Annotated in this window: 50 protein-coding genes (2 of these 50 only partly in view); 19 read left to right on the top strand and 31 right to left on the bottom strand. The window is 66.3% G+C overall.

Going from position 1 to position 57,671, the window contains the following annotated elements; all coding sequences use genetic code 11:
• The 8 genes from DFR67_RS10855 to DFR67_RS10820 form a co-directional block, all read right to left on the bottom strand.
• Window positions 1-137 carry the 5' portion of a phosphopantetheine-binding protein gene (locus DFR67_RS10855; RefSeq protein ID WP_110469512.1) on the bottom strand. 142 nt of this gene lie to the left of the window's left edge, so only the first 137 of its 279 coding nucleotides appear in the window; the start codon lies at window positions 135-137; its stop codon lies off the left edge, out of view.
• 152 nt (window positions 138-289) lie between these two features.
• Entirely contained in the window at window positions 290-601 is a 312-nt protein-coding gene (locus DFR67_RS10850) for a substrate-binding domain-containing protein (RefSeq protein ID WP_110469511.1), read from the bottom strand.
• 118 nt (window positions 602-719) lie between these two features.
• Entirely contained in the window at window positions 720-1,343 is a 624-nt protein-coding gene (locus tag DFR67_RS10845; protein WP_110469510.1) for an ABC transporter substrate-binding protein, read from the bottom strand.
• A 94-nt stretch (window positions 1,344-1,437) separates the two neighbouring features.
• Window positions 1,438-3,240: an ABC transporter ATP-binding protein gene (locus DFR67_RS10840; protein ID WP_110469509.1), complete on the bottom strand. Its 1,803-nt coding sequence runs from the start codon at window positions 3,238-3,240 to the stop codon at window positions 1,438-1,440.
• Window positions 3,237-5,042 carry an ABC transporter ATP-binding protein gene (locus DFR67_RS10835; RefSeq protein WP_245937872.1) on the bottom strand — a complete coding sequence of 602 codons (1,806 nt, stop codon included), beginning with the start codon at window positions 5,040-5,042 and terminating at the stop codon, window positions 3,237-3,239. Before DFR67_RS10835 ends, DFR67_RS10840 begins: the two co-directional genes overlap by 4 nt.
• 108 nt (window positions 5,043-5,150) lie before the next feature.
• On the bottom strand, window positions 5,151-5,618 hold the full coding sequence (locus tag DFR67_RS10830; RefSeq protein WP_110469508.1) for a MerR family transcriptional regulator: 468 nt from the start codon (window positions 5,616-5,618) through the stop codon (window positions 5,151-5,153).
• 44 nt (window positions 5,619-5,662) lie between these two features.
• Window positions 5,663-6,508, bottom strand: coding sequence for an SDR family NAD(P)-dependent oxidoreductase (locus tag DFR67_RS10825; RefSeq protein ID WP_110469507.1), 846 nt, complete (start codon window positions 6,506-6,508; stop codon window positions 5,663-5,665).
• Between the two features lie 53 nt (window positions 6,509-6,561).
• Window positions 6,562-7,440, bottom strand: a complete 879-nt coding sequence (locus DFR67_RS10820) for a siderophore-interacting protein (RefSeq protein WP_110469506.1) — start codon at window positions 7,438-7,440, stop codon at window positions 6,562-6,564.
• Window positions 7,441-7,569: 129 nt separating this feature from the next.
• Here DFR67_RS10820 and DFR67_RS10815 point away from each other — a divergent pair, with 129 nt between their 5' ends.
• Window positions 7,570-8,997: a sugar porter family MFS transporter gene (locus DFR67_RS10815; RefSeq protein ID WP_110469505.1), complete on the top strand. Its 1,428-nt coding sequence runs from the start codon at window positions 7,570-7,572 to the stop codon at window positions 8,995-8,997.
• Between the two features lie 202 nt (window positions 8,998-9,199).
• On the opposite strand, the gene DFR67_RS10810 is transcribed toward DFR67_RS10815, so the two are convergent.
• Complete coding sequence (locus DFR67_RS10810; RefSeq protein WP_110469504.1) at window positions 9,200-10,549, bottom strand: acetyl-CoA C-acetyltransferase; 1,350 nt, start codon at window positions 10,547-10,549, stop codon at window positions 9,200-9,202.
• A gap of 140 nt (window positions 10,550-10,689) precedes the next feature.
• On the opposite strand from DFR67_RS10810, the gene DFR67_RS10805 reads away from it, so the two are divergent.
• Together DFR67_RS10805 and DFR67_RS10800 are read left to right on the top strand one after the other, a co-directional pair.
• The gene (locus tag DFR67_RS10805) at window positions 10,690-12,060 is read left to right on the top strand and encodes a 3-oxoacyl-ACP reductase (protein WP_110469503.1); all 1,371 of its coding nucleotides are present in this window, start codon (window positions 10,690-10,692) and stop codon (window positions 12,058-12,060) included.
• Window position 12,061: 1 nt separating this feature from the next.
• Window positions 12,062-12,943: a MaoC/PaaZ C-terminal domain-containing protein gene (locus DFR67_RS10800; RefSeq protein ID WP_110469502.1), complete on the top strand. Its 882-nt coding sequence runs from the start codon at window positions 12,062-12,064 to the stop codon at window positions 12,941-12,943.
• A 69-nt stretch (window positions 12,944-13,012) separates the two neighbouring features.
• Here DFR67_RS10800 and DFR67_RS10795 read toward each other — a convergent pair whose 3' ends face one another.
• Window positions 13,013-13,609 (bottom strand): TetR/AcrR family transcriptional regulator, encoded by a 597-nt coding sequence (locus tag DFR67_RS10795; RefSeq protein WP_084839608.1) that lies wholly within the window; start codon window positions 13,607-13,609, stop codon window positions 13,013-13,015.
• A gap of 112 nt (window positions 13,610-13,721) precedes the next feature.
• Window positions 13,722-14,921 carry a glycoside hydrolase family 3 N-terminal domain-containing protein gene (locus DFR67_RS10790; protein ID WP_110469501.1) on the bottom strand — a complete coding sequence of 400 codons (1,200 nt, stop codon included), beginning with the start codon at window positions 14,919-14,921 and terminating at the stop codon, window positions 13,722-13,724.
• A gap of 89 nt (window positions 14,922-15,010) precedes the next feature.
• Here DFR67_RS10790 and DFR67_RS10785 point away from each other — a divergent pair, with 89 nt between their 5' ends.
• The 3 genes from DFR67_RS10785 to DFR67_RS10775 are packed head-to-tail and all read left to right on the top strand — an operon-like array spanning window position 15,011 to window position 19,994.
• Window positions 15,011-15,586 (top strand): universal stress protein, encoded by a 576-nt coding sequence (locus DFR67_RS10785; RefSeq protein WP_110469500.1) that lies wholly within the window; start codon window positions 15,011-15,013, stop codon window positions 15,584-15,586.
• The gene (locus DFR67_RS10780; RefSeq protein WP_084839348.1) at window positions 15,583-15,783 is read left to right on the top strand and encodes a DUF2613 domain-containing protein; all 201 of its coding nucleotides are present in this window, start codon (window positions 15,583-15,585) and stop codon (window positions 15,781-15,783) included. Before DFR67_RS10785 ends, DFR67_RS10780 begins: the two co-directional genes overlap by 4 nt.
• Complete coding sequence (locus tag DFR67_RS10775; protein ID WP_342766724.1) at window positions 15,726-19,994, top strand: alpha-(1->3)-arabinofuranosyltransferase domain-containing protein; 4,269 nt, start codon at window positions 15,726-15,728, stop codon at window positions 19,992-19,994. The genes DFR67_RS10780 and DFR67_RS10775 overlap by 58 nt, the downstream gene beginning before the upstream one ends.
• On the opposite strand, the gene DFR67_RS10770 is transcribed toward DFR67_RS10775, so the two are convergent.
• Window positions 19,899-21,200: an acyltransferase family protein gene (locus DFR67_RS10770; RefSeq protein WP_110469498.1), complete on the bottom strand. Its 1,302-nt coding sequence runs from the start codon at window positions 21,198-21,200 to the stop codon at window positions 19,899-19,901. The two genes, DFR67_RS10775 and DFR67_RS10770, sit on opposite strands and share 96 nt — an antisense overlap.
• A 130-nt stretch (window positions 21,201-21,330) precedes the next feature.
• Here DFR67_RS10770 and pgfA point away from each other — a divergent pair, with 130 nt between their 5' ends.
• Complete coding sequence (pgfA, locus tag DFR67_RS10765) at window positions 21,331-22,839, top strand: cell envelope lipid trafficking protein PgfA (protein ID WP_110469497.1); 1,509 nt, start codon at window positions 21,331-21,333, stop codon at window positions 22,837-22,839.
• Window positions 22,840-22,920: 81 nt separating this feature from the next.
• Here pgfA and DFR67_RS10760 read toward each other — a convergent pair whose 3' ends face one another.
• Genes DFR67_RS10760 through DFR67_RS10750 form a run of 3 tightly spaced genes read right to left on the bottom strand, consistent with a single transcriptional unit; the run spans window position 22,921 to window position 26,140 of the window.
• On the bottom strand, window positions 22,921-23,904 hold the full coding sequence (locus DFR67_RS10760) for an LLM class F420-dependent oxidoreductase (RefSeq protein WP_110469496.1): 984 nt from the start codon (window positions 23,902-23,904) through the stop codon (window positions 22,921-22,923).
• Window positions 23,901-25,115: a polysaccharide biosynthesis protein gene (locus DFR67_RS10755; RefSeq protein WP_245937871.1), complete on the bottom strand. Its 1,215-nt coding sequence runs from the start codon at window positions 25,113-25,115 to the stop codon at window positions 23,901-23,903. The genes DFR67_RS10760 and DFR67_RS10755 overlap by 4 nt, the downstream gene beginning before the upstream one ends.
• A 5-nt stretch (window positions 25,116-25,120) precedes the next feature.
• On the bottom strand, window positions 25,121-26,140 hold the full coding sequence (locus DFR67_RS10750) for a DMT family transporter (RefSeq protein ID WP_110469494.1): 1,020 nt from the start codon (window positions 26,138-26,140) through the stop codon (window positions 25,121-25,123).
• On the opposite strand from DFR67_RS10750, the gene DFR67_RS10745 reads away from it, so the two are divergent.
• From DFR67_RS10745 to DFR67_RS10735, 3 genes are read left to right on the top strand one after another with little or no spacing between them, the layout of a single operon-like run.
• On the top strand, window positions 26,139-27,527 hold the full coding sequence (locus tag DFR67_RS10745; RefSeq protein ID WP_110469493.1) for an aminotransferase-like domain-containing protein: 1,389 nt from the start codon (window positions 26,139-26,141) through the stop codon (window positions 27,525-27,527). The two genes, DFR67_RS10750 and DFR67_RS10745, sit on opposite strands and share 2 nt — an antisense overlap.
• Window positions 27,528-27,550: 23 nt before the next feature.
• Window positions 27,551-29,284 (top strand): MmpA family trehalose lipid delivery protein, encoded by a 1,734-nt coding sequence (locus DFR67_RS10740; protein WP_110469492.1) that lies wholly within the window; start codon window positions 27,551-27,553, stop codon window positions 29,282-29,284.
• A complete protein-coding gene (locus DFR67_RS10735) occupies window positions 29,284-29,733 on the top strand; it encodes a nuclear transport factor 2 family protein (protein ID WP_245937870.1) in 450 nt (149 codons plus the stop codon). The genes DFR67_RS10740 and DFR67_RS10735 overlap by 1 nt, the downstream gene beginning before the upstream one ends.
• A gap of 13 nt (window positions 29,734-29,746) precedes the next feature.
• Here DFR67_RS10735 and DFR67_RS10730 read toward each other — a convergent pair whose 3' ends face one another.
• Complete coding sequence (locus tag DFR67_RS10730; RefSeq protein WP_110469579.1) at window positions 29,747-30,901, bottom strand: glycosyltransferase family 4 protein; 1,155 nt, start codon at window positions 30,899-30,901, stop codon at window positions 29,747-29,749.
• 136 nt (window positions 30,902-31,037) lie between these two features.
• Window positions 31,038-31,379, bottom strand: coding sequence for a hypothetical protein (locus DFR67_RS10725; protein ID WP_110469491.1), 342 nt, complete (start codon window positions 31,377-31,379; stop codon window positions 31,038-31,040).
• Between the two features lie 165 nt (window positions 31,380-31,544).
• On the opposite strand from DFR67_RS10725, the gene DFR67_RS10720 reads away from it, so the two are divergent.
• A complete protein-coding gene (locus tag DFR67_RS10720; RefSeq protein ID WP_211324998.1) occupies window positions 31,545-32,315 on the top strand; it encodes a class I SAM-dependent methyltransferase in 771 nt (256 codons plus the stop codon).
• Between the two features lie 82 nt (window positions 32,316-32,397).
• Here the strand turns inward: DFR67_RS10720 and DFR67_RS10715 are convergent, their stop codons facing one another.
• The 6 genes from DFR67_RS10715 to DFR67_RS10690 form a co-directional block, all read right to left on the bottom strand.
• Entirely contained in the window at window positions 32,398-34,935 is a 2,538-nt protein-coding gene (locus tag DFR67_RS10715; protein WP_245937869.1) for an ABC transporter permease, read from the bottom strand.
• Window positions 34,935-35,717 (bottom strand): ABC transporter ATP-binding protein, encoded by a 783-nt coding sequence (locus DFR67_RS10710; RefSeq protein WP_110469489.1) that lies wholly within the window; start codon window positions 35,715-35,717, stop codon window positions 34,935-34,937. Before DFR67_RS10710 ends, DFR67_RS10715 begins: the two co-directional genes overlap by 1 nt.
• Before the next feature lie 222 nt (window positions 35,718-35,939).
• Entirely contained in the window at window positions 35,940-37,772 is a 1,833-nt protein-coding gene (locus tag DFR67_RS10705) for a phosphoenolpyruvate carboxykinase (GTP) (protein WP_110469488.1), read from the bottom strand.
• Between the two features lie 239 nt (window positions 37,773-38,011).
• Complete coding sequence (locus DFR67_RS10700) at window positions 38,012-38,359, bottom strand: DUF6802 family protein (protein ID WP_110469487.1); 348 nt, start codon at window positions 38,357-38,359, stop codon at window positions 38,012-38,014.
• A gap of 74 nt (window positions 38,360-38,433) precedes the next feature.
• The gene (locus tag DFR67_RS10695; protein ID WP_110469486.1) at window positions 38,434-39,855 is read right to left on the bottom strand and encodes a hypothetical protein; all 1,422 of its coding nucleotides are present in this window, start codon (window positions 39,853-39,855) and stop codon (window positions 38,434-38,436) included.
• Window positions 39,852-40,694 carry a hypothetical protein gene (locus DFR67_RS10690; RefSeq protein WP_146240418.1) on the bottom strand — a complete coding sequence of 281 codons (843 nt, stop codon included), beginning with the start codon at window positions 40,692-40,694 and terminating at the stop codon, window positions 39,852-39,854. The genes DFR67_RS10695 and DFR67_RS10690 overlap by 4 nt, the downstream gene beginning before the upstream one ends.
• Before the next feature lie 149 nt (window positions 40,695-40,843).
• Here DFR67_RS10690 and trmB point away from each other — a divergent pair, with 149 nt between their 5' ends.
• The 3 genes from trmB to DFR67_RS10675 all read left to right on the top strand — a co-directional run bounded on the left by trmB (window position 40,844) and on the right by DFR67_RS10675 (window position 45,952).
• On the top strand, window positions 40,844-41,656 hold the full coding sequence (gene trmB, locus DFR67_RS10685) for a tRNA (guanosine(46)-N7)-methyltransferase TrmB (RefSeq protein ID WP_110469484.1): 813 nt from the start codon (window positions 40,844-40,846) through the stop codon (window positions 41,654-41,656).
• Window positions 41,653-42,396, top strand: a complete 744-nt coding sequence (locus DFR67_RS10680) for an NYN domain-containing protein (RefSeq protein WP_110469483.1) — start codon at window positions 41,653-41,655, stop codon at window positions 42,394-42,396. Before trmB ends, DFR67_RS10680 begins: the two co-directional genes overlap by 4 nt.
• 118 nt (window positions 42,397-42,514) lie before the next feature.
• Complete coding sequence (locus DFR67_RS10675) at window positions 42,515-45,952, top strand: MMPL family transporter (RefSeq protein WP_110469482.1); 3,438 nt, start codon at window positions 42,515-42,517, stop codon at window positions 45,950-45,952.
• A 4-nt stretch (window positions 45,953-45,956) separates the two neighbouring features.
• On the opposite strand, the gene DFR67_RS10670 is transcribed toward DFR67_RS10675, so the two are convergent.
• Complete coding sequence (locus DFR67_RS10670; protein ID WP_110469481.1) at window positions 45,957-46,577, bottom strand: TMEM175 family protein; 621 nt, start codon at window positions 46,575-46,577, stop codon at window positions 45,957-45,959.
• 106 nt (window positions 46,578-46,683) lie between these two features.
• Entirely contained in the window at window positions 46,684-47,613 is a 930-nt protein-coding gene (locus DFR67_RS10665; protein WP_110469480.1) for an alpha/beta hydrolase, read from the bottom strand.
• Between the two features lie 97 nt (window positions 47,614-47,710).
• Here DFR67_RS10665 and DFR67_RS10660 point away from each other — a divergent pair, with 97 nt between their 5' ends.
• Entirely contained in the window at window positions 47,711-48,253 is a 543-nt protein-coding gene (locus tag DFR67_RS10660) for a TetR/AcrR family transcriptional regulator (protein ID WP_158539941.1), read from the top strand.
• 57 nt (window positions 48,254-48,310) lie between these two features.
• On the opposite strand, the gene DFR67_RS10655 is transcribed toward DFR67_RS10660, so the two are convergent.
• Genes DFR67_RS10655 through DFR67_RS10645 form a run of 3 tightly spaced genes read right to left on the bottom strand, consistent with a single transcriptional unit; the run spans window position 48,311 to window position 51,686 of the window.
• A complete protein-coding gene (locus tag DFR67_RS10655) occupies window positions 48,311-50,491 on the bottom strand; it encodes a DUF2339 domain-containing protein (protein ID WP_245937868.1) in 2,181 nt (726 codons plus the stop codon).
• Window positions 50,492-50,538: 47 nt separating this feature from the next.
• Window positions 50,539-50,766, bottom strand: a complete 228-nt coding sequence (locus DFR67_RS10650) for a cupin domain-containing protein (RefSeq protein WP_245937867.1) — start codon at window positions 50,764-50,766, stop codon at window positions 50,539-50,541.
• A gap of 50 nt (window positions 50,767-50,816) precedes the next feature.
• A complete protein-coding gene (locus DFR67_RS10645) occupies window positions 50,817-51,686 on the bottom strand; it encodes a helix-turn-helix transcriptional regulator (RefSeq protein ID WP_110469479.1) in 870 nt (289 codons plus the stop codon).
• A 145-nt stretch (window positions 51,687-51,831) separates the two neighbouring features.
• On the opposite strand from DFR67_RS10645, the gene DFR67_RS10640 reads away from it, so the two are divergent.
• The 3 genes from DFR67_RS10640 (at window position 51,832) to DFR67_RS10630 (ending at window position 54,307) form a co-directional block, all read left to right on the top strand.
• On the top strand, window positions 51,832-52,851 hold the full coding sequence (locus DFR67_RS10640) for a zinc-dependent alcohol dehydrogenase family protein (RefSeq protein WP_110469478.1): 1,020 nt from the start codon (window positions 51,832-51,834) through the stop codon (window positions 52,849-52,851).
• A gap of 28 nt (window positions 52,852-52,879) precedes the next feature.
• A complete protein-coding gene (locus DFR67_RS10635) occupies window positions 52,880-53,647 on the top strand; it encodes a glucose 1-dehydrogenase (protein WP_110469477.1) in 768 nt (255 codons plus the stop codon).
• Between the two features lie 75 nt (window positions 53,648-53,722).
• Entirely contained in the window at window positions 53,723-54,307 is a 585-nt protein-coding gene (locus DFR67_RS10630; protein ID WP_146240417.1) for a cyclophilin-like fold protein, read from the top strand.
• A gap of 99 nt (window positions 54,308-54,406) precedes the next feature.
• Here DFR67_RS10630 and DFR67_RS10625 read toward each other — a convergent pair whose 3' ends face one another.
• Genes DFR67_RS10625 through DFR67_RS10615 form a run of 3 tightly spaced genes read right to left on the bottom strand, consistent with a single transcriptional unit; the run spans window position 54,407 to window position 57,542 of the window.
• Window positions 54,407-55,069 carry a response regulator gene (locus DFR67_RS10625; RefSeq protein WP_110469575.1) on the bottom strand — a complete coding sequence of 221 codons (663 nt, stop codon included), beginning with the start codon at window positions 55,067-55,069 and terminating at the stop codon, window positions 54,407-54,409.
• Window positions 55,062-56,255 carry a MacS family sensor histidine kinase gene (macS, locus tag DFR67_RS10620; protein WP_110469475.1) on the bottom strand — a complete coding sequence of 398 codons (1,194 nt, stop codon included), beginning with the start codon at window positions 56,253-56,255 and terminating at the stop codon, window positions 55,062-55,064. The genes DFR67_RS10625 and macS overlap by 8 nt, the downstream gene beginning before the upstream one ends.
• Before the next feature lie 3 nt (window positions 56,256-56,258).
• Window positions 56,259-57,542, bottom strand: a complete 1,284-nt coding sequence (locus DFR67_RS10615; protein ID WP_245937866.1) for an AI-2E family transporter — start codon at window positions 57,540-57,542, stop codon at window positions 56,259-56,261.
• 116 nt (window positions 57,543-57,658) lie between these two features.
• Between DFR67_RS10615 and DFR67_RS10610 the strand changes: the two genes are divergently transcribed.
• A protein-coding gene (locus DFR67_RS10610; RefSeq protein ID WP_110469474.1) for a lysylphosphatidylglycerol synthase transmembrane domain-containing protein crosses the window boundary here: on the top strand, window positions 57,659-57,671 show its start. 1,148 nt of this gene lie beyond the right edge of the window; 13 of the gene's 1,161 nt are visible here — the first part of the coding sequence; it begins with the start codon at window positions 57,659-57,661; its stop codon lies beyond the right edge, outside the window.

The following is a 57,671-nucleotide window of genomic DNA, read 5'->3' as shown; positions in this document are numbered from 1 at the left end:
AACCGGATGGAATCCAGCCCGGCATCGATGAGATCCGTGTCCTCGGCCAGATCCTCCGGAGGTATCCCGAGCGCTGCGGCGATGTCAGCGACCACCTGCACTTTCGAAAGACCTGTCGATACCTGGTGCTCACTCACGTTTCCGGCTCCTCGTCTGCGTTGCCTGCTGGTCGAAGCGCGTCATCTCCGGACGGTCACCTCGCGTCGTTCATCGCAACGTTCCTCAGGGTAGCCTAGACTAATAGAGGCAGAGGTAGGAACCCGCCCTCTCAAGTTCTGTTGGATAATGCTTAGGCTATTTTTTGAGGCTTACGCAGCAAAAAAAGGCCGACCACCACGTCACGTGCGACGAGATGGCCGGCCTGGTTCTGGGCGATGCCGGCCTCCAGCGGCAACTTCGCCAGTTGCTCCTCGAGACTGTCCAGGCTGGCCTGTCCGGACGAGTAGGTGAACGGATCGGTGTATGCCACCGGCAGCACTCGCCCGGCCTGCACGGCGGGCAAACTCTTGAACAGCTCGGAATCGAGCATCGCCTGCACCTCAGGCGTTGTCGTCCCGTCGGGCTTGGTCGGATAGACGATCACGTCGTAGTCCGAGAGCATGCCGAGCTGCTCGAAGGATCGCTCCTGGCTCTTCCGCCGTAGGAAACGACAGTCCCGCGGCCTCGAGCTTGTGGGGGACATAGGTTCCGGAATTCTGGTCCCAGAAGGTCCCGGGTGATCAGGAAGCGACGGCGACGAACTTTTTCCCGTCGATCTTGCCTGCATACTTCTCGTGGATTTCCTCAGCGCGCGCATAGAACTCACTCTTCTGCGCGTCGGCCTTCTCCGACATGTCTGCGATGTCTGCCGCTTCGGCGAACGTTTCATACCAATCGGTGACCAGCAATGATCCGCCCTCGAGATTCACCACCGGAGCAATCGCCGTGAGCTTTTCCTTGTCGATCGCTTCCCAGTGTTTTTCGAGTACGTTGCCGACGATCAGGTCGGGCTCGAGCGCGAGTATGGCTTCGTAGTCGGGCTGTGCGATGGTGCCGACCTTCGGCAGGCTCTGGTACTTCTCCCAGGCGGCGGTGTCGGTACCGAAATAGTCTTCGGTATAGAAATCTGGCACGCCCACGACTTCGTCGCTCCCCAGGCTCAGCAGGGCTTCGGCCGACCCACGCAGAGCGACGATCCGCTGCGGATCCACCGGTATCTCGACCGGCCCGTCCACAGACTCCACCGAACGCGTTTCGCCGGATGCGGACTTGCCGTCCGAGTTGTCGGAACATCCGGTCGGCGCCACCACCAGGAGCACCGGCAGCGCGGCGACCAGCGCCCACGCTCTGTGTGTCTCGGTCATTGTTGTATCCCCATTTCATTCACGACAAAGTGCCCAAATCTATATAGCTATGTCGCAGGTTTAGAAGACTGGTCTGGCCCGCAGCTGAAGGCTCTCAGTTCGTGTTCGTACCGGCGCGGCCGCGGGACCACGCCTTCCACAGATCTCCGTAACGACCCCCCAGCGAGACGAGCTCGGTGTGCGTGCCCACCTCGACAATGCGCCCGCGCTCCATGAAGACGATCCGGTCGGCCCGCGCGGCCTGGCTGAGCCGGTGCGCGATGATCAACGCCGAACGGCCACGCAACGCGGCCTGAGCAGACTCCTCGAGCACCCCGGCACCGACACTGCCTGCATCGGCGGTCGCCTCGTCGAGGATCGCCACCTTCGGATCGAGCAGCACCAGACGCGCCAGTGCGAGCTGCTGCGACTGCATCGGCGTCAGCTGATGGCCTTCCTGTCCGACAACGGTTTTCACACCGTCAGACAGCCCCCGCACCCAGTTTCCGGCACCGACGACGTCCAGCGCCGACCACAGCGCCTCATCGGTCGCCTCGGGCGCGGCCATCCGCAGATCGTCGCCGAGGGTGCCCGCGAAGACATGCACCTCCTGGGTGACGAGTGCAATCGAGCGCGACAGCTCGGTAGGGTCGATGGTGGTGATGTCGACGCCTTCGAGCAGCGTGCGTCCTTCGCTCGGCCTGTGGATACCCGCGACGATCGACGCCAGAGTGGTCTTGCCCGCCCCCGACGAACCCACCACCGCAACGTGCTCACCGGGCGAGAGGGTCAGCGAGATGTCGTGGAGCACCGTGTGGTCGACCGAGTACCCGTGGGTGATGGCCCGCAGTTCCAGCAACGGCGCCTGCGGCTCAGGCGAACCGGCTGCGGTGGGAACTGCGGTGGTCTTCGACTCCTCGATCACGCCGACGATCCGGCCGAGTGCGACGGCGCCGGACTGCAGGTCGTCGACGACGAAGAGCAGCTGACCGATCGGGTCGAACAGCAGCAAGAAGAACAGCATGGCCGCGGTGACGGCACCGATGGTGAGGGAATCGGCGTCCACGAGGGCGAATCCGACAATCAAAATCGTTGTCATCCCGATGAATTCGCCGAGGTTGACCCTGGCCCCGAGCCTGCTCTGCAGGACGCTGGCCCGCATCTCCCACCGGACCACCTCCCACGAATGTGAGTCGATCCGCCGGTTCAGCGACTCCGAGAGCCGGAAGGCATGCACCGATTCGAGTCCGCGAATCGCGCCGAGCACATGGTGGGCGCGGTCGGCCGTCGACGCCCGTACGGCGGCGTACAGTCCCGGGGCGCGTTGCAGATACATGCGGATGCCGTTGACGTACACCGGCAGGATGACGACCAGCACGATCAGGAAGCGCCAATCGAGCGTGGCGAGTCCCAGGAACGTGACCCCCACGGTGAACGCCGCGGTCAGCAGAGTCGGGACCGCCGATCCGATTGCCTCACTGACCGTGCTGACATCGGCCGTCGCCCGCGACACCAGGTCGCCGCTACCTGCCGTCTCGACCCGAGTGAGTTGCAGTCGAAGCGAGGCGTCGATCATCGCTTCTCGCAGATTTGCCAGGATCGACTCGAAGATACTGGCCGCCAGCATGACCCCGAGGCCTGCGAGCAACGCCGCTCCCACGGCCGAGGCCGCCATGATCGCCGAAAGCCGCCAGATCTGCGACGCCTCACCGCCGTCGTTCGCGATATCGACGATGGTGCCGAGCGAACGTGGCGTGACGAGGCCGAGGCCGGCCCCGGCCGTCATGACCACGGCGAGCAGGACCAGTTGCCAGGTGTGCCTGCGCATCTCCCGTCCCAGATAGCCCATGGTCACCGTGAAGTCGGCGATCGCGAGCTTGTTTCCGGTGGGCTTTGCCTGCGGTGCGCTCGCGCTCATCGGGTGCCACCGTTCGAGTTCGCCTGCGCCACCTGCGCACCGGCCAGGTCGCCCTGATAGGTCACCGCTGCACCGTCGAAGACGATCACCTGATCGGAGACCTCCAGCATTGCCGGTGAATTGGTGAAGATCACCGTGGTCCGGCCCGCTCTGGCCTGCGCCAACCGCTGGGCCACGGTCGCTTCGGTGACCGAATCCACCGCCGTCGTCGGGTCATTGAGGACCAGTACCGCGGAGTCCGCAGCCAGCGCCCTGGCGAGACTGACCCGCTGCCGCTGGCCGCCGGACAGCATGCGGCCGGCCTCACCCACCGGGGTGTCGAGACCGAGCGGCAACACCTCGGCGACGTCGTCGCAGGCGGCCGCGAAGATGGCGGTGGTCACCCGCGAGTCGCGGTCCGGCAGATCTCCGGCGCTCGCTCCGATGTTGTCGAGCACGGTTCCTTCGAAGAGGTCGGGTGCGTGCGGCACGGTGCGCACCAGCTGCTGCGAGATGTCGCTGTCGAGGTCGAACAGATCGACACCACCCACTCTCACGTTCCCCACGTCGGGAATCGCCTTGCGGGCGAGCACCGACGTCAGCGCATCGGTGGTCTCGGGTTCACAGATGACGGTGATGAGCCCGGTGGCCGGGAGCTCGAGATCGAGATCGCGAACCGGTCCGAGCGTGAACTTCTCGAAGACCAGTGGACCCTGCGCATCTCGGACGGCACCCGTCTGCGCCGAGGGCTCGGCCTGCAACACCGACAACACCCGCTTGGCGCACGGCACCGCGGTGTTCCACACGGCCCCGAAGTTGGTGCCCAGATTGTTCAGGGGGCCCATGATGAACTGCGTCAGGCCGACCACGGTGATCAGGGCGCCCAGACTCATCGACCCGTTCAGCGCCATCAGGCCGGCGGCGATACCGACCGCGACGACGAAGAGCGCCGAGACCATCTGCATGACGCCGATGTACGCGCCCTGGGATCGTCCGGCCCGAATCGCTCCGTCCCGGGCCCGGCGACTCGCGACCCGGTAGCGCCGGGCTGCTTCCCCTTCTGCGCCGAGGCCCTTCACGATGCGGAAGCCCGCGACCAGGTCAGCGGCCGTCCCCGCCGCCTCACCTGCGGCTTCTTGCTCGTGCTCGGTGCGCGCGCGCAGGGGGCCACCGCTGAGATCGAGAATCCACAACAGGGTCGGCGCTCCGAGCAGGATCGCCAGTCCCAGCGGCCACGAGATGAACAGCAGCACACCACCTGCCACCAACACCGCCGCCATCTCACCGACCGGGAACACGGCCAGGAACACCGCATACGAGAGGCGATTGACGTCCGAGGTCGCGATGTTCAGCGACACCCCCGGCAGTCGCGCCGGCCCGGCCATGCCCATCGGGTCGAGAATGCGGTCGGTCACGCGCATCCGGAAGTGGTGCTCCACCATCGTCTGGCCATACACCGCCAACCGCTCACCGAAACGCCAGGTGTGAGACAGCAGCACGAAGTTCGCCGCCAGCGCGATCACCCAGATCACCATAGATCCGACGTCGCCGGTCGAGACCGCGCGATCGATGGCGATGCCCATGATCACCGGGACCAGAGCTTCGCCGACAAAGTGCCCGATCATGAGCACCATCGCGGGCACGGTGTACCTGCCGGCTCCGAAGACGGTCCGCACCGCGAGCTGGCGCGGCGTGGTCGCGGCATCGACCCTGATCTGCTTGCCGCGCACAGGGTCGGCCGGCGGGACGAACCAGACCGGCCATCGGGTGCCGGATCTGTATGAGTCGGATTCCGCCTGACGCAGCATCGCGTCGGTGTCCACTACATGCCCCCAGCCGTTTGTTTGCACTTCCCCATCACCCTAGAACGCTAAGGGTGACCTAACTTACAGGGGATCGCACAATCGACGGTTTCGTTGCCGCGGCCGAGGTCAAGGGGCGGTCTCACCGCCGTAGGTGGCGATCTTGTACTCGGTCGCCACGAGTGAGAACTGCAACTCCCGGATCTGCCGACGGATGGTGTCGCGATGCTCCATCAAGATGTCGAGACGTTCGGGAACGGTGTGATCGCCGCGATCGACCAGATCGACGTAGTGCTGCAGATCGCGCATCGGCATCCCTGACAGCCGCAAACGCGTCAGGAACACCAGACGTCGTACGGCGGCGGCGTCATATCTCCGGTGCCCGTTCGAATCTCGCTCCACCGTGATCAGTTCGGCGCGTTCGTAGTATCGCAGCGTGTGCGCAGAGATGCCGAGCATGTCGGCGACCTCGGCGATCGGGAGGGGCTCGGTGACGCCGCCTGCGTCGATGAGGTCGTGCACCACCTCGATGGTGTTCGGATCATCGACATCGCCGAGGGCGGCGAGTGCCCGGCTCATCAGGTCGTCGGTTGCCATGTGTCGACGCTAACCCCGCCGGGCCGTCGTACCGGTATGAGCAGTCATACCGGACGGGCAGATTCCGGCAGCCCGGGGAAGTCGGCACTCGCCGACAGCGCGGCGTACGTCTCGAGTTCGGCCAGAGAGCTGCGATACCCGTCGCCGATCCGCCGAACTGCTTCCCGTCCCAGGGCGATCCGCAGCGGGGCGCTGTCCGCGTCGACCAACGTGCGGATGATCTCGGCGGCGCGGTCGGGATCGCCCTCCTGCCTGCCGTCCACCGCGAGCATGTCGGCCCGGATGGCGCCCAACATGTCGCCGTAGGTCCGCGATGTGGGCGCGAGCTTGAGGACGTCTACGGCGTTGAATCCGGTACGAAAACGGCTCGGCTCCACGATGAGCACTCGGATGCCGAAGGGCTCCACCTCCCCCGCCAGCGCCTGCGACCAGCCCTCGAGCGCGAACTTGCCCGCCGAGTACGACCCGGCGCCGGGAAAGGAAACCCGCCCGCCCTGGCTGCTGATCTGGACTATGACGCCGGCCGCCCTCTCGCGCATCCCCGGTAGCACCGCGCGGGTCAATGCGGCGGGTCCGAGCAGATGCTGATCGATCATGTCCCGCAGCGACGCGTCGTCGACCTCTTCGGCGGCGCCGATCTGGCCGACGCCGGCGTTGTTGACCAGCACGTCGACGCGGCCCGCACGTTCGACGAGTCCCGCTGCGGCAGCGGTGTCGCGGACGTCGAAAACGATCGGCAGCAGCGAATCCGGGTACCGCGCGACGAGGTCGTCCAGACGCTCGGGTCTGCGCATCGCAGCGACGACGGTGTCGCCTGCGGCGAGTGAGGCCTCGGTGAGTGCACGTCCGAATCCGGAGGATGCTCCGGTGATGAGCCAGTTCTTTGTCATGGCACCGAAGCTATGGCTTCGAGCGCGCTCTAACGCAAGTCCGGTGCGGCTGGTTACAGCCCTGCGCGCTCGAGGGCGTCGTCGAACTCTTCACTGGCGATCTTCTCGCTCTTGCCTTCGGCGAGCGCTGTCGAGTAGACCGAGAACAGCTCGGCCCCAACCTCTTCGAACTTGCGCGACCAGGCCTCGCCGTCGAAGCGCCAGTAGCCGATGATGTCGCACTGGTCGGCTTTCCAGCCATACTCCTTACGCAGGTGCTTGCGCGCAACCCGCGATGCCTTGGCCTCCGCGGCGAACCAGCAGTACCCCCGCCCCTCCGTGTGCACGAACTCCTCGACCGCATCGCCGAGTCTGCTCTCGCCGAATCCGTTGCCACTGCCCACCTTTGCGATCAACTCGACGTCGTCCCGCTTCGGTAGGTAGGCCAGGTCGCCGTCCTCGCACACCTCGACGATCGCCGTCGCCCGTGCATTCGCGGGGAGCTCCTCGATGATGCGTGCGAGCGCGGGCAGTCCGGCAAGATCGGCCACCAGCAGCTGCCATTCGGTGGTGGGCTCCGGGCGATACCAGGACCGGGCGTAAGACATCGCAACCTCCTCACCGATCTCCGCGCGCTGAGCCCACAGGGTGGCGGTGCCGTGATCGTGCACGACGAAGTCGATGGTCATCACGCCCGTCGACCGGTTCAGGTTGCGGACGGAGTAGTTCCGCCCCTCCGGCATCGGCTCGATGTCGTAGTAACTCCAGACACCGTCGCGGTTCTCCATGGCCGGCGCCTTGCGCTCACCCGGAGCGGGGAAGTAGAGCCCCACCGCCGCGTCGGCCACATCCGGCACCTCCAGCTGGACGAGATCGTCGACCGCGAAGACGATTCTGATCAGCCGGGGGTTCAGATCTGTCTTCTCGACAACGCGTCCAAACGAAAATCCCATGCGACAAAGGTTACCCTAACCATAACTGGCTGAAGGCCTCTACATCTCACTCTCACCCCTGCACACCTCGCCCAGTGCTAATTTCAGGTCTGATCAGCAGCGACAGCAAGGTCACCCGGAAGGCGGCGCATGCACGGCGCAAAGAGAACCCCGGCCAAGTTCTTGCGCCTGGCCACCATCATCTCGACCTTCGGTGGCCTGCTCTTCGGCTACGACACCGGCGTCATCAACGGGGCCTTGCCGTACATGGCCGAAAAAGACCAGCTGAACCTGACGTCGTTCACCGAGTCACTGGTCGCGAGTTCGCTGATCTTCGGCGCCGCGGTCGGCGCGATCGCCGGTGGTCGTCTCGCCGATCGCTACGGGCGGCGGCGGAACATCATCGGCCTGGCGGTCATCTTCTTCTTCGCGACCCTGGGCTGCGTCTTCGCTCCTTCGATGGAGGTCATGGTCGCATTCCGATTCGTACTCGGACTCGCGGTCGGCGGTGCGTCGGTCACCGTGCCCACCTACCTCGCGGAGATGTCACCGGCCGAGAAACGCGGACGGATGGTCACCCAGAACGAGCTGATGATCGTCAGCGGGCAACTTCTCGCCTTCACGTTCAACGCGATTCTCGCGAACCTCACCGAGGACAACCACGTTTGGCGCTACATGCTGGTCATCGCCACGCTGCCGGCGCTGGTTCTCTGGTTCGGCATGCTGATGATGCCCGAGAGTCCCCGTTGGCTCGGTCGGCAAGGGCGAACCGCCGACATGCTGCGCGTCCTCTATCAGGTGCGCGAGGAGCAACAGGCCCGGACCGAGGCCGACGAGATAACCCGGATGGCCGACGAGGAGAAGGCGACGGTCAAGATGCACTGGACGGTTCTCCGCGACGTCCCGTGGATCCGGCGGGTGCTGGTGATCGGTTGCGGTATCGCGGTGGTGCAGCAGATCAGCGGCGTGAACTCGATCATGTACTACGGCACGCAGATCCTGGAAGATTCCGGTTTCGACAAGGACGCCGCATTGACCGCCAACATCGCCAACGGAGTCATCTCCGTCGCGGCGACGTTCGTCGGGATCTGGCTACTGGGCAAGGTCGGACGCAGGCCCATGCTGATGGTCGGCGTCGCAGGCACCGCGTCGGCACTGCTGCTGATCGGGATCTTTTCGCTGATCTTGCCCTCGGGGACCGGCCGCGCCTTCGTGGTGCTGACGCTGACCGTGACCTTCCTGGCCTTTCAGCAGGGCGCCACATCGCCGGTGACCTGGTTGATGCTCTCGGAGATCTTCCCGCTCAAGGTGCGCGGCTTCGCCTTCGGCGTGACCGGCGCCGTGCTGTGGCTGGTGAACTTTCTCGTAGGGTTCTTCTTCCTACAACTCGTCGATTGGTTCAGTATCTCCACGACGTTCTTCATCTTCTTCGCACTGGGCTGCTGTGCGTTCATCTTCGTCAAGCTGTATCTACCGGAGACCAAAGGTCGGACGCTGGAGTCCTTGGAGACCGAGTTCACCGAGAGATACGGCGACGACGAGAGCACCGGCAAGCCGCGAAGCTACTTGCAGACGTGAGGGACCACCCCAGAAATAGGTAACTCCGACTGAGCTACAGGGTCGGGGGTCGTGCAGCTCAGCCGGAGTTACTAGGTTCATCGCAGAGTTCTCCCGGGGCGTTACACACCCGCGAAAACTTTTTTCCGCCTCCCGATGTTGGGGCCTTTCGGCGAACAAAACGCCAGGTGACGTCCGCCAGAAGGCCCCAAGACCGGGTAGATCAGCCTTCGATGATCGCGGTGACGCCCTGGCCACCGGCGGCGCAGATGGAGATCAGCGCGCGTCCGCCGCCGTTCTCCTTGATCTGCTTCGCGGCCTGGGCGACGATCCGGCCACCGGTCGCGGCGAACGGATGACCTGCGGCCAGAGACGAACCGTTGACGTTGAGCTTGCTCCGGTCGATCGAGCCGAGCGCCTTGTCGAGGCCGAGACGCTCCTTGCAGTAATCCTCGGATTCGAATGCCGCCAGGGTGCAGAGCACCACCGACGCGAAGGCCTCGTGGATCTCGTAGAAGTCGAAATCCTGCAGCGTCAGGCCGTTGCGCTCGAGCAGCCGCGGGATGGCGTAGGTCGGGGCCATCAGCAGACCGTCGGGTCCGTTGACGTAGTCGACCGCAGCGGTCTCGACGTCCACCAGATGCGCGAGCACCGGTAGCTTCTTCTCCGCCGCCCACTCGTCCGTCGACAGCAGTACCGCGGAGGCACCATCGGTCAGCGGGGTCGAATTGCCCGCCGTCATCGTCGCGTCACCGAGCGAGACACCGAAGACCGGCTTGAGGGTCGCCAACTTCTCGACCTTGCTGCCCGGACGCAGGTTCTGGTCGCGGGTCAGGCCCTGGAACGGGGTGATCAGGTCGTCGAAGAAGCCGCGGTCGTAGGCGGCCGCCATCTTCTGGTGGCTGGCCGCGGCCAACTCGTCCTGATCCTCGCGCTTGATACCGAATTCCTTGGCGGTGATGGCCGCGTGGTCGCCCATCGACATCCCGGTGCGCGGTTCGCCGTTGCGCGGGATCTCGATACCCAGCGACGTCGGCAGCTTCGCGATGGCCTTGAGGCGGTCAGCCAGGCTACGGGCCCGATTCACCTGCAACATCACCTGGCGCATGTCCTCGGAGACACCGATCGGGGCATCCGAGGTGGTGTCGACGCCGCCGCCGATGCCGGCCTCGAACTTGCCGGTCGCGATTCCGTCGGCGACGGCAGAGATCGCCTGCAGACCGGTGCCGCAGGCCTGCTGCAGATCGAAGGCGGGCGTGTACGGCGACAGGGCCGATCCCAGTACGCACTCACGGATGAGGTTGAAGTCGCGTGAGTGCTTGAGAACCGCACCTCCTGCAACCATGCCGAGGCGCTCGCCTTGCAGACTGAACCGGCTGACCAGGCCATCGAGGGTGGCGGTGAACATGTCCTGATTGCTCGCCCGGGCGTAGGCGCCGTCCTGGCGCGCGAACGGGATCCGGTTACCACCGACGATCGCGACCGGCCGCACGCTGCGGGTCTTGCGCGATGTGGTCGCAGCCGCACTGGTTTCTGTCGGCCCGTTGTTTGTGGGCTCATTGCTCGTCGACACTGTGGCTCTCCCATGTAGTGGATGACTCGTATAGCGTATTCTTACTCGCGAGTAAGTTAGTTGTCGACTCCGCCCGGGGCCATGCGTCGGTGGGCGGCGGAAAACAACGAGAGATGCCGTCAGCGACCTAGGAGTGCTTCGTGTCAGCCACTGGAACCACCGATCTGTATTCGACGTTCGTCAGCTCCGGACCCGGATCGTTCATCGCCGGCAAGGTCGGCCTGCCGCAACCGCCGGTCCTGCGGCGTTACAAGGCAGGCGAACCCGCGTTGGCAGGCCCGGTGCTGCTCGGCGGCAACGGCCGACTGATCGAGCCGTTGCGCGAGATCCTGGGTGATCCCGACAGCGGCTATGAACTGATCACGAACAACACGGGCGGCCGCGGTGCGGACAAGCTCGGCGGCGTCGTGCTCGATGCGACCGGGATCACACAATCGTCCGAGCTCTCGCAGCTGTTCGAGTTCTTCGGCCCGACACTGCGTTCCACCGGCAACTCTGCGCGCTTCGTGGTCATCGGCACCACCCCGGAACTGATCAAGAACCCGAACGAGCACATCGCCCAGCGCGCCCTCGAAGGCTTCACCCGGTCCCTCGGCAAAGAGCTGCGCAAGGGCGCCACCGCCCAGCTCGTCTACGTCTCCCCTGACGCCAAGACCGGCCTGTCCGGCCTGGAGTCGACCCTGCGTTTCATCCTCTCGGCCAAATCCGCCTTCGTCGACGCCCAGGTCATCCGCGTCGACGAGAAGGATGCCGCAGCCCCCGCCAGCTGGGACAAACCGCTACAGGGCAAAGTCGCCGTGGTCACCGGGGCCGCCCGCGGCATCGGCGCCACCATCGCCGAGGTCCTCGCTCGTGACGGCGCCCACGTCATCGCCGCGGACATCCCCGCCGCGGGCGATGCACTCTCGGCCACCGCGAACAAGGTCGGCGGCACCGCACTGCCCCTCGACGTCACCGCCGCCGACGCCGGCACCAAGCTCGCCGAGCACGTGCTCGAGCGCCACGGCGGTGTCGACATCATCGTCAACAACGCAGGCATCACCCGCGACAAGCTGCTCGCCAACATGGACGACGCTCGCTGGAGTTCGGTGATCGGCGTCAATCTCATCGCTCCGCAGAAGCTCGTCGACGATCTCGTCGAGGCAGGCGCACTGCGCGAAGGTGGATCGGTGATCGACGTGTCCTCGATCGCGGGCATCGCGGGTAACCGCGGCCAGACCAACTACGGCACCTCGAAAGCCGGCGTGATCGGTCTCGTCGACGCCTACGCGCCGATCCTGGCCGAGAAGAAGATCACCATCAACGCGGTCGCCCCCGGTTTCATCGAGACCGCGATGACCGCCGCGATCCCGCTCGCGACCCGCGAGGTGGGCCGTCGCATCAGCTCACTGCAACAGGGCGGCCAGACCGTCGACGTCGCAGAGACCGTCGCCTACTTCGCCAACCCGGCGTCCAGTGCGGTCACCGGCAACGTGGTGCGGGTCTGCGGCCAGAGCATGCTGGGTGCCTGACATGGCCAAAACCATTGCCTTGAAAGAGTTCCCGGGGACCGGTGACATCTATCGGCGGGCCCTGATCGGGATGCTCCCGGTGATCGGCAAGCCCGGCAAGGTGTCCGCGGACGCCACCCTTCCCGACACCGAGTTGACGCTGTCCGGGGTGAAGGTCGATCTCGATCAGCTCGCCAAGTACTGCGCCGCGACGGGTCAGCGATTCGGTGACACGTTGCCGCTGACCTTCCCGTTCGTGCTGCAGTTCCCGCTCGTCATGAAACTGCTTGTCGCAGGCGACTTCCCGCTGACGGCGATCGGTTCGGTCCATATCGAGAACACCATCGAGCGGTTCCGGCCGATCGGGGTCACCGAGCCACTGACCATCACCACGCACGCGGAGAACCTTCGCGAACATCGCAAGGGCATGCTGGTGGACGTCATCTCGGACTTCGCCGTCGGACACGAGCCGGTCGCCCGGCAGACGGCGACGTTCCTGAGCCAGCAGCGCACCAGCCTGTCCGGCGGCCCGCGGCCCGAGGCCCCCAAGGACCATCGGCCACCGCCCCCGGACGCCAAGCTCAAGGCCGATCTGGGACTCATCCGGCAATACGCCGCAGCCAGCGGTGACCGCAACCCGATCCACATGAGCGATCTGGGCGCCAAGGCGTTCGGCTTCCCGAGGGCCATCGCCCACGGCATGTGGACCGCCGCCCGCGTGGTCGCCAACGTCGAGGGACGACTGGCCGACAAGGTCACCTACAACGTGCGGTTTGGCAAGCCGGTAATCCTGCCGACCACGGTGAACGTCTACACCGAGCAGGTCGAGGGCTCCGGAGCATTCGACATCTCGGTGCTCAACCCGAAGAAGGGTTACCCGCACCTGACCGCAACCCTCCGGTAATCCCGAAAATGGGGCCTTTTGGCGACGCCCACCTGGGCTTTTGTTCGCCAAAAGGCCCCATTTTCGGGCTCAGGGGCGGTCGCCCGCTAGGCCGCGCCAGCCCATCGAGACCATGAGGTCGGCTGCGGTGTCGAGGTCGATGTCCCCTTCGGAGATGCGGTCGGCCACGGCCTCACCGGCGCCGACCAACGCGACCGCCATCAGTTCGAAATCTGTGTCACTCGGATGTGGCACCGTGGTCCCGCGGCGCAAGAGATCGGCGACCATCTCGATGAGCCGCGCACGGCTCGCGGCGACCAGTCCTGCGAAGTTGGCCTGGCCCGTGGCAAGGCGATAGAGCACCCGCCACGACTCCTTGTTGTCATGGACGTAGCGCAGGAAGTCGTAGATGACGGTGCGGGCCTGATCGTGCTGCCGGAGATTCGGGTCGAAGCCTGCGCTCATCGCTTCGATGAAACGGCCGCCCTCCCGATTGATACAGGCGCCGAACAGTTCGTCCTTGGATCCGTAATAGAGATAAAGCATCGGCTTGCTGATGCTGGCCTGTGCCGCAATGGCATCCATCGAGGTCTCACGAAAGCCGTTGGCAGCAAACACCTGTACGGCCGCATCGAGCATCTGCTGCTCGCGGACGGCGCGCGGTAGGCGCTTCGTTCCTCCGGCCACCACAACCACTCTCTCTGCCAACTTCTGGACACTCGGACGTCCGGACTACCTTACCAGCCGGTAAGTTTCGGATCCCTCGAGTCGGCGAATCACACCTCGTCGGTCGCCGAGATCAGCAGTCGAGCACGCCCTTGGCGCGCAGGACCCGCACCACCGACTCGTCGACCTGCGTGGCGGGCAGCTCCCCACTCCGCACCGCACCCGTGAGCGTATCGAGCACCGCGGGCACCTTGTCGGTGGACAGCCACAGCGCGATGTCGGCGCCGGCGGACAGTGCGAGGGTCGCAGCCTTCTCGATGCCGTACTTGGCGCTGATCGCGGCCATGCCCGAGAGGTCGTCGGTGAAGATGGGACCGTCGAAGGGCTCGCCGCCGTAGCCGGTGCCGTCCCGGAGCAATGTCATCGCCGGTTCGCTGATGCTCGCGGGATTGTCGGGCCCGGTCAGGCCCGGAACGATCAGGTGGCCCACCATCACCCCGACCCCGGGCTGGATCAGCGTGCGATACGGGACGAGGTCGTCGCCGCGCAGCTCGTCGAGCGGCGGGGTCGCGACCGTACCGGTGTGGGAATCGCCGGACCCGTGCCCGTGGCCGGGGAAATGCTTGAACACCGGCATGATGCCCGCATCCTGCAGGCCGTGGGCGTAGGCGTTCGCATACCGGGTCACGGTCTCGGGATCGTCGCCGAACGAGCGGTCGCCGATCACCTCGTCGTCGGACTCGTCGCTCACGTCCGCAACCGGCGCGTAGTCGACGGTGATCCCCAACTCCTTCATCTGCAGTCCCTGGGCTTTCGCCAGCGCACGAACCTGCTCCGGAGTGTCGGTCTGGGCGAGTTCCCTGGCCGACGGGCTGTCGATACCCAGCGACGACAGCCGGGACACCCGGCCGCCCTCCTGATCGACGGTGACCATCACCGGGGTCTTCGCCGCGTCCTGCACCGTCGCGATCCCGCCGTCGGACAGGATCGACAGGTCGGTCCAGCTGCCGATGAACACGCCGCCGATCTGTTCGGTCCGCACCACGTCGAGGGCGTCGGCTGTGCCGGTGACACCGACGACCAGCAACTGGGCAAGCTTCTGCCGCAAGGTCATCGACTCGAGTTCGTCGGCCCCGCACGACACCGGCACCACCGCGGGCGACGACGACACCGGCGCGCTCGACGCCGCACTGCTCGAGTAGGCCGAGGTCGGCGGAATCTCCGGACCACCGTCTCCGTTACTGCAGGCCGCCAGGACCGCCGCCACTGTCGCGGTCAGCACGACCAGACTTCTGGACCGCCCGCGACGGGAGGGTTGCTGGAGAAAAAACATGCGTCGAGTCTTGCACGGGCGGCCGATGTGACGGACGTTACATTTGCCGGGTATTCTCGAAGAACTAGCTTCCTGCAGGAGGAAATGCCATGTCCGGTCCACTCGGCGATACCAAGCAAGACACGATCATGATCGCCTACGACGGCAGTGAGAACGCCGATCGCGCGATCGACTACGCGGGACGTTTTCTGGCCTCCCATCGCGCCTACGTGGTGACGGCCTGGGAATCAGGAGTCCACCAGAGCGCCCGGCTGTCCGCTCTCTCGGGCGGAATGCAGCCGGTACTGCATTCGGTCGTCGACCAGGACATCGACGACGCGCTGCACGTCGACGCCAGAACCCGCAACTCCCGGGGCGTCGCACGGGCCCGGGCGGCGGGCCTGACCGCCGAGGGACGCCTGGCAGAGGTCGATTCGACTGTCTGGGGCGCGCTGGTCGACGCCGCGGACACCCTCGAAGTCGACATCCTTGTCACCGGGACACGCGGTTCCTCAGGCCTGCGCGCGCTGTTGCACAGCAGTGTCGCCGAACACGTACTCAAGCATTGCCAGCGGCCCGTGCTCGTCGTCCCGGCCGGGTGCGCCCGCCGCGGCGAGGGCGCGGTCGCCGGCCAGAAGGCGGCTGACCGGAAGAGCAAGGCGCGGGTGGTAACTTCGCAGCCATGATGAACAACCGCCTGATCGCCGGCGCTGTCGCCGGCCTCCTCGGCGTGGTCGTGGCCATTGGAGCGGTGTTCCTCGGTGGCGTCTTGACCTCCGAGGACAAGCCAGCAACTGATGTGAACAGCTTCAACGCCGACAGCGGATTCGTTCAGGGCTCGGTCGACTACGGCACCAGGGACAACGCCGGAGTCACAAACTGACCAAACGGGGTCTGCTCTGTGCAGCTCTGTGGGCGCTGCTGGCGTCCTTCGCCCAATCGCCCGGCCTGATCGCCGCCGACACCAAACTCGACCTCACCTCCGACCCTCTCGGCTTTCTAGGTCGCGCCGCGCACCTGTGGTCGTCCATCGCCCCGCTCGGCCAGGTACAGAACCAATCCTACGGCTACTTCTTCCCGCATGGCGCCTTCTTCGCCATCGGTGACCTGCTCGCACTCCCGCCCTGGGTGACCCAACGCCTGTGGTGGGCACTGCTGTTGTGGGTCGGTTTCGTGGGTTTCGTCCGCCTCGCCGACGCCCTCGGAGTGGGCTCGCGGTGGTCCCGGATCTTCGCCGCGGTGGTCTTCGTCGCGAGCCCGCGGGTCTTGACCACCATCGGTTCCATCTCCTCCGAGACGTTGCCGGTGATGCTGGCCCCGTGGGTGCTCGCTCCCGTCGTCGTCGCCCTGAACCACGCCGATCCGCGAAAAAATCTGCGACAGCTGGCTTTTCAGTCTGCCTGCGCCTTGGCCTTGATGGGCGCGGTGAACGCCGTCGCGACGCTCGCCGCGGCCTCGGTCGCCGGCGTGTGGTGGCTGCTGCACATCCCGATCAAAGGACCGGCCGCGCGCTGGCTGCGATTCGGCGGCTGGTGGGCTCTCGGGGCCACAGCGGCCTGCCTGTGGTGGGTGGTACCGCTGCTCATCCTGTCCCGGGTCAGTCCCCCGTTCCTGGATTTCATCGAATCGTCGCGCGTGACAACAGAATGGGTCTCGCTGACCGAGGTGCTGCGCGGCACAAGCGCCTGGACACCGTTCGTCTCCCCGGAACGGGTTGCGGGGGCAAGCCTGGTCACCCAACCGGTCGCGGTGCTCGCGACCGGACTACTCGCGGCAGCCGGACTGACCGGGCTCGCCATGCGAGCGATGCCCGGACGTGGACGTCTGATCACCATCCTCATCATCGGTCTGCTCATGATCTGCCTCGGCTATCCGGGACAGCTCGGATCGCCGCTCTCGGAGTCGGTGCGGGTCTTCCTCGACGACGCGGGTGCACCACTGCGCAACGTCCACAAGTGGGACCCGCTGATCCGGATCCCGCTGGCCCTGGGGATCGCGCATCTGCTGGCCCGCGTCCCCACCCCCGACCTCGCCGGCTGGCGCGGTACGGGCCGCGCCTTCGCTCATCCGGAGCGTTCCCGGCCGGTGGCGGCCGCGATGGTGGTTCTGGTGGCCGCCCTGGCAGCCGGCTCGATGGTCTGGACCGCGGGCCTCGCCGCCCCGGGCAGTTACTCGTCGATACCGTCGTACTGGAACCAGACCGCGAAGTGGCTCAAGGACCATGGGGCGGGAGAGAACCGACGGGCGCTGGTCGTCCCGGGGTCGCCCTTTGCCAATCAGACCTGGGGCCTGACCCGCGACGAACCCCTGCAGGTGCTGGCCGACGAGCCGTGGGCCGTGCGCGACGCGATACCGCTGACGCCACCCGGGGCCATCCGCGCACTGGATTCGGTGCAACGCGCGATCGCCGCCGGACGACCGCTCCCCGGCCTCGCCGCCACCCTCGCACAACAGGGCATCTCCTATGTCGTGGTACGCGCTGACCTCGATCCGTCCACCTCACGTTCCGCGCGTCCGATCCTGGCCCGCAACGCGATAGCGGGCTCCCCGGGGATGACGCCGGTTGCACGATTCGGTCCGGAGGTCGGCCCGCCCCTGATCGACGATGTGGTCTCCGACGACGGATTGCGCCCCACGATGCCTGCTGTGCAGATCTTCCGGGTCGACTCCGATGTCGCGTTCCCCGGCACCCGACCTGCCACCGTGCCACTCGATCAGATGGCCAGGGTGTCGGGCGGACCTGAATCCCTTGCCTCGCTACAAAATGCGGCGCAGCTGGGCGGTGAACCACCGCTGGGTCCGGTGCTGCTGCAGTCCGACGCGCGGCACGCCGGGCTCCCCGACGTACCGATGATCGTCACCGACTCCCCCACCGACCGCGAGGTCGACTTCGGGCGCGTCGATGATCACAGCTCGGCGATCCGCGCGCCCGGTGATCCCCGGTTGACCCAGAACTCGGTGGCCGACTACCCGGTCGACGGCCAGCCGCTGGTCTCCGGCGACTGGCTGCTCGACGGCGAACCCGGCCAGCTGTCGGTCAGCGCATCCGGATCAGCCTCCGATGCAACGCAACTGGGGCAGAGTTCCCCCGGAAGCTCGCCGGCGGCGGCATTCGACGGGAACCCGAACACCGCGTGGGTCAGCCGCGGCCTCGACTCCGCCGTCGGACAGTGGCTACAACTCGACTTCACCAGCCCTCGTGAACGACTCGCGCTCGACGTCACCGTCGGCAAAGCGCTCGGGGCCGGCGTCAGTACGCTGCTCATCACCACCGAGGCGGGAAGCACCGTCGCCAGCGGTGTGAGCGCAGGACAACCCACCTCGGTGGTGCCGCCCAGCGGGCCGACCCGATGGGTGCAGATCAGAGCCATCGGAACCGAGAACGGCACGGCCGGAAACCAGTTCGCGATCTCGGAGATCGAGCTCCGCGATGCGGCTCAGGCCCGCGAACTGCCGATCCGCCACCGGGTCGTACTACCGGAATTGGTCGCCGGCCAGCAGGTTGCCGGATGGGTGCTGGGCCCAGAACTGCCCGGTCGTGACGCGTGTGTACCCGACCGCGACGTCGTGAGATGTTCGGGCGCACTGGGACTCGCTCCCGAAGAACCCGGCATCTTCGGCCGTGTGCTGTCGGTACCGGGTCCGGTGGCGGTGACGCCATCGGTCACCGTGACCGCCAATCCGTCCGAGGAACTCAATCGACTGTTGGCAGGCAACGATCAGATCATCGCGACCGCACAGTCGGCGAGCACCGACCCCCGCGGCAACGCGGGCGCGGTCGTCGACGGCGACCGGGGGACGACCTGGGTGGCCCGTGACAGCGGCGCCGGCGCACAGCGGCCGACGATGGAACTCACGCTGCCGAGCCCGCGGGAGGTCGAGGGACTCCAGATCGACCTTCCCAGCGAACAATTCCCTGCGCGTCCCACCGTGGTCGGGATCGACCTCGGCAACGGCCGACAGGTACGGCAGGTACCCACCGACGGGCGCATCACGCTCGATCCGCACTTGACCTCGACGATCTCGATCACCGTCCTCGACAAAGAGGAGGTGCTCGACGTCAACAGTCTCGGGTTCGCGGCCGTCGCCCCGTCAGGGATCTCCGAGATCACCGTCCTCGGTGGCGTACCGACTCCTCCGGACCCCGACCGGCCCGTCGAGGTCACCTGCTTCGACGGTCCCGGACTGACCATCGCCGGTGATGTGCAGCGCTTTTCACTACGCACCACAGCGGCGACCCTGGCGTCTGGGGCCCCGATCCGCGCGCAGGCCTGCGACCAGCGGCCCGTCGATCTGCCCGCCGGAGAACAGGAACTCGCCGTCAACCCCGGCCCGGCGTTCACCGTCGCCGGGGTCGGGCTCACGGTGGCACAACCCTCGGGCGACATCGCGTCGCCGAACGCCAGGCCGAGCCCCGTCACCGTGAACAGGTGGAACGCGGCCGATCGCAGCGTCTCGGTCGCCGCCGAGAGCAATCCGCGCGTCCTCATCGTGCCGGAGAGCACGAATCCCGGGTGGCAGGCATCCGCCGGAGACGACCAATTGCAGCCCGTTGTCGTCAACGGCTGGCAGCAGGGCTGGATCATTCCTGCCGATTACGCCGGCGACATCGACCTGACCTTTCCCCTCGACCGCCCCTACCGCTGGGCGATCGGCGGCGGACTCGCGCTGCTGGCACTGCTGTTCCTCTGCACCTTCATGCCCGCCCGGCGCACGTCGGTGCCGCTGATGCCGGTGGCACGGCCGATCGACGGCCGTGCGGCGGCGCCGCTGCTGCTCGGCGCAGTGGTCTACCTGCTGACCGGTCCGATCGGGTTGGCGGTGGCAGCCGTCGTCGTGATCACCACCACGGCAGCACCTCTGCTCAATCGCTCACTGCGCGGCCAACAGCGGGCCGTGGCGCTGGTCGCGGTGTTGATGACAGTCGCCACCTTCGGCCTCGCGGCCGGGCCGTGGCGATCCCCGCTGGGGTACAACGGCTGGGACTGGTGGGTACAGCTACCGGCTCTGCTGGCGGTCGTTCTCGTCGCGTGGCGCGCGATCAGAGTGCCGCGGTGGCTGATCCGGGTGAACCTGCGACGTCGTCGCCGCTGATCGTGCGGCGGCGGATCGTCGTTCCGACCGACGCAACCACCGTCTCGCCGGATCTTCGATCCACGAGTAGCTCGCCGCCGACACCCCGATCGTCAGCAGCAGCGTCAGGCACCACACCAATGCCATCGACCCCGAGAACGGGATGACCCCGGCCAGCGGGAAAACCGCGGCGAGCACCGCGAGATGCCAGATGAAGATGGCGTACGACCACCGGCCCAGGGCCTGCATCGGCGCCGAGTCCAGAAACGGGTGCGGCCGGGGCGGGCCCAGCACCAGAGGTCCGAGCAACGCGAAACCGAGAACCGCACCGAGCACCATCTTGACGGCGAACTGCCAGGGCGCCAGCGGTGCCAGTCCGGTGGGTCCGGCGAGTTCGGTGCAGGACAACGCGAACGCAACCGCCGCGACACCCGCCATCGGCCAGGGCCGCGACCCCATCCTCGCCGCGACGGTTCCTGACCTGGACACCACCAGCTCGGCCAGGATCAGCCCGCTGATGAACCACGGCAGATGACCGGGCAACCAGTTCTTGGCCTCGACGCCGGCCGCCAGCGGTAGCGCGTCGGCGACCCAGGCCCAGCCCAGGCTGAGGACAGCAGCGGCCAGCAGCAGCGGTATCCGCCACCGCGCCCGTTCGCCGCGCAACCGCACCAGCAACCACGCGAACAACGGCAGCGCCAGATAGAAGCTGACCTCGACCGACAGACTCCACATCTGGGTCAGTCCGGCTGTCAACGACAGCGGCACGAACACCTGGGTCAGGGTCAGATTCGCCAGCCACACGGTCGCACTCGCGGGCCGGGCGTCGGGCAGCAGCATCAGCACCACGACCACGACGACCACATACGCGGGCCAGATCCGCACGACGCGGTGCCGTAGGTAGCGGACCACTCCCGGCGGCTTACGCGCGAGATCGCGCGCGGCGTCGGCGTGCGGACGCCACAGCAGGAACCCCGACAACGCGAAGAACAACGCCACGGCCATGTCGAAGCGGCCCCAGACCGCGCCGAGGATGCTCCCGTCCACGGCGCCCGTCTGAAAGGCGACGTGCGTGGTCATGACCCCGACAGCAGCCAGCGCGCGCATGCCTTCGAGCGCGGGCACGAAGGCAGCCGGGCCGCCTGCCTGTCGCTGGGGATGCCCTGCCTGCCGCTCGGAGTGCCCTGCCTGTCGCTCGGAATGCCCTGCTTGTCGCTCGGAATGCATGGTCAGCCAATGTACCGGCCCCGCGTCGTGCGTAGGGCTGCGCTGACTGCCCGGCCGCGACGACCTCGGCTGTTAGTCTCGCACTATTGCCCAGCTGCACCGAGACGAAGATCTGAAGGAGAAACGACGTATGGCAACAGGGCCTCGGATGTCTGCCAGGGACCTCGCGGGACCGGTCGCCATCTTCTTCGGCGTTCTGCTGATCGTGGTGGCCATCGCGCTCCCCCTCTATTACGTGGGGACGCTCAAGAAGACCCCCATGGATCTCGACATCACCAGCGTCGCCGACAGCCAGGGCCAGCAGGGTGTCTCCGAGAGTGACGCGCTGCCCGCGAAGATCTTCAACCGTTGCTCACTCGACGAGCCCCGGCCGCAGGTGTCGGACGCGAAACTCACCGAGCAGCAGCGCGTCCTCGTCGTCGACCCCGCCGATGCCAACAAGGCCACCTTCCAGGCGGGCAACTCCATCCGGATCGACTCGTACACCGACGGCGACGAGACCGTGACCCCTCCGGCGCAGGGCGGTCAGAACGATTGCATGACAGCACTTCTCACCGCGACCCGTGATCGGATCACCACCAATCGCACCACCGCCGAACCGCAGATCAGCGGCGGCGGACAGTCCGAGGTCCAGGTCGACGCCGGCGAGAACAGCGTCAGCCTGCCCGACCGTCAGGGACTGCAGTACCGCTTCCCGTTCGGCGTCGACAAGGGAAAGACGTACACGTACTTCGATCTGCCCAGCCGCACCACGAATCCCTTGCAGTTCGTCGACGAGACCGAGATCAACGGCATCAACACCTATCACTTCACCCAGGAGGTCCCCGAGACCGACCTGAGCACCCTCACCGACGCCAACGACCAGCAGCTCGCGGGTACCTCCATCGATCAGCCTGCCGGCTGGTACGGAGGATTCGAGGGCTACCGGAACAACGAGCGACTGCCGGCCTCGCTGATCCAGACCACGACCCGCGACCTCTACGTCGATCCGGTCAGCGGCACCATCATCAACGAGCGTGAGCACATCAAGCAGGAGTTCAAGCTCAACGTCAGCGACGACTCACCGCAGGCGATGCTCGATTACCGGCTCACCGCGCTCGATGTCGTCTTCTCCTACACCCAGAGCACACAGGAGCAACTCGCGACCGACGCGAAAGACCTCGGCAGTCCGATCAAGCTGTGGGGTCGCTGGATCCCGATCGGTGTCGGCATCCTCGGGGTGGTGCTGCTCGCCGCAGGCGTGTGGCTGTTGCTCCGCGGACCCAACTCGCCGGCGCCGGCCACGGGTTCGCCTTACGGCCCGTCCGATCCTGACGAGCAGCAGCGGACCGATTTGATCAAGCAGTACCGGGGCGATGCGGGAGCCAGGGACACGGGTGGTCAGCACCCTGCGCCACCCTACGATCCGGACCAGACACGTCAGATCCCAGCGGTGCGGGACAACCGCGGTGGTAGCAACCAGGCCGGCTTCGCCGGGAACAACCAGGCCGGCTTCGCCGAGAACAATCCGGACGGCTTCGCCGAGGTGGGCGACCAGTATCCCTACCTCGATCAGCAGAACATCGGGCAGCAAGGAAATCCGCCGGTCCGCGATCCCGGATGGACCGTGCCCGACCAGGATCCGCCGCAGGGTCGCTGACACAAACCCAGCTAGACCAGGCAAACCCAGGTGCTGCGGCACCTGGGTTTGCCTGGTCTCAGTGGGTTTGTGCGTGGAGGGCTAATTCACCAACGGGGCCAACGCTTTACCGGCTAGCGTGATGTTCCCCGGCTCGTGGCCGTTGTGCAGCATGTTGATGGTGAGACCGTCGATGCCGGCGTCCAGAACACGCGCCTTGATGTCCGCGGCGACCTCGTCGGGCGAACCCACGAAGAAACGTTCGGTGGCCTTCGCCCAGTCGTCTGCGCTCACGGTGTCGTGGTCGACGCCGTTTGCGCGCATCCTCTTCACCACCTCGGCGCGAGCCTTGTCGCCGTCCTCATCGAGGAATACGGTCGCCAGGAAGCTGGTCTTGATCGTCGAACGATCCCTCCCCGCCTCCTCGCAACGCTTGGCCAGGGCATCGAGTTTGCGCGGCAGCTCGCTGGGCGCGGCGATGACATTGAGGTGCTGTGCGTAGCGCGCCGCCATCCCGAAGGTCTTCTTCTCGCCGCCGCCGCCGAGCATGATCGGCAGGTCGGTGCGGAGCTGCGGGTTGTTGCGGGTTCCGTGCGCCTGGTACCACTTGCCGTCGAGTTCGGGCTTCTCACCCCGCAGCATCGGCTCGATGATCTGCAGAGCCTCTTCGAGACGTTCGAAGCGCTCGGTGAAGGTGCCGAACTCATAGCCCATCTCGTGGTGCTCGAGTTCGAACCAGCCGGCCCCGAGGCCGAGGATCGCGCGACCGCCGCTGATCACGTCGAGGGTGGTGATGGTCTTCGCCAGCATGGCCGGGTTGCGGTAGGTGTTGCCGGTGACCAGGGTCGAGAGATTGATGGTCGACGTCGCGGTCGCGAGTGCACCGAGCGCCGTGTACGCCTCCAGCATCGGCTCGTCCGGCGACCCGATACCGGGCAATTGGTAAAAATGGTCCATCACGAGAACCGTGTCGAAACCCGCACTTTCGGCTTCTTGCGCCTGCGCGATGACGGTCGGGAACAGGTCGGCGACGTTGCCGCCGGGGTAGGAGAAGTTGGGGATCTGGTAACCGAGACGAATGCTCATGCGTCCACAGTACGACTGCCCGAGACCCTGCGGCGTGTCGTCGAGGTGGTGAACGTCAGGGCGGCGAAGGTCAGCGCGGTCCCGATCACCGCGCAGCCGGCCGCGGTCAATGCCAGTGTGGTGATGCTGTGCACCCAGACCACGACGATCACCACCTCGACGACGAGGACCAGCCAACTCGAGGCCGCGACCAGTGTCCGGTCCCGCGCGATCGCCGCGAGCAGGCCGACCTGCAAGACCGACAGGGCGCTACCGGTGAGCGCGAAGATCCACAGAATCGGGACGACGGCCCGGTATTCATCTCCGACCAGGACCGGGGCCAGCGGCGCGAAGATCGCGGCCCCACCGACCACCACCACGGCAATCGCGAGCAGCCAGCCGACTGCCGTCCGCAACGCCGCCGACGACCGCGCGGCGTCCGCCAACTGTGGGAACAACACCACGCCGATGGCCTGCGGCAGCCAGAATGCGGCCTTGGTCGCAATGGTTCCCAGCGCATAGACGCCGGCGTCCTGTTCTCCCAGGATCGGCCGCGACAGCAGCAGATCCACCGAACTGAGTGCGATGAGGACGAGCTGAACCTGCGACGCGCGCAGCACCATCGTCAGTGCCAAAGCCTCGGTACTCGCGCGGCGTTCCGACGCCGACCCGGTCCGCGACACCGCGATCCATACCCCCGCAGCCGACGCCGCGGCCCCACCTGCGGTTGCGGTCAGCGCCCCGGCCGCACCGCCACCCGCAGCAAGAACGACGATCCCGGGCACCGTGCGCGCGGCGCCGACGCCGGCCAGTACCCACGAGAGGAGCGAGAACTGTTGTCTGCCCTGCAGGATCCCCTGACCCGCGGCGATCAGGACAAGCAGCGGCGCGGTCGCGAACGCCGCCACGGTCGCCGCGAGGCCGGTGTCGGCGATCCACATCACCAGCGGCACGGCCACCGCCGCAGCGGCCAGCACGGCGACCGCTGTCCGGATCGTGATCGACACCAGGTCGCCGATCGGACGCCCACGCACGACCTCCCGCGCGATCACCACCTGCAGCGCCAGCGCGGGGACCCCGAGCACCAGCATCGTCTGCAGCAAGACGGCGAACTCGCCGTAGGAACTCTCGCTGAGCCATCGGGCCGCGGGCAGATGGATGAGGTATCCGCAGATGTTGGCGATCATGGTGCCGACGGCGACACCGCCCACACCCGCCATCACCCTCGCCATGGCGCTCAGTGTCTCAAAGCAGCCGCCGCCTCCAGCTGAGGGAGGGTGTCGAGGTCGGGTGTCATCCCTGGCGGATCACTGTGCGCAGTGCGGAACCGGGCGCGCTGTGCAACCCACACCAGCAGTCCGAGCGTCACCCCGACCGCATAGATCCACGGATCGGGACGTTCTCCGAGCAGCAGCGCCGACCACACGATCGTCATCAGTGGCTGAATCTGTTGGATCTGACCGACCTTCGCGATCCCGCCACGCGCCAGCCCCCCGTACCAGGCGAAGAAGCCGAGGAACTGCGAGATGACGGTGACGTAGACCATGCCGGCGACGACCGTTCCGGTGATCTCGTAGGTGCCCGTCGTCGCGAGCACGACCGAGACCGGTATCGACACCGGCAACAGCAGGACCAGTGCCCACGACACGCTCTGTGCCCCACCGATCTGTTTGGCCTGCGCCCCGCCGACCGCGTACCCGAATCCGGCGCTCACGGTGGCCAGCACCATCCACAGATGCCCCCACTCCAGCGTGAACCCGGAGAATCCCGAGGGGCTGGTGCTCAGCAGATAGGCGACCAGCACCAGCGCTCCCGCGCCGGTGGCCAGCCAGAAGATCCAGGGCAGGCGCTCGCCCGCGAGCAGGGACGCGAACGTCGCGGTGAGGGCGGGCAGCAGACCCAGCACCACAGCACCGGCGGAGGCGTCGATGGTCTCCAGCGCCAGCGAGGAGAACAGGGGGAAGCCGATCACCACACCGAAGCCGGAGCACAGCAGGGCACCGAGGTTTCGTCGAGAAGGGATGGTGGGACGCACCATCAGCAGATAACCCAGGGCCAGCAGTCCGGCGAGTGCGGCCCGCCATGCGGTGATCGAGTAGGAGTCGATCCCGGCTACCGCGAGCTTGTTGGCCGGTAGCGAGAAACTGAACGCCAGCACACCGAGACCGCCGAGAAGGATGCCCGAATGGGCGGACACCTTGCGACGACCGTTATCCGCTATCCCAGAAACAGGCGCACTGTTATCGTTGGCACTCATGGATAACGATAGCGGAGTAACAGTGCTTCGCGAAACCCTCCGGTCCCTGATATCGGAGAGCACGTCAGGGACGCGGCTGCCGTCGGTGCGGTTGCTGCAGCAACAGCACCGCGTCTCGCCGAACTCGATTCAGCGGGTGCTTTCCGAGTTCGCCGCGGAGGGTTTGGTCGACGTGCGTCCGGGCGCAGGGTCATTCGTCGCCGCCCCACCCTCACCGCGGGTCCCGGCGGACACGTCCTGGCAGGAGTCGGTCCTCGGCTCCCGGATCCCGCCCGAGTTGTCGCGGACCCTGGACCTCTGGCGGACCCCCGGTTCCGACGTCATCCGACTCAAAGGCGGATACCTCGACGACGAATTGCTGCCCACGGCCGCTCTGAACGCCGCGATGTCGCGAGCCATCAAACGGTCTGACAGCTGGGGCCGGTACCCCCTGGAGGGCAGCCCCGAACTCCGGCGCTGGTTCGCCTCCGAGATCGACGGCATCCACGCCTCCGAGGTCATCGTCACCGCGGGCGGCCAAAGCGCGCTCTCGATCGCCATCCGTGCGCTGGTCCGGCCCGGCGAACCGGTCATCGTCGAAAGCCCCACCTACACCGGCACTGTCGCCATCGCCCGCAGTCACGGCGCCGACGTGATACCCGTCCCCATGGACGGGCGCGGCATCCGCACCGACCTGCTCGCCGACGCCATCGCCCGGACCGGCAGCCGACTGCTGGTGGTGCAACCCGCGTTCTCCAATCCCAGCGGGGTCACCCTGTCGCACTCTCGCCGCGACGACATCCTCGAACTGGCGCACAAGCATTCGATGTTCGTGATCGAGGACGACTACGCGCGCTACCTCGGAATCGACCGGACACCGCCGCCTCCGTTGACATCTCACGACGTGAACGGTCACATCGTCCACATCCGTTCACTGAGCAAGCCGGTCGGACCCGGCATGCGCGTGGCCGCACTGTGCGCGCGCGGTCCGGCGCTGGCACGGTTGCGCGCGGCCAAGACCCTCGACGACTTCTACGTCTCGGGTCCGGTGCAGGAGGCCGCCGTCGAGTTCCTGAACTCACCGGCCTGGACGCGGCACAACCGGCAGGTCAGCCGCGCGCTCGGCGAACGCCGGGACGCTCTGGTCGGCGCCCTGCGACGGCTGATCCCGCAGGTGGAGATTCCCGCTATTCCCCACGGCGGCATGCATCTGTGGGTGAGGTTGCCCGCCGGGTTCGACGATCGCGACGTCGCAGCGGCCGGATATGCCGAAGGCGTCCTGGTCGGAGAAGGGGCGCCATGGTTCCCCGCGGAGTCGGACCATTCGCATCTGAGACTCACCTTCGGCGAAACCCCGGTCCCGATGATCCACGAGGCGGTCATCCGCCTGGCACGCGTAATCGGGTGACGTCACCCTCTAGGGTTCGACCCATGACCCGCAGGCACTGGATCGCCCTGTGGCTCTCCAGCACCGGCCTCACGCTGCTGATCTTGGCGCCGATCTTCCGCCCCGGTCATCTGCTGATTCGCGACATGGTCAGCACGCCGCGGTCCTATCTGACGGACACCGCATTGGGGCTCGGCGACAGCGCTCCTCGTGCGGTACCGCAGGACTGGTTCATCGCAGTGGCGTCGCACGTGGTCGACGGCGGCGTCGTGGTGAAAGTGCTGACGTTCGCGGCCCTACTGCTCGCCGGAGCCGGGTACGGCAGACTGGCCCGGCTCGCGTTACCCGCGTCGGGGACGCCCGGGATGATCGCCGCGGTCGTCATCACCATCTGGAATCCCTATGTCGCCGAGCGTCTCCTGCAAGGTCAGTGGAGCCTGCTGTTCGGATATGCCTCCCTCGGTTGGCTTTTCGTCTGTGCGGTGCAGGTACGCCGCGGCGGTTCGTACGCCCACTGGTCAGCGCTGGGCGGCTGGCTCGCGGTCGCCGGATTCACGCCTACCGGGTCGTTGCTCGCCGCGTTCACCCTGCTGCCGGCCCTCGTCTTCCCGGCCCTGATCCGCGGGGCGCCGACAACCCACCGCCTGCGCACGGCAGCCATCGCACTCGGGGTGTGGTTGCTCAGCGCACTCCCCTGGCTCACCGCCGCAGCGGTCGGCGGCAGCGCGACGGCATCAGCGGATTCCGGGTCGGTTGCGGTATTCGCCGCACGTGCCGAACCCCTGCTCGGCACCGTCGGCTCAGTACTGGGGATGGGCGGTATCTGGAACGCCGGCGCCGTTCCCGCCAGCCGCAGCAGCGGGTGGGCGCTGGTCGCCACTGCGTTGTTGCTCATCGTGGTGGCGATAGGTCTGCCGACGCTGTACCGACGACGGCGCAACCCGGTGATCGTGGGCGCCGCGGGGCTCGGCGTCGCGGCGATCGTGCTCGTCGTACTGGCCGCGACCCCACCAGGGATCGCGGTGCTCGAATGGCTCGTCGAGGCGATACCCGGCGCCGGACTGCTGCGCGACACCCAGAAGTGGATCGCACTGGCCGCACCGCTGTACGCCCTCGCCGCTGCGGCAGCGGTCCAGGTCATCGGTCGCTACGTTCCGCGGGCCTTCGCCGCGACGATCGCCGCGGCGCTGATCATGGCACCGCTACCCGATCTCGCCTGGGGCGTCGGCAACACGCTGACCCCGAGTACATATCCCACTGACTGGCAGCGGGTTTCTGACGTGATCGGACCAGGGCAGGGTGATGTGCTCATCTTGCCGACCGGGATGAACCGGGAGTACGGATTCACCGGGCACGTATCCCTCGACCCCGCGCCTCGACTCCTACGCGCCGACGTCCTGCAGACCGGCGAACTCGTGGTCGGCGGCAACAGTGTCGACGTCTCCGATTCGCGGGCCGCCCGCGCCGAGGCCGCGCTGGTGGCCGGCGCAGACCCGAGTGTCCTGTCTGAACTCGGCGTCGGCTGGATCCTCGTCGAGGGCGATTCGGGGTCGATCGGCGACGCCCCACGCACCCTCGCGCAACTCGACACCGTCTTCGCAGGCGATGACCTGCAGGTCCATCAGGTGCAGGCACCACGGTCGTTTGCAGCGTCCGGCACCGATCGGACGCTCGTATGGATCGCCCATCTCTGGTGGATTCTTTTGATCGCCAATGCATTTGTGGCTGCTGTGCTGCAATGGGCGCACCGATCAGCGCACCGAAAGAGGATCAGCTAGTGGACGACATCGAAGCCATCAAGCAGGTCAAGTACCGCTACCTCCGCACCCTGGACACCAAAGCGTGGGACGAGTTCGAGAGCACACTCGCCGACGATGTCACCGGCGACTACGGCGACAGCCTGTCGTTCACCACCCGCGACCAACTGGTGGACTTCATGAAGTCGTCACTCGGTCCGGCCATCATCACCGAGCATCGGGTCGACCACCCCGAGATCGTCGTCGACGGCGATGAGGCCACGGGCCGCTGGTACTTGCAGGACCGGGTGATCGTGGCCGACTTCAACTTCATGCTGTTCGGCGCAGCGTTCTACAACGATCGCTATCGCCGCACCGCCGAGGGCTGGAAGATCAGCGCAACCGGCTACGACCGGACCTACGAGGCCACGGTCTCACTCGAGGACATGCCCAGCTTCAAGGTGAAGCCCGGTGCAGCACTGAATCTCTGATCGGGCGGGCAGCCTAACGATCGGCATTCTGCACGAGCCCCGACACCCGCCGGTGTGCGGCGGCCTCGGTCAGCACGTGCGTCACGCCGGACGCGGCGATCGGCCACGAGTATCCCTCGGCACGTTGACTGGCTTTCTCACCGAGCTCACGGCACCACGCCGGGTCGTCGAGCAATTGTGCTGTTGCGGCGGCGAGTTCGTCGATGTTGTCGACGAGCACCCCCGTGACGCCGTCGATCACAGAATCGGTCAGTCCTCGCGACGAGCGGTAGCCGATGGTCGGGACACCGTGTCCGGCAGCCTCGACCACTGCCAGGCCCCACCCTTCGGTGCGCGAGGGCATCACGTGCAGCGTCGCGCCGGCGAGCAACCGGTGCTTGTCGATCTCGCTGACGTGACCATGGAAGACGACCCGATCATCGACCCCCAGTTCAGTTGCGTGCGAGCGCAACTGCTCAGACCACCAGCCGTCGCCGATGACGTCGAGCGCCACGTCGGGATGCGTCGCCGACAGCCGCGCCATCACCTCGAGTGCATGCTCGATCTGCTTGTGCGGCACCAGCCGCGAGAGCACGCAGAGGCGCAGCGCCCCAGATGCGTCCGACGCCACCTCGGGCACCGGGTCGGTGCCGGCCCGGACCACCGCCACCCGTTCGGAACCGATCCCCATCCGTTCGAGATCCTCGGCCGACGGCAATGACACCGTCAGGTACTGCGATCGCCGGTGAACCCACGGCGACATACGCGATTCGATGAACCAGCCGACCTTGCCGAGAAGCGCTCCGGCCACCGGCCATTGCCGCCGATGGCAGTGGTGGACGAGCACCACCACCGGCGCCGCGGCGACCCAACGGGCGAAGAACGGGATGCCGTTCTGCGTATCGATCACCACGTCGGGACGCAGTCCGGCCAATGGTCCGAGACCGAACCGGCCCAGCGCGATCGCCATCAGCGCGGATGGGTAGACGCCGAGGCGTCCGCCGCCCCTGGAGACCTTGATCCCGTCGCGGACCTCAGAGGCAGCCGCCCCCGGATACCGCGCCGTGCGCAGCGTGACCTCAACCCCACCTCGGGCCAGCTCTGCGCCGATCCTCTCCAGGTATCGCTCGCTCCCACCACCCTGGGGATGGTCGCTGTCGCGCCAGCACAACAACAGCACCTCACGCAGAGGTGCGGGGTTGGCGGGGTCCGCGTCATTGTTCTTTGCTGGGGCGTTTTTCACTGTGAGCCAGGGTAGCGGGCAGAACCCGACAAGCCCGCGCCACCTTCGCGCAGGTGACGCGGACTTGTCCCCGGCGAGAGCTCTACCTGTTGTATCCCACGTGCCAGGTGCCTTCAGGCAGTCCGGTGACGCCGACCCAGAAGTGGCCGGTCGGCGACGTGGCCGCATAGCCTGACCAGGTATCGATGAACGTCCCGAGTTGCTGGCCGTACCGATCATCACGCTGCGGCACCACCTGGTTGACCGCATCGCCGATCTGCGCATCGTGCAGCACCCGGGCCTCACCCGAGTTCAGGTGGACATAGGCGCCACCCGGCGCCGGCGTCACTGCCAGCGCCGAAGCCACCGGAGCTGCTGCCAGCGCTCCTGCTCCTGCGATGACGAGTCCGGCTCCCACAGTGAGCACGCGTCGTTTCAGATTCATCAAAGGTTCCCTCCCTGGTGCGACAGCCAACACTGGCGTGGATGACTGATTCAGCATTCGAAACATACCAGAAGGTTTGCCAATGGCAACTTCTACTTCATCTTGTCAATTCTGCGTATCGCCGAGGTTCGTGGGTGGTTCTGCACGGCAAGTATTGTGTCCGGCGTGAACCGAACCACCCCCCGAGCGCAGAAGCGTGCCACAGCGTCTCGGTCGGTGCGCCTGCTCAACCACTTCCGGTACGAACAGTCCGATCCGGATCGGTTCTATGGCGCACTCGCGGACGATTCGGTCGAGCTCATCGAGGCACTACACCTCGATGTCAGTGGCACAGATCTGCGGGGCCTCACCGTGCTGGACGTCGGCGGTGGGCCCGGGTACTTCGCCGAGGTCTTTCGGACCCGCGGCGCCGACTACGTGTCCGTCGAACCCGACCCCACCGAGATGCATGCGGCAGGACTCCCCCAACGTGCCAGCGTTCGCGGTTCGGGAATGGCGCTGCCGATCGCGGACGATACCGTCGATATCTGCTATTCGTCGAATGTCGCTGAGCACATCCGGGATCCGTGGACGATGGCCCGAGAGATGTTGCGCGTGACCAGGCCCGGCGGACTCGTCCTGCTGAGTTACACCCTGTGGTACGGACCGTTCGGCGGACATGAGATGGGCCTCACCCACTACTTCGGTGGCGCCCGCGCCGCGCGTTGGTACACCGACAAGCAGGGCCATCCGCCGAAAAACCTCTACGGGACCTCACTTTTCAAGGTCACAGCCGCAGACGGACTTCGGTGGGCCCAGTCCGTCCCGGCCGGGCAGGCCACCCTGCTGCGCGCCTTTCCCCGCTACCTACCGGGCCGGTTCTGGTGGATCATGCGCGTCCCGCTGGTACGAGAAGTCCTGGGTAGCAATCTCGTTCTGTTGCTTCGCAAGACCTGAGACCACAAAAGCACACGCTCCGGTCAGGTGCACACGTTTGAACGTGTGCTGATGACCGGAGCGTGTGCTTGTGGGGAGGCTGCTATTCGGCGATCGCCTCCAGCGGTTTGGTCTTGGCCGCACGCGATGCCGGCCACAGCGCCGCGAGCACACCCACGATCGCCGCACCCACCAGGGTGATGACGATCAGACCCCATGGGAACACCGGATCTCCCAGTCCCCAGTACCGCAGGGTCCGGACCAGTGCCCATCCGAACGCCACGCCGAGCAATACTCCGAGCACGGCACCGAAGATCGCGATGAGCAGCGACTCGATGTAGATCGTCCGTCTCACCTGCGCCCGGGCCATACCGATCGCCCGCAGCATCCCGATCTCACGCTTGCGCTCGATCACCGACAACGCCAGGGTGTTGACGATACCGAGCACCGCGATCACCAGTGCGAGGCCCAACATCGCGTACAGCACACTGAGCATCTGATCGATCTGAGATGACTGCTCGCCCTTGAACTCTGCCGGCGTCTGCACCTTCACCGTCAGGTAGTCGGCGGTTGCATCCTCGACGCGATCACTGATCTCGTTGATGTTCGCGCCCGGCACGGTCTTGACGGCCGCGAAGACATCGGTCCGCAACGGTTCGGGTATCAGCTTCTGGTAGGCGTCACTACCGATCGCCCATGGATCGACCAGAGGGTTGTCCTTGAAGATGCCGGTGACCGTCACCGGGACGACAGTTCCGTCGAAGCTGGTCATCTCGACCGTGTCGCCGACGTTCCAACCCTTCTCCTTGGACGTGCGCTCACCGACGACCATGCCGTCTGGCTCCACCGTGGGCGGGCCCTCGACCATCTCGTACGGGGTCACCGTTTCCATGTCGCCGACAGGTGAGTAGCCCCAGACGTTGTCGCCGTCCACCTGAGCCTGGACGGCCCCGAACGACACCACCGATTCGACACCCTCGATGCCGCTGACCGACTCGCTCACCGACGGCGAGAAGCCGCTTCCCTGCGAGCCCGCGATGATCAGGTTCGCGGTCAGTCCCGTATCGATGGCGTCATCGATGGTCCCCTTGAACGACGAACCGAGGGTTCCGATCACCGCGACCAGCATCAGACCCAGCGTCAGCGCGAAAGCCGTTGCCGCCGTGCGCCGGGGGTTTCGTACAGCGTTGGTCCGCGCCAGTTGACCGATCTTTCCGAACGGCCGCGCGAGCACCGTCCCGATCCCACCGACAAACGGCCTCGACAGTGCAGGCGCCGCGAACACCACCGCGAAGATCATCACCAGCGCGCCGCCACCGACCGTACTGGCCGCACCCGGGCCTTCGCCTGCGGCACCGATGGCCAGCAAGGCAACAGCGATGACGGCCAACACGATTCCGATGATCGTCCGCACTTTGAGTGAGGCCTGACCATCCGTGGCGCTCTCGCGCATCGCCTCGACCGGCGACACCTTCGACGCACGCCGGGCCGGAGCGTAGGCGCTGATCATGGTGACACCGATACCGACCACGAGGCACGCGATGACCGCTGACGCACCGATCTGCAGCGACGCTGTCGGCAGACCTGTCGACGACGTCAGTGCCCTGAGCAACGCCGCGATGCCGATACCCGCGGCCAGTCCGATCAGCGCACCGATCAGCCCGACGACAAACGCTTCGAGCAGCACCGACCTGGTGACCTGCTTCCTGCTCGCGCCGATTGCTCTGAGCAGGGCCAACTCTCGAACCCGCTGCGCAACGATCATCGAGAAGGTGTTGTAGATGATGAACGTGCCGACGATCAGACCAATCGCCGCGAAGGCCAGCAGGATGTAGTTGAAGACATCGAGGAACTGGTTGATGTTGTCTTTCTCGTCCTGCCGGACCTGATCACCGGTCCGCAACTCGTACCCATCCCCGATCAGAGCGCCGACGCGGGTCTTCAGTTCTTCAGGGCTCACACCCGGTACGGCCTGCAGGTCGATGGCCTGCGAGTGTGATCCGTCGGTGAACAAGTCCTTCGCGGTCGACTCCGTGAACTGGACGTTGGTGAAGCCACTCGTGTCACCCGGAACGTTCAGGAGGCCGACGATGGTCACCTCCATCGGACCACCGCTGCCGCGGGTGGTCGCGACCTTCGTGGTGGAGCCGAGCTTCAGATCGGCTTCGTCTGCCGCGGAATCGTTCAGCGCGACCTCATTCGGTGCCGCAGGTGCGCGGCCTGCGACGAGTCGGCTCTCGGTGTCCGACAGTCGCTGATCCGGCGGCTGGAACGCACTGCCGACACTGGGCGCCCCACCGGTCTGCAACGCTTTGCCGTCGGCCTTCGCGATTGTTGCCGGACCGCTGTACGACGGCATGATCTTGGCGATACCGAGCTCGGTCTTGTTGTCCTCCAACTGATCGAGCACCGAGTCCGGGACGCCGGACGAGTTCGACTCCTTCGGCGTCACCTGGGTGTCGACGCCGAGTGCCACGTTGTTGAAGATGCCGTCGAATGCAGTCGACACCGTCGAGGTGAAGATCATCGAGCCCGCTACGAACGCGGTGCCCAAGACCACGGACAACACCGTCAGCACAAGCCGCAGCTTATGTGCCGCAAGGTTTCTCAATGAGACCTTACGCATGGTGTTCGAAGCCATCACAGCTCCTTGGGAGCTTGCGAGAAGCCTCCGCTCGACGGGGTCTCGTCGAGGTTCTTCATGTATTCGAAGATCTCGTCGGCGTCGGGGTTGCGCAGCTCCTGAACGATCTGGCCGTCCGCCAGGAACACGACCCGATCGGCGTAACTGGCCGCACGCGGGTCGTGCGTGACGATCACGACGGTCTGCCCGAACTCGCTGACCGCAGCCCGCAGGATGCTCAGGACCTCACCGGAGGAACGGGAGTCGAGGTTTCCGGTCGGCTCGTCGCCGAAGATGATCTCCGGCTGGCCGACAAGTGCCCGTGCGCACGCGACACGCTGCTGCTGACCGCCGGACAGCTCGCTGGGACGATGGCCGAGACGATCGGCGATGCCGAGGCGGCCGATCACGGTGTCGAACCAGTGCTGGTCCGCCTTACGGCCGGCGATGTCCAGTGGCAGCGTGATGTTCTCTTTGGCGGTGAGGGTCGGGACCAGGTTGAACGACTGGAAGACGAAGCCGATGCGATCGCGACGCAGCAGGGTCATCTGCTTGTCGGTGAGGTTGGTCAAATCGGTGTCCCCGATGCTGACCGAACCACTGCTGGCCGTATCCAGGCCGGCCAGGCAGTGCATCAGGGTGGATTTGCCGGACCCCGACGGGCCCATGATGGCGGTGAACTCACCGCGGACGAAATCAGCGGTGACTCCTGCCAGCGCGTGCACTTGGGTATCCCCGGTGCCGTAGATCTTCTTCAGGTCGGTCGCACGGGCTGCAACTGCGGTCGGTGGGGCGGTCATGTGTCTGGCCTTTCTCACTCTTCGGTCAGTGGTGCACGATGCCTGGTAAGGGCTGTCTCAAATACTGACTGGCAGGTCACCGTCGATTCATCGGGGACCACCCTGATCTTTCCCCCTACATCGTGCCTGCAAATCCCCCGACAGGATGATTTGCGCACGGTGGCACACAGAAAACGCCGCCGCCGGGAATACCCGGCGGCGGCGCAATCGACTTCTTGCCTGCTACTTGTCTGCGTTCAGACGTTGTTTGAGCGAGTCGAACTCGTCCTTGATTCCGGTGGGGAGCTTCTCGCCGACGAAGTCGAACCACTCCTCGATGGAGGGGATCTCATTGAGCCACTCGTCCGTGTTCACGGCGAGAGCCTCTGCGACATCCGCCTCGGAGACGTCGAGCCCTTCGAGGTCGAGGGACTCCGGGGTGGCGACGATACCGACGGGGGTGTCGATGCCGCCGGTCTTACCCTCGATACGCTCCACGATCCACTTCAGGACGCGGCTGTTCTCGCCGAATCCTGGCCACAGGAAGCGCTTGTCGGCACCGCGGCGGAACCAGTTGACGTAGAACACCTTCGGGAGCTTCGACTCGTCGGCGTTCTTACCGAGGTCGATCCAGTGGTTGAGGTAGTCGCCGACGTTGTAGCCGAGGAACGGCAACATCGCCATGGGGTCGCGACGGATCGTGCCGACGGTGCCCTCTGCGGCTGCGGTCTGCTCTGAGCCGACGGTGGCGCCCATGAACACGCCGTGCTGCCAGCTGCGTGCCTCGGTGACCAGCGGAACGGTGGTCTTGCGGCGGCCACCGAACAGGATCGCGGAGATGGGAACGCCCTTCGGGTCGTCCCACTCGGGAGCCATGATCGGGCACTGGCTCATCGGGGTGCAGTAGCGCGAGTTCGGGTGCGCCGCCGGGGTGTCGGAATCCGGGGTCCAGTCGTTGCCGCGCCAGTCGATCAGGTGCTGGGGATCGCCTTCGAGGCCTTCCCACCACACGTTGTTGTCGTCGGTCCGGGCGACGTTCGTGTAGATCGTGTTGCCCGCCTCCATGGTCTTCATGGCGTTGGGGTTGGAGCTGTAGTTGGTGCCCGGTGCAACGCCGAAGAAGCCGAACTCCGGGTTCACGGCGTACAGGCGGCCATCGTCGCCGAACCGCATCCACGCGATGTCGTCGCCGAGGGTCTCGGCGCGCCAGCCGGGAATCGTCGGCTGGATCATCGCCAGGTTGGTCTTGCCACACGCACTCGGGAAGGCCGCCGCGATGTAGTAGGCCTTCTCCTCAGGACTGATGAGCTTGAGGATGAGCATGTGCTCGGCCAGCCAGCCCTCGTCGTGGGCCATCGCCGACGCGATGCGCAGCGAGTAGCACTTCTTGCCGAGCAGGGCGTTGCCGCCGTAACCGGAACCGAACGACCAGATCTCGCGGTCCTCGGGGAAGTGGGTGATGTATTTGTCGGGGTTGCAAGGCCATGGCACGTCGTCCTGGCCTGATTCGAGCGGGGCGCCCAACGAGTGCAGCGCCTTGACGAAGAACCGGTCTTCGCCCAGTGCCGCGACGACCTCGGGGCCGACTCGCGTCATGACGCGCATCGACAGCACCACGTAGGCAGAGTCGGTGATCTCTACGCCGAGCTTCGGATCGTCCGAGCCCAGCGGACCCATGCAAAACGGGATGACGTACATGGTGCGGCCGCGCATGCTGCCGCGGTAGAGGTCGGTCATCGTCGCGCGCATCTCGGTCGGATCGACCCAGTTGTTGGTCGGACCTGCGTCGACCTCTCGCTTGGAGCAGATGTAGGTCCGCGATTCGACCCGCGCGACGTCGGCAGGATCGGAGTTCGCCAGGAAGGAGTTCGGCGCCTTGTCCTCGTTGAGTTTCGTGAGGGTGCCGGCGGCGACCAGCTCGGTGGTGAGGCGGTCCCACTCGGCGTCCGAGCCGTCGGACCACTCGACACGGTCGGGTTGGGTGAGCTCTGCGATCTCGCGAACCCACGCCAGCAACTCGGTGTGCGACGTAGGCGCGCTGTCGGGGTCCAAACCGGGAATTGTTGCTGAGGTCATTGTTTATCTCTCCTGCCGGTGACCGCCCGGGCAGAAATCGCTGTGCGGTGAGCGTCTGCGCCGGTCAGCCCCTCCGTGGGGGGTCTTTTTCTCAGGTTACTTCGCTATTCCCCGATCCCGTCAATCGGGGCGTGCAATAGGGCACATCTCACCATGTGGAGTGATAGGAAACGTAGCCGTCGTCAAATCTACATGTTTCTATAGACCGACTACACTAACTGGCGGAATAGCTTGCGAAATCACCCGAGTCGGCCCGAATCGGTGGCAATCCACTCGCCGCTCGACGGATCGAGTCGCTGCGAGGTGAACCCGCCGTCCTTTCGGACCTCGGTGATGAGATCGACCCGCCCGTCCCGATCGCTGTCGGTGTACACGGTGAGGCCGTCTGGGCCGGGACGCGTGAGCGAATCCGCGATGCCGTCGGCGTCGGTGTCGACATCCGCGGGCCCCAGGTCCCAGATGCGGTCGTTCTCGACTATCCAGAGATTGTCGTAGGCCTCGCCCGCCGAGCCGGGGTCGACGTGCGCATAGGCAGCCTGCCCATCCACCGGATCCCCACCGAGCCCGGCCAGAAACTCGCTGTCCATGTCGTGTCCCCCGCGTCGTCGATGGTGCGTCCGATGGTTTGGACGCAGCCGCGGCCCCTCGGGTTCCACAGACGTCAGTCGATATCGGCCAGGATCTGGTCTATCCGGTCACGGACGTCGATCGCCGCGGCCAGCCGGGTGTTGTCGGTCTCCCGCGCGAGCGTCGCCGATCGGCGACGCTCCCGAATCTGCCGGTCCAGTTCGGCGACCCGGTCGGCGGCGAGATGTGCTCGGCGTTCGTAATGCCGGGTGACCCGACCACCGATCACTGCCTCGGCCGTGAGCAGCTGGCGCGAGACCTCCTGTTCGAGACCGGAACGGGCATCGGCGATCGCCGTCTGCGCCCAGCCGCTCATCGATGTGCGTCGAGCGGACAGCCTGCGCAGCCGGACCAATCCCGTCGCGATCACGACACCGAGGATCAGCGTCAGCGGCATCGAGATCCATTGAAGAGTGTCGACAGCCGACATGGGGGTCACGACGAGCCGGCCGAGACCCAGGCCGGCCGATGCCCCGAACACCACCAGCAGCGCCTCTTCGGCCCCGCGACGCTGGCTGGGCAGCGGTGGCATACCCACCGGCGGCGGCGGAATGGGCGGCCCTGCCGGTTCTGGATCCTCGAGTCCGAGCATTGTCCGGGCCTCGAGTGCGCCGATCTCGTCCGCTGTCCTGCGCCGGATCCGGTCCCGCAGGCGATCCAGGCGAGCTGCGAGATGGTCGGCGAAATCCGCCGCGCCAGACCGCGACAACTCCGCGGCGCGACCGGTCGCGTCGGCAGCGATGTCGCGGGTGGACCCCGCGACCTCGGCGAGCACAGTGCCTCGGATCTGCCCGGCACCCCCGCGTAAGGCCGCGAGCCGGTCGGCACGACCACGATCGCGCGACGCGTGGACAGCTGCCCGCTCGGTCAGCATCGGCGTCGCCGGGTCTGCGCGATCCCGGGAGGCCAGGTCATCGATGAGCTCACCCAGTTCCCGTTCCGCCGCCACCGTGGCCAGTCGCTCCGGCCGCGAGATCGGGTCGAGTTGCTCGCCGATCCACTGCTCCAGCGCCGCGAATCCTGACTCGTCTCGATGCCCCGCGAGGGCAGCGGCGGCCGAGACGGCAAAGATCGGAAACCTGCCGTCGGGATCGAGCAGAGCGCGATTGACCTTCAGCAGCGTCGGCCAATCCCAGAACGCGTCGATCTTGTTGCAGACCAGAGCGACGACTGCGGCGTCATCCTGCACTCTCCGCAGCAGTTCGAGTTCACCTGATCCGACTCCCGACGACGGATCGAGGATCACCAGAGCGACGGCCACCGGCTCCGCTGCCCCCGGACCCCATTCGCTTGCAGGCCATCCTGCTTTCTCTAGAGCCGACATCACGGCGGTGACACCGACCCGGCCGATCCCGGCCACCACCACATCGACGGAGTCGCCGACCGCGGCGGACCGCCCGGTGAGTGCGGCGACCTGTGCGATCACCTCGCGCATGTCCTGAACGTCGACCGTCACCGAACCGCTCCCGCCAGCGCGGACCCGGCCAGTAAATGCTCGATGTCATCACGGAGCAGACCGGAGGCCGCCACGAGTTCCAGCTGATCCGCCACCCGGCGCAACCGCAGCCGCCCGGCCGAGCCCGCCGCGCCGGTCAAGAACTCACCGAGTGCCGGCAGTCCGCTACGGCCGACGAGTTGTGCACCCAGCTCCGCGGCCTCGATGGGGCCGTCGACGAACAGAGCCAGTACGCAGGCGATCCCATAGGCATCGAGTGTTCGCAACAGCCCGACCCGGCCGAGCCGCTGGTGCGGTCCACCCGCATCGACGAACGTTGCCTGCATCGGCGGCACGACTTCACCGGCACGCGCCAAGGAGGTCAGCAGGTCCACTTCTGGGTCGCCGAGGTCGGCCACCGCGAGCAGCGGCATGAGCGCCAGCACAGGCTGCCCCAGTTTCTCGGCGCATTCGCAGGCACGCACCCGTGCGGCGGGCCACGAGCCAAGGGTGTCGGCCTTGCCCAGGATCACCTGACACCGATCCGGATCCAGCCGGGACAGTGCGTCCATGTCGTCGGGCCGCGGCCAGCCGGCGAGCACGTACAGCCACGCATCGGCGTCCGCGTCGTCGTCCCCCGGGCCGATGGGGCTCACGTCGAAGACCCGCCGCACCGCTCGGGCGAGGGTGTCTCGGCCGGTGCCATGGCGCCCGGTGACCGCCACCCGCAGTGGTCCGTGCAGGTCATCGACTGTGCTTCGCAGGCCGGCCGCGTCCGGAAGACGCGCACACAACTGGTCGAGCCGAGCAGCGATGTCGAGGTATCCCGGACCACAGAGTCCGACAACGGTTCGATCCATCTGTTCCCTGTCTGTTGCGGGCATGGCCCGTGGGTGGCGAAAATATGCCGTCACCAGCTCAGACGCGCGGAAACGGGTTCTGGTTCCGATCACCTCCAGATAACGATCAGCAGCTGTTTGGCAAACCCCTGCTGTCACATCGGTGAGTAATGCGGGACTATGGCCGGGTGACAAGCCCACGCTCGAACCCGAATTCGGAACTGGAACACGCGGCGGAATCGACTTCCGACGTCTCCGAGGTGACCGACGCGCAGGCAGACCGGGACGCGGAGCGCCGCGAGCGAGCCCGTCTCTATCCGCGGGTGACCAGCTTCCGGTCGCGTCGCGGCAGCCTCACGCAGGCGCAGCAGCAGAACTGGGAAGAGCTCTGGCCGCGGATCGGCCGGGACGTCAGTGAGACCGAACAACTGGACCCACCCGCATGGTTCGGCCGGATCGCGCCCCTCATCCTCGAGATCGGCTGCGGTACGGGCACCTCGACCGCAGCGATGGCGGCCGTCGAGCCCGAGGTCGACGTGATCGCGGTCGACGTCTACCGGCCGGGCATCGCGCAGCTGCTCGGAGCCATCAAACGCGCCGACCTGGACAACATCCGCGTCATCCGCGGCGACGCCGTCATCGTGCTCAAGAACATGCTGGCGCCGGCGTCCCTGGCCGGGGTGCGGGTGTTCTTCCCCGACCCGTGGCCGAAGGCCCGGCATCACAAGCGAAGGCTCCTACAGCCAGAAACGCTCGTACAGATCGCGGGCGTCCTGCGGGACGGGGGCGTGCTGCACATCGCCACCGACCACGCGGAGTACGCCGAGTCGATCGCCGCGGTGATCGAGGGCCAGTCCCTGTTGATCGCCGGCGACCAGCCGGTCCCGTTCTCGATCGAGCGTCCGGTCACCAAGTTCGAGGGACGGGCGGCCCGCGAGGGGCGTCCGGTCACTGAGTTCGTTCTCACACGGGTGCCACGATGAGTCCTGGGTCCTACGCCGATGACGGCGAACGCACACCCGACGCCTCCGTGGCCCACACCATCTCCGGCGCGAGTCAAGATGCCCGGGTATTGCTGATCTGGGATGCCCCCAATCTGGACATGGGCCTCGGATCGATCCTGGGCGGCCGTCCCACCGCAGCTCATCGGCCCCGTTTCGACGCTCTGGGCCGCTGGCTGCTCGCCAGGACCGCGGACATCTCGGCCACCACCCCGCGGGTGAGCGCCGACGGCGACAATCGACCGAAGCCGGTGCTGTCCCCGGTGCCGGAAGCGACCGTTTTCACCAACATCGCCCCAGGTACGGCCGAAGTCGTGCGTCCCTGGGTCGAGGCGTTGCGTAATGTTGGTTTCGCTGTTTTCGCCAAGCCCAAGGTGGACGAGGACAGCGACGTGGATTCGGACATGCTCGACCACATCGAGATGCGCAGGCACACTGTGGGGCTGGCGGGCCTCATCGTGGCGTCGGCGGACGGGCAGGCCTTCCGGGAGCTGCTCGAAGATGTCGCCGCCGACGGTGTTCCGGTGCAGGTGCTCGGTTTCCGTGAGCACGCCGCGTGGGCACTGACGTCGGAGAGTTTGGAGTTTGTAGACCTAGAGGACATCCCAGGTGTCTTCCGTGAGCCGCTGCCACGGATCAGCCTGGATTCGCTGCCCGAGGAAGGCGCGTGGCTGGCACCGTTCCGGCCGCTCACCGCTTTGCTCTCGGGTCGCCAGAACTGACCACACCCTCGGCGGTGACGAACACGGCCGTTCCACACCGGAACGGCACCGACCGTCGCGCCCCAGACGACAACGATCACGACTACAACGACGTACCGAGTACGGAAAGGAAGCTGCGGTGTTTGGTGCCATAGGCAACTTCGTGTACCGGCTACGTTTTGTGGTCATCGGCGTGATGGTCGCGTTGATGGCCGCGCTCGGCCTGTACGGGCTCGACCTGAACAAGCATCTGAGCCAGTCGGGATGGTTCGACCCGGGCTCGGAATCAGTGGAGGGCTCCCAGCTCGCCGACGAGGTCCTCGGACGCGACCACAAGTCGGACGTCATCATGCTCGTCACCCCGCCCGCGGGGACCAAGGTCGACGACCCCGCGTTCGGCGCCAAGGTCGAGACGGTCATCGAGGATCTGATCGCCCAGCACGGCGACATCGTGAACCGCACCGACCCCGGCATCATCGACCCGTTCAAGGCCGCCGAAAACGACTTCGACAAGGCCACGCAAGATCAGGTCCGGGCCCGGTTGTTCGATGAGTCCCGTGAGCATGCGTTCGTGAGCATCGGCATCAAGGGCGACGACGACACCACGATCCTCAACAACTACAAGATCGTCGAACCGTTCTTCGACGATCTCAGCGGTAAGTACGACCTGCCCGGTACCCAGTTCCAGATGGCCGGGCTGCAACCCGTTGCCGGCGCCATGTCCGCGGGCATGGACGAAGACATCAAACGCGCTGAGATCATCGCCTTGCCACTGGTGGCAATCATGTTGTTCTTCATCTTCGGCGGGGTGATCGCCGCCTGCCTCCCGGTGGTCATCGGCGGTCTGACGATCGCCGGCTCGCTGGGCATCATGAAGATTCTCGCCCAGGTCACCGAACTGAACATCTTCGCCCAATCGGTGGTGACGCTGATCGGGCTCGGTATCGCCATCGACTACGGATTGTTCATCGTCAGCCGATTCCGAGAAGAGCTCGCGGAAGGCTACGACACCCGGAGCGCGGTCAGGCGAACCGTGATGACCGCGGGCCAGACCGTCGTGTTCTCGGCGACGATCATCGTCGGCGCGCTCGCGTGTCTGCTGCTCTTCCCCCAGGGCTTTCTGAAGTCGGTGGCCTACGGCGCCATCGCGTCGGTCACCTTGGCGGCGATCTGCTCGATCACCGTGCTGCCCGCGATCCTGTCGATCCTCGGGCCGAAGATCGACATGTGGGGCTTTTCGTTCCTGCGTCGCACCAAGACCAAGAAAGAGGTCGAGGACGGCTTCTGGGGCAAGCTCGCCAGCTGGGTCATGCGTCACCCGCTCAAGACCGCCATCCCCGTTGTCCTGCTGCTGCTCGCCCTGATCATCCCGTTCGCGGGTATCCAGTTCGGCGGCATCACCGAGAAGTACCTGCCACCGCAGAACCCGAACCGGGTGGCGCAACAGGATTTCGACACCTACTTCCCCACCGAGCGCACCGAAGAGATCAAGCTCGTCATCTCGTACGACCCCGAGAGCAGTGACGACGCGGCGAAGCTCCAGACGATCGCCGACGAGGCGAACAAGATCCCGGGCTTCACCAAGGAGTTCACCCTCGACGGCGCCGAGGCGTCCGGCGACATCGTGCAGATGTCGGCCGGTCTGATCGACCAGAACACGGCGGGCGAGGCAGTCAAGGAACTGCGCGCGATCAACACCGACGGCCTCAACATGTACGTCGCCGGGACGCCCGCGCTGACCCAGGACTCGATCAACGCGCTGCTCGACGACCTACCGTTGATGATCTTCCTGCTGATCATGGTGACCAGCCTGCTCATGTTCCTCGCGTTCGGTTCGGTGGTGCTGCCGATCAAGGCGGCACTGGTCTCCGCACTCGGCCTCGGTTCGACGCTGGGCATCCTGACGTGGATCTTCATCGACGGTCACGGTTCGTCGATCGCGAACTTCACCCCCGGACCGCTGATGTCTGCGGTGCTCGTGCTGATCATCGCCATCATCTACGGGCTGTCGACGGACTACGAGGTGTTCCTGCTCTCCCGCATGGTCGAGGAGCGACAGAAGGGCGCGACGACCACCGAGGCGATCAGGAAGGGCACCGCGCACACCGGACGCATCATCACGGCCGCGGCCGCGATCCTGGTGGTGGTCACCGGCGCCTTCGGGTTGTCGGAGATCGTGATGATGAAGTACATCGCGTACGGCATGATCGCCGCCCTGATCCTCGACGCCACCGTGATCCGCATGCTGCTGGTGCCGGCGATCATGAAGCTGCTCGGCGACGACTGCTGGTGGGCGCCGCACTGGATGAAGGTGATCCAGGAGAAGATCGGCCTCGGTGAGACCATCCTCGACGACGAGCTGGACAACAAACGATCCATGACCGCGACCAAGGGGGTGCGCAGCGCAGGCACCGTGGTCGCCGAGGCCCCGACGTCGGCGATGCGAACTCAGCCCGCTGCGGGCCCACGTGCGGTTCCCGCCGGCGTCGGTACGGCTCGACCGTCCGGCCCCATCGCGCGGCCCGATCAGCCGCGACCGCAAGGACCCGCGCAGCGGCCCGCCACACCTCCGCAGCGGCCCGGTTCCCCCTCGCAGCGCCCGAATACCCCGGAGTCTCGACCGCTCCCCGATCGACCCGCCGGAGTGCCTGTGGGACGGCAGGACTCCGGACAGACGCCACGCCGGCCGAGCCCGGTAGGGGTTTCGACGGGGCACATGGGCAGCGTGCGCCCGGACTCGGACAGCGGCCAAAGCACCGGCAGGCCCGCCCCCAACCGCCGGCCGGATCCGATCCGACCGCGCTCGCAGTCGGATCGACCGAGCGAGCCACCGATCGGCGGTTCGGTTCGCCGCGCCCCGAGTCGCCCTGCACCGGATTCCGATCCGGTCGCACCACGCACCCCGAGTCGCGAGAACGCTCGCCGAAATCGCCCCGACACCGGCGGCTGGAGTCTGGGTGCAGGTGGGATCCGCCTGGGCGGCACCGACACACCGGCAACCAATGGCAGCGGTGTCATCCGTGCGGGTGCCGGCAACGCGACCGGCAGCGACACCACGAGCGGCGTCGCCAACGGCACCGCGCCGGGTCATCGTCAGGATGCTGAACCTCCTCGCCAACCCGGGCGACCGCCCCGTCCCCAGCCCACCGGATCGAACCGCCCCACGCCCGGCCCGGATGGCCGTCATCAGGAACCCCGGCCCACCGGTCCACGTAGCGTGCCTGCGGGACGGCAAGATCCGTCCGGTCGTGGACCGCTGGCATCGGGTTCGGCCGGTGGCGAGCTGAGCAGTCCGCTGCGTCGCCGCCCGAACCTGGGCCCGGCGGGTACGGGTGGACAGCCGCTGATCGCATCGTTGAACCCAGAACAGATGAACCCGCAACAGCAGCCGCCGCGGCCCACCTCGCCACCGACCCCCGAGCGGGAACAACCGCCACGCACGGAAACACCCACACCTGCACCCCAGGACGCGTCGTCCAGTGGTCGGCGTCGTGCTCGCGGAGCTTCGGAAGAACAGATCAGTGTGCGGGAACTGCTGCGCCGCGGGAACAACAGCAACAACAACCCACAGGAGTGAGGCCTCAGCCGCGACGGTCGATGACCATCGCGGCGAGGCGGATGACCGGTCTCGACAGCAACAGGATCAGCACGGGCCAGAGACCGAGCGCCGGGAATGCGAGTGCGAGGACCAGCGCGACGGAGATCAGGAACAGTGGTGTCGTCTCGATCCACAGATCTGTCGTCGCCAAGGGTGGACCCGAACGTAAACCGGAGCGGATCAGGATGCCCTCTTCGATTCGGCTCATGAACATCACGGCGGTGACCGTCCCGAGGTAGACCGCGATGGCGACCCGGTCTCCTTTGCCCGCGGAGACGTAGAGGACGGTGGCGACCGGCAAGAACACAACTCCGGCCAGCCAGAGCAGGTTGGCCCTCAACAGGGTTGGTGTGTACCCCGTCGCGCGTTCGAAGAGACGATGGTGATCTCGCCAAAACGCGCCGATCACCACGAAGCTGATGGCGGCGGCGACCAGTGCCGCCGAATCCTCCGAGAGGAACTCCGCGACAGACCGCTTGCCGAGGTCCTTGGCCTCATCGACCAGGGGCAGCACCACCAACGTGATCGCGATGGCCACCACAGCGTCGGTGAAGAAGATCAGCCTCTCGAGGCCGCGCTCGGTGCGGACGTCGCCATCTCTCATCGATCGAAGCTACACCGCGGCCATTCCTGACAGTTCGCGCCAGGTGCCTGCATACGCGCCGGTTGCAACCGGCGCGTATGCACGTAGATGGCGCGAACTTTCTGGGTCACGAGCGCGCGACTGCGGCGAGGACGGAACGGGCGGTCGCCTCGAGTTGGGTCAGGCCGGGATCTTCGACAGGAAAATGCCCGCAGTTCTCCAGGCGCACGGCGTTGGTCGGTCCGGCGATCCTGCTCAGGAACCGCTCGCTGAGTTGCGGAGGCGTCCAGCGGTCGGCCCCAGGGTGGGCAAGGGTCACCGCCGGTCCGCGGTAGTCTTCGGGCTCGGTGTGCGCGAACGTGAACCAGTCGGCCAGGAAGCCCAGCGGGATCCGTCCGCCACCGCCGAGCGGATCGCTCGCGCAGAGGCGGGCGAGTGCCGGGTTGTTGCTCATCGCGGACATCGGGGTCAGCCACCGGACCGGTACGCGTAGCTTCCCGGCGACCTTCGCGATCACCGGCAGTGTCCGAGGTGCGTTGCGCCCCAGGATCGCCCACCGAGCGGCGGCTTCGCGGGCTGCGACGTCGGCGGTGTCGAGCAAGCACGTGGCCACCACCGCATCGACGATGCCCGTGCGTGCGGCTGCTTCGTACGCAAGGAGGCCGCCCATGCTTGCCCCGAACAGGATCAGAGGGCGCGGATCACTCGCCTTTTCTGCAACGATGAGCTCGCACAGCAGATCCACCCAATCGCGATAGCGGATGTTGCCGGGGTCGCGGACCTCCGTTCTTCCGTAGAGCGGCAGGTCCGGCGCGAACACCTCGGCACCCTGTGCCGCGACCACCGCAGCACCGGGCCACAGTGCACCGGCGTGGCCACCAGCGCCGTGGATGACCATCACCCGCACCGCAGCAGACGGGTCCGCTGCCCGCGCGATGTGGACTCGGGTGCTACGCCACGTCCACCAGCTGTCGGTCGGTGGACGAACGAGCGCACGGAAGCGCTCCGGAAGGAACGCCGAGTATTCGTCGACCTCGGTATATTCGATCGCGTTCATACTCTTGAGCATTGGTGAAGGGCGCTGCCGTGACAACTCGCTTTGGGTCGCCATGAGTCAGGCACGCAAGAAGCCAGTTCAGGACCGGTCCCGCTTCATGGTCGACACCATCCTCGAAGCGGCTACTCGCGTTTTCGATGACGAGGGCACAGCGGGGACCACCAATCGGATCGCCGACCTGGCCGGTGTCTCCATCGGATCGCTCTACCAGTACTTTCCGAACAAGCAAGCGATCCTGGCCGAACTCACGCTGCGACACCTGGCCGAGGCGACCGCCACCCTGCTTGCGCTGTGCGATCGATTCGATGCCGAGGAACCAAACCGCGACGAGATGGTCACTGCGATGGTGGGGACTGTCGTCGATCTCAATGGCCTCCATCCCCGCGCACACGCTGTGATGCGTGAACTCGCGCCCCGTACACCCGAATTGATCGCCGGATTCGCCGCTCTCACCGAGGTGCTCGCAGACCGGATGATCCCGCACCTCGTCCGTACCGGCATCCCGGAGTCCACCGCCCCGATGCGAGCCCGTTTGCTCGTGGCCTCGCTCGATGGGCAGGTTCATCAACTGATCGCGGGAACGTCGACGACCAACGACCGGGCTGCATTGGCAGCGGCGATCGTTGCGGGCTTGGGCTGACAACGCGGCGTGCCCGCCACCGGAGGTGGCGGGCACGACTGCGATCGAAGCTGGATGTCAGGGCTGGGCCCCGACCGGGGTGTTGTCCGGGCCTCCTTCGGCTGCTGCGCTGTTGCCCAGTGCCCGGGCGTATCCAGCGCCGACGGCGAGCAGGATCAGCCCGACGACGATGAACACCGCGACCCGGAAGATCCCGTTGAGTGTCGCAAGGTCGAACAGGAAGAGCTTCGCCACCGCTGCCGCGGTCAGTCCGAGTCCGGCGCCCACCGCGACGTTGCGGCTGATGCCACCGAATCGTCTGCGTCCCTTGGCGATGGAGATGGAGATGATCAGCAGCGTCGCAGCCACAACCATCCAGCAGATGGTCGCAGCCATGTGCCCGCCGAGGAAACCACCCTCGGTACCGCCGATTGCGACCCCGGCGGTCACCGTCAGGGCTGTCACCGCGTAGAGCGAGCCGAGAGCGGCGATGATCCCGAAAGCCTGCACGTTCTCCGCCGACGGCCCGTCAGTCGACGCGCGGTACCAGGCCCAGAGATTCAGCCAGATCGCGGCGACCGCAAGTGCGCTGCCGACCACGATCGATGCCGCGACGGGCGTCTCGATGTCGGTGGACACCGTCAGCTGATTCGGCGGCGAGATCGCGAGAAATCCGATACCACCGAACAATCCGATGAGGGCTGCGATGACCCGGGCCACCAGATCAGAGCGTCCGGCGACGGCGATCACGATGGACATCGCGAGCAGTACCGGCGCCAGGACCGGACCCTCGAACGCGACGACTGCGGCGATCACAGCGGTCACGGCCGAGGCCGCCCCGTAGATCCGGCGCGGCACCGACGGGAGCCTACGGTCGAACAGCACCAGAGCAAGGATCAGTGCCGCGACGCTGCCGATGATCACTGCCGCCACCCAGCGATCGAGGGCGATCGGCGAGAAGACCACGGGAACCACTGTGGCGCAGCCGAGCAGGGCGGTCAGCTGAGGTAGCGACGACTTGCGCGCCAGGATCGCCGCTGTGGCCACACCGAATACCCCATTCCCGACGATGGCGGTCGTCGCGAGGACGACGTGCGATTCCGAGTGCCCCGCACTGGCGGCGATCCAGGCGAGCAGGGTCGCGGTACTGGCGGTGACGCGGGCAGCGTGCAGCAGCACCCAGTCTTTGCCGAGCTGCACCGGGAACGAGCCGATCGCCATGGCGAGCATGAACCCGACGAGCAGCAGCGACGGACCCTCGGTGAGGACCGGAGCGAGGATGAACACCGGGATCAGAACGAGCAGTCCGAGATGTTGCGAATCCCAGCGGCGGGCCAGCAGCAGACCACCGAAGGTGACCAGTCCCGCCAGGAGCAGACCCCCGTAGTCGGGGAGCCAATCGTAGAACCGCGTCACTGCGACGACGTCGAAGTACGCTGCCGCGATGCCTGTGGCGGACAACGCAATCGCGCCGACCCGGCCGCCCGGTCGATCGGCCATCCGGACCGCGACGATCACCAGGACGGCGGCCAGCACGGCGCCGGCGGCCACCCTGATCTCCGGACGGAGAATCCCTGCCTGGGCGGCGAGGACCAGCATCATCACCACACCGATGAGAGTGACCGCGACACCGGCGACAGCGAGGATCTTGCCGATCAGGCCTCCGCCGGGATCAGCGGTCATCCGCTGCCAGAGAGACGGTTTGGTGGGAGGGGGCGGTCCGGCCGGTCCGCGACCACCGGGGGGCGGCGGCAACAAGGGTGCTGCACCCGGCGCATATGGGCCGACGGGGCGGCCGGAGGCAACCGGACGGGCTGCGCCCGGGTCGACCGGACGGGCTGCGCCCGGGGCGACCGGACGGGCTGCGACGGCCGGCTGCATCCACGACGGGTACGGGGCCCGTTGCGGCTGACCCACGTAGGCGCGGGGACCGGGCGCCCCCTGACTCCACGGTGAGCCGGGTCCCTGCTGCGGGCCCGGACCGGGTCCGTACTGCTGCGGCGCGGGCCCAGCCTGCGGCGCCGGTCGGGGCTGCGGCGCAGGCTGGGGCTGGGACGCCGGTTGGGACTGGGACACCGGCCGGGGTTCGGTCGCCGATTCGGGTTTCTCTGGGGTTTCGGGGGCCGACACCGGCGCTTCGAGCGCGGCCAGCACGGTGTGCAGTTCGGTCAGATCGCCCGACACACGAGCAAACTGACTCGACAAAGAGTTGAACTCGGCGGAAAGCCGGCTGATGACGGCTTGGTTCTGTTCGGTCATGCATCGATCGTCGCGGCTGCGGGCCCGCGGCGGATGAGTAGCACTACTCAGTCCGTATGGGGACTTACCACGAGGTATTCGGAGTCGGTGACCGGCGAAAGCCATTCGGCCGCGTCGTGGTCGTCGGCTTCGTTGATGGCCAGGTGGACCATGAGACGGTCGGGTGCGGCTCCGTGCCAGTGTTCTTCGCCGACTTCGAACAGGACTGGATCGCCGGGGCGGATGACCTCGATCGGTCCGCCGCGGCGCTGGCACAGCCCCACTCCCTCGGTCACGAAGACGGTTTGACCGAGTCAAGCTCTCCTTCGACGTGGGTTTTGGTGTTTCAGGACTGGACGTCGCTTCGTTCGGCAGCCCACGAGCCGAGCAGCCTCAGTCGCTCAGCGCTCGGCGAGCCCGGTTCTGCGGTGTAGACCATCATGATCGACCCGGGATCGGCTGTGATCACGAGTTCCTCGTACGCCAGGCTCACCTCGCCGACAACGGGGTGGTTGAAACGTTTGGTACCCGACCCGTGGGTGCGCACGTTGTGCGCACCCCACAAGGTCCGGAATACGTCGCTGCGCGTGGATAGTTCACCGACCAGATCCTGCAGACCCTTGTCGTAGGGGTCCCGGCCGGCCTCGGCCCGCATGATCGAGACACACATTTCGGCGAACAGATCCCAGTCGGGGTAGAAGTCTTTCGAGGCCGGGTCGAGGAACTGGAATCGGGCGAGGTTGGGTACACGCCCACCATCACCGATGACCGGTGAATAGAACGCCGCGCCCAGCTCATTGGTGGCCAGCAGATCTTGATGCTGATTGCGGACGAACGCGACGGCATCGGTGATCGAGCCCAACGCCCACTGCAGACCGATCCGCAGGGGTGCGGGTTTGCCGCTGCGTCGCCGCGGACGACCGGAGGTGGGTATGCCGTCGGCGGCGCGGGCCAGATCGAGCAGGTGCGACCGTTCCGTTTCATCGAGCTGCAGCGCCCGCGCGATCGCATCGAGCACTGCCGCCGACGCACCGGCGATCGTGCCCCGCTCGAGTCGGGCGTAGTACTCCACACTGACCCCGGCCAGGGTCGCGACCTCGCTGCGCCGCAGGCCGGCCACCCGCCGGTTCGGCCCGGCCGGCAGACCGGCCGCCTCGGGAGTCACCTTCGCCCGCCGCGACATCAAGAACTCACGTACCTCGGAGCGGTTGTCCATGACAGCCAGCGTAGGTCCGTATCCCCCATCCAGGGATGCCCTGTCAGTACACCTCACATCAGGGACTCCCCCACCACCGACATCGTTGGTTTTCTGGGTGCAAGCCAACAAGAGCGAAGAACATGCGCCAACAAGAGGAGAGAACATGCGTGGAGTCATCCTGAGCAAACCCGGCGTCGTGCAGGTCGAGGACCGCCCTGACCCGGTGATCATCGAACCCACCGACGCCATCATCAAGATCGCGGCGACCTGCGTGTGCGGGTCGGACCTGTGGCCCTATCGCGGCGACGACCCTGCCGACCGGATTCCGATGGGGCACGAATACGTCGGCACCGTGACCGCGATCGGTGCTGCCGTGACGAGCGTGGCGGTCGGCGATTTCGTCGTCGGATCCTTTTTCGCCTCCGACAACACCTGCGAGATCTGCCAGGCCGGCTACCAATCGCGGTGCGTGCACGCCCAGGTCATGGGCGAGATCGGGACCCAAGCCGAATACGCACGCATCCCGCTGGCCGACGGCACCCTCGTCGCCACCCCCGGAGCGCCGGACGCCGACCTCATCCCGTCACTCCTGGCAGCCTCCGACGTCCTGGGTACCGGATGGTTCGCTGCCGTCGCCGCCGAGTCGGGACCAGGGAAGACTGTCGCCGTCGTCGGAGATGGAGCCGTCGGCCTCCTCGGTGTGCTCGCCGCCAAACAACTCGGCGCCCGACGCATCATCGCCATGAGCCGTCACGCCGACCGTCAAAAGCTTGCTCTCGAGTTCGGCGCCACCGACATCGTCGAAGAACGTGGAGACGACGGCGTCACCAAGATCAAAGAACTCACCGGCGGACTGGGAGCGCATTCGGTCATCGAAGCCGTCGGCACCCAGGAGTCCATGATGCAAGCCATCCGCTCCACCCGCCCCGGAGGACACGTCGGGTATGTCGGTGTCTCCCACGATGTGGATCTACCCGGCCTCGAACTGTTCTTCTCCGGCATCCACCTGCACGGCGGGCCGGCACCGGTCCGACGCTTCCTGCCGGAGCTCATCGACCTGATCTGGAACCGCACCATCGACCCCGGAAAGGTCTTCGACCTCACCCTCCCACTCGAACAGGCCGCCGACGCCTACGCAGCGATGGACCAGCGCCGCGCCACCAAAGCCTTGCTCACCGTCTGACGAACCGCTCAACGAGATCGGAGATACCATGCCGAACAACGACTTCACCGGAAAAACCGTCTTCATCACCGGCGCCGGCAGTGGAATAGGTCGCGCAACAGCGGTGGCTTTCGCCGCCTCGGGCGCCAACGTCGTCGCCACCGACATCGACATCGACAGCGCCTCGGCCACTGCGGGCCTCATCGAAGAACAGGGCGGGCGGTCCATCGCGGCGCGCTGCAACGTCACCAGCAGCGACGACATCGCCGCCGCCCTCGACGCCACCATCGACGCCTTCGGACAACTCGACATCGCCTTCAACAACGCCGGTATCGAGCAACCCGTCTCACCTCTGGCAGACATCGACGAGGACGACTGGGACCGCCTCGTCGCTGTCAACCTCAAGAGCGTCTACCTGTGCATGAAGCATCAGATACCACTGCTACTCGAGTCCGGCGGCGGTTCGATCGTCAACACGTCCTCCGGTGCCGGAGTCATCGGCATCCGCGGTCAAAGCGCTTACACCGCTGTCAAACACGGCGTGATCGGGATGACCAAATCCGCCGCTCTCGACTACGCGGCCACCGGTATCCGCATCAACGCCATCTGCCCCGGCATCATCGAAACGCCCATGATGGGACGGTTCTCAGGCGGAACCCCCGAAGGTCGCGACCGCGTCATCGCCCAGGAACCCGTCGGGCGGATGGGCCGCCCGGAAGAGATAGCCTCTGCCGTGCAATGGCTCAGCTCCGACCTCGGCGCGTTCACCACCGGCCACGCCCTCGTCATCGACGGCGGACAAACCGTCGGCCTGTGACTCCCTCGATCGTTACCGACCATCCGTCCGTCGACGGTGAAGCGCCGCGCACACAACGTCCAGGCAGGAGCCACCATGAGATTTCCAGGTCGCAGCACCACCATCGGTGCACGACGTCACCGCGACGGCGTCTGCACCACTGTCATCGCCGCATTCCTCGTAGCAGGCACGGTCGCCTGCTCATCGGGGAGCGAGGACCACGAGGTCGAACAAGCACAACCGGAATCGTTGCAACCAGAGTCGTCACAAGCAGGGCCCTCACGCTCATCACCGGACCGATCCGTCCGTACGAAGAGTGCCAATGGCACCTCGATCACCATCCGTATCGGAGACCAGACCGCCACCGCGACCATCTGGGACACACCGGCCGGAGCAGACATACTCGGGATGCTGCCCCTGACCCTCACCCTCGCTGACCACAACAACGTCGAGAAGACCGGACCACTTCCGAACGAGCTGAGCATGGAATCAATGCCGGCCGGCGAGGACCCGGACATAGGGGACGTCGGTTACTACGCGCCGGCAGGAGACTTCGTCCTCTACTACGGCGACGCCCCGTATTACGCCGGTATCGCCCGCATCGGTCACATCGACAGCGGTGTCGAGCTGATCGCCCAGCAACGTGGCGCCTTCACCGCAACGCTCGAAACAGCCGAGTGATCGTCTTGTCGAGCCTGAGTGCCTGATTGCCTGAGTGCCTGATTGCCTGATTGCTTGAGTGCCTGAACACCCTTCACCGCCGCAGCGCGGACGTACCCATCAGTCACCGGGCTCCTCGTCGAGCCCGTGCTCGATCGCGTACCTGGTGAGCTCCACCCGGTTGCCCAATTGCAACTTTCGCAGCGTGGCCTGCACGTGGTTCTCGACGGTCCGGTGACTGAGCGACAACTTCGAGGCGATTTGTTTGGCACTCAATCCCTTTGCGACATAGCGCAACACCTCGGTCTCCCGATCGGTGAGTGCCGGCGCGTCCACCGGGCGATCGGGATCCCGCGCGATACGGCGGTACTCACCCAACACCAATCCGGCGAGCCCCGGAGTGAAGACCGCCTGACCGGCCGCCGTCGCCCGGACCGCCGCCAGCAGCTCTTCTTTCGAGGCACTCTTCACCAGATATCCGCTGGCCCCGGCCTTCACGGCCTCCAGCACGTCCTCGCGTTCGTCCGATGCCGACAGCACCAGCACCCGGCTGCCGGGCGACACCCCGAGGATGCGCACGGTCGCCTCGGCCCCGTCTCCATCGGGCAGGTGCATGTCCATCAACACCACATCCGGCTGCACCGCACCGCCTCGCCGCGCGGCCGCCTCGACACTGTCCGCGGTGGCCACCACATCGAATCCGGCGTCGGTGAGATCCCGGGCGACCCCATCTCTCCACATCGGATGATCGTCGACCACCATCACGCGCAAATCCTCAGGCATCTGCTGCACCTTTCGTATCCCCCTTCGACCGCTGTTCTCTTGGAACCGTGAGTTCCCATTCGGTTCCCTCACCAGGGGCGGTGTCCAGTCGCGCGGAACCACCGAGTGCCTCCATCCGCTCGACGATGGACCTGGACACCCCCATCCGCCCCTCGGCGACGGCCTCGAGTAGACGACCATCGTCGATGCCGACGCCGTCGTCGCGCACGCTGACGATCACCTCGTCTCCGAGATCCTCCACCAAGACATAGGCTTTCGCGTCCGATCCGGCATGGAATCTGACATTGTCGAGGGCATTGACCACTGCGGCCTCGAGTTCCAACGCCTTACGGTGATCAAGAGTGACGGGCTGACCAGGTTCGCTGATGGCCACACGATCCCCCGCGTGGGGACGCAGCAGCAGTCGCAGATCGATGTCGGCGTGGGAATCGGACAACGCCGGCGGTTCGATGTCGGCGATCAGCCGCCGCAGCGACCGTTCCTGCTCACCCGCCAGCTGCGCCAACTGCGCTGTCTGCCCTCCGATCTCCGCACCGCGCCGCGAGATCAGGGCCAGCACCTGCAGCACCCCGTCGTGCACCTGTCTACTCAACCGGTCACGCTCTTCCGCAGCAGCGGCAACCCGCATCGCAGTGGCGACCCGATCGTGATTGCGACGGGCCGTCACCGAGGCCAGTCCGACCCCCACCCCCACCGCCAGCATCACCACGACCGTGGCATCCCGCCCTACATTGAGGTCGTAACCACCCTTGGCCACCGCGCTCGCAGCCCGCACCGCGAGCCCGAAGACAGCTCCGACCAGGGGTCCACCCAGAATTGCAGCCGACACAACGACGTTCGTCGCCCACAATGTCGTCGGAAACGATTGATTGGACGCCGCCCAGTCAGCGGAGGCGACGAACCTGGTCGACACGACCAACGAGCACACGATCACGAACTCCGCGATCACCCACGACCAGCGACGTCCGGTTCCCTTGAGGTAGCCGACGGTGCTGATCCCGGTCCACACGGTGAGGATCGCGAAGAGGAACCAGCTCCAGGCGACCCGCTCGTAGTCGTTGTGCACGGCCAGCTGAAAGCCGAGCGCATAGACGAAACTCAGCAACCGGAACACCTGCGCGGCCCGCCAGAGCGGGCCCACCGGGTCGTCGTCCAGAAGCGAGGAGAGAGCTGCGCGGGAACTCATCCGTCAGCTGGAATCCTCTGAAGTGCCCCGCTTGTCATCCGGGCCCGCGTCGTCGGACGTCTCGCGCTGTGGCCCACGGGCGCCGTGCGTGTCCAGTTCATCCCATTTCGGCCGATCCGGTTCGGCCTCGTACATTCGTTCGTGTTCCTTGCCGGTGGCCGCGACCACCTCGGCCAGCTCCCTGTCGTCGTCGACCAACTTCGACTTGTCCACCAGCGTCCGGATCGCGGTGTTGAGGAATGCGATGATCGGAACGGCCAGCAGCCCGCCGACGATGCCGGCGGTGACCAGCCCGGCCGCGATCGCGAGTACCACCGCCACCGGGTGCAGACGTACCGAGCGGCCCAGCAGGAAGGGCTGCAACACATGACTTTCCAGCTGCATCACGCCGACCACCACCGCGAGTGCGATGACCGCTGCGATCCAACCCTGGGTCACCAGGGCGACCAGCACCGCGAGGCTACCGGTGATGAGGGCTCCGACAATGGGGATGAAGGCACCGATGAACACGAGCGAGGCCAGCGGAAGTGCCAGGGGCACTTGTAGAATCGCCAGTCCGGCCCCGATGCCGATCGCGTCGACCGCTGCCACCACAACCGTGGCGCGTACGTATCCGACCAGGGATCCGAAGCCGTTCTGCCCCGCTTCCCAGACCTTCTCGCGCGAACCGACGGGGATCGCGAGGGTCAGGAAACGCCAGATCTGGCCGCCACCATAGAGAAAGAAGATCATCAAGAACAGCATCAGGAACCCACCGGTGACGATCTCACTCACAGTGGTGAAGGTCGCCAATGCACCGGACGTCACCTTGTCCTGGTTGTCCTGCAGGAACTTGATGGAATCGTCGCCGAGATGGTCGATCTGCTCCTGGCGAATGTTCAGTGGTCCTTCGACCAGCCAACCGCGGCTGTCGTCGATGGTCTTGGTCACCTGCTGCGTCAGATCCGGGACACCGTCGATGAACTGCTGTACGACAAAGGTCATGATCCCGGCGATGGCGCCGATCGCGACCACCAGGGATGCGACGACGGCCAGCGCGCGCGGCACTCCTCGACGGTTGAGCCAGTCGACCACCGGCACCAGAAATGCGGTACCCAGCACCGCCAGACCGATAGGGACGAATACTTCTTCGTACCTCGCGATCACCTGGGTCGCGACGAACAGCGCGATCGCGATGACCACCAGCCGCCACGACCACTCTGCGGCGGCCCGGACGACCGGATGCACCTTCAATCGATCTGCGGTTCGGTCGATGGTGCTGACGTCCTCGAGTTTCCCCTGGCTCACCTGGGCAACATTAGACCCAAGACCTGCCGCACGCGCTCAACCTGGCGACCATCCGCGGTCGGTTTCGCCGAGTCTCGGCTGTAACTCGGACACTGCCGCCCGATAGGGTGCCTAGCATGACGGCGACGC

This window comes from Williamsia limnetica (assembly GCF_003217475.1).
Classification (GTDB): Bacteria; Actinomycetota; Actinomycetes; order Mycobacteriales; family Mycobacteriaceae; genus Williamsia; species Williamsia limnetica.
This window is presented reverse-complemented; position numbering and strand designations above follow the sequence as displayed.

Coding starts and splice junctions, on each gene's coding strand:
- DFR67_RS10740 (WP_110469492.1), top strand. CDS start 27,551: ATGACCCGCAGGCACTGGATCGCCCTGTGGCTCTCCAGCACCGGCCTC.
- DFR67_RS10845 (WP_110469510.1), bottom strand. CDS start 1,343: ATGACCGAGACACACAGAGCGTGGGCGCTGGTCGCCGCGCTGCCGGTG.
- DFR67_RS10850 (WP_110469511.1), bottom strand. CDS start 601: ATGCTCTCGGACTACGACGTGATCGTCTATCCGACCAAGCCCGACGGG.
- DFR67_RS10690 (WP_146240418.1), bottom strand. CDS start 40,694: ATGGATCGAACCGTTGTCGGACTCTGTGGTCCGGGATACCTCGACATC.
- DFR67_RS10840 (WP_110469509.1), bottom strand. CDS start 3,240: ATGAGCGCGAGCGCACCGCAGGCAAAGCCCACCGGAAACAAGCTCGCG.
- DFR67_RS10800 (WP_110469502.1), top strand. CDS start 12,062: ATGGCCAAAACCATTGCCTTGAAAGAGTTCCCGGGGACCGGTGACATC.
- DFR67_RS10715 (WP_245937869.1), bottom strand. CDS start 34,935: ATGGCTTCGAACACCATGCGTAAGGTCTCATTGAGAAACCTTGCGGCA.
- trmB (WP_110469484.1), top strand. CDS start 40,844: ATGCGGGACTATGGCCGGGTGACAAGCCCACGCTCGAACCCGAATTCG.
- DFR67_RS10780 (WP_084839348.1), top strand. CDS start 15,583: ATGATGAACAACCGCCTGATCGCCGGCGCTGTCGCCGGCCTCCTCGGC.
- DFR67_RS10770 (WP_110469498.1), bottom strand. CDS start 21,200: ATGCATTCCGAGCGACAAGCAGGGCATTCCGAGCGACAGGCAGGGCAC.
- DFR67_RS10625 (WP_110469575.1), bottom strand. CDS start 55,069: ATGCCTGAGGATTTGCGCGTGATGGTGGTCGACGATCATCCGATGTGG.
- DFR67_RS10750 (WP_110469494.1), bottom strand. CDS start 26,140: ATGAGTGCCAACGATAACAGTGCGCCTGTTTCTGGGATAGCGGATAAC.
- DFR67_RS10825 (WP_110469507.1), bottom strand. CDS start 6,508: ATGACAAAGAACTGGCTCATCACCGGAGCATCCTCCGGATTCGGACGT.
- DFR67_RS10640 (WP_110469478.1), top strand. CDS start 51,832: ATGCGTGGAGTCATCCTGAGCAAACCCGGCGTCGTGCAGGTCGAGGAC.
- DFR67_RS10670 (WP_110469481.1), bottom strand. CDS start 46,577: ATGAGAGATGGCGACGTCCGCACCGAGCGCGGCCTCGAGAGGCTGATC.
- DFR67_RS10790 (WP_110469501.1), bottom strand. CDS start 14,921: ATGTTTTTTCTCCAGCAACCCTCCCGTCGCGGGCGGTCCAGAAGTCTG.
- DFR67_RS10815 (WP_110469505.1), top strand. CDS start 7,570: ATGCACGGCGCAAAGAGAACCCCGGCCAAGTTCTTGCGCCTGGCCACC.
- DFR67_RS10655 (WP_245937868.1), bottom strand. CDS start 50,491: ATGACCGAACAGAACCAAGCCGTCATCAGCCGGCTTTCCGCCGAGTTC.
- DFR67_RS10725 (WP_110469491.1), bottom strand. CDS start 31,379: ATGAATCTGAAACGACGCGTGCTCACTGTGGGAGCCGGACTCGTCATC.
- DFR67_RS10700 (WP_110469487.1), bottom strand. CDS start 38,359: ATGGACAGCGAGTTTCTGGCCGGGCTCGGTGGGGATCCGGTGGATGGG.
- DFR67_RS10785 (WP_110469500.1), top strand. CDS start 15,011: ATGTCCGGTCCACTCGGCGATACCAAGCAAGACACGATCATGATCGCC.
- DFR67_RS10830 (WP_110469508.1), bottom strand. CDS start 5,618: ATGGCAACCGACGACCTGATGAGCCGGGCACTCGCCGCCCTCGGCGAT.
- macS (WP_110469475.1), bottom strand. CDS start 56,255: ATGAGTTCCCGCGCAGCTCTCTCCTCGCTTCTGGACGACGACCCGGTG.
- DFR67_RS10710 (WP_110469489.1), bottom strand. CDS start 35,717: ATGACCGCCCCACCGACCGCAGTTGCAGCCCGTGCGACCGACCTGAAG.
- DFR67_RS10745 (WP_110469493.1), top strand. CDS start 26,139: ATGGATAACGATAGCGGAGTAACAGTGCTTCGCGAAACCCTCCGGTCC.
- DFR67_RS10680 (WP_110469483.1), top strand. CDS start 41,653: ATGAGTCCTGGGTCCTACGCCGATGACGGCGAACGCACACCCGACGCC.
- DFR67_RS10705 (WP_110469488.1), bottom strand. CDS start 37,772: ATGACCTCAGCAACAATTCCCGGTTTGGACCCCGACAGCGCGCCTACG.
- DFR67_RS10665 (WP_110469480.1), bottom strand. CDS start 47,613: ATGAACGCGATCGAATATACCGAGGTCGACGAATACTCGGCGTTCCTT.
- DFR67_RS10630 (WP_146240417.1), top strand. CDS start 53,723: ATGAGATTTCCAGGTCGCAGCACCACCATCGGTGCACGACGTCACCGC.
- DFR67_RS10635 (WP_110469477.1), top strand. CDS start 52,880: ATGCCGAACAACGACTTCACCGGAAAAACCGTCTTCATCACCGGCGCC.
- pgfA (WP_110469497.1), top strand. CDS start 21,331: ATGGCAACAGGGCCTCGGATGTCTGCCAGGGACCTCGCGGGACCGGTC.
- DFR67_RS10755 (WP_245937871.1), bottom strand. CDS start 25,115: ATGGCGAGGGTGATGGCGGGTGTGGGCGGTGTCGCCGTCGGCACCATG.
- DFR67_RS10660 (WP_158539941.1), top strand. CDS start 47,711: ATGGTCGACACCATCCTCGAAGCGGCTACTCGCGTTTTCGATGACGAG.
- DFR67_RS10645 (WP_110469479.1), bottom strand. CDS start 51,686: ATGGACAACCGCTCCGAGGTACGTGAGTTCTTGATGTCGCGGCGGGCG.
- DFR67_RS10820 (WP_110469506.1), bottom strand. CDS start 7,440: ATGGGATTTTCGTTTGGACGCGTTGTCGAGAAGACAGATCTGAACCCC.
- DFR67_RS10760 (WP_110469496.1), bottom strand. CDS start 23,904: ATGAGCATTCGTCTCGGTTACCAGATCCCCAACTTCTCCTACCCCGGC.